This is a genomic window from Colwellia sp. SU-HH01217 (genome assembly GCF_057543495.1).
In genome coordinates this window covers 1-57,671 of record NZ_BAAJLX010000001.1, presented here as the reverse complement: position 1 = coordinate 57,671, position 57,671 = coordinate 1, and the positions used below count along the sequence as shown (strand labels likewise).

General features: G+C 38.1%; 35 protein-coding genes (1 of these 35 running past the window's edge). 10 read left to right on the top strand and 25 right to left on the bottom strand.

The window, feature by feature from the left end; genetic code table 11:
* The 4 genes from pulA to AC27G3_RS00160 all read right to left on the bottom strand — a co-directional run.
* A protein-coding gene (pulA, locus tag AC27G3_RS00175) for a pullulanase-type alpha-1,6-glucosidase (protein WP_487117800.1) crosses the window boundary here: on the bottom strand, positions 1–1,829 show its 5' portion. 1,048 nt of this gene lie to the left of the window's left edge; 1,829 of the gene's 2,877 nt are visible here — the first part of the coding sequence; it begins with the start codon at positions 1,827–1,829; the stop codon falls past the left edge of the window.
* Between the two features lie 138 nt (positions 1,830–1,967).
* On the bottom strand, positions 1,968–6,170 hold the full coding sequence (locus tag AC27G3_RS00170; protein ID WP_487117799.1) for an alpha-1,6-glucosidase domain-containing protein: 4,203 nt from the start codon (positions 6,168–6,170) through the stop codon (positions 1,968–1,970).
* Positions 6,171–6,366: 196 nt separating this feature from the next.
* A complete protein-coding gene (locus AC27G3_RS00165; RefSeq protein ID WP_487117798.1) occupies positions 6,367–6,840 on the bottom strand; it encodes a Spy/CpxP family protein refolding chaperone in 474 nt (157 codons plus the stop codon).
* Between the two features lie 248 nt (positions 6,841–7,088).
* The gene (locus tag AC27G3_RS00160) at positions 7,089–9,701 is read right to left on the bottom strand and encodes a hypothetical protein (RefSeq protein ID WP_487117797.1); all 2,613 of its coding nucleotides are present in this window, start codon (positions 9,699–9,701) and stop codon (positions 7,089–7,091) included.
* A gap of 469 nt (positions 9,702–10,170) precedes the next feature.
* Between AC27G3_RS00160 and AC27G3_RS00155 the strand changes: the two genes are divergently transcribed.
* The 4 genes from AC27G3_RS00155 (at position 10,171) to AC27G3_RS00140 (ending at position 16,249) form a co-directional block, all read left to right on the top strand.
* Positions 10,171–13,140, top strand: a complete 2,970-nt coding sequence (locus tag AC27G3_RS00155) for a TonB-dependent receptor (protein ID WP_487117796.1) — start codon at positions 10,171–10,173, stop codon at positions 13,138–13,140.
* A 179-nt stretch (positions 13,141–13,319) separates the two neighbouring features.
* The gene (locus tag AC27G3_RS00150; RefSeq protein ID WP_487117795.1) at positions 13,320–14,237 is read left to right on the top strand and encodes an aldo/keto reductase; all 918 of its coding nucleotides are present in this window, start codon (positions 13,320–13,322) and stop codon (positions 14,235–14,237) included.
* Positions 14,238–14,257: 20 nt separating this feature from the next.
* A complete protein-coding gene (locus AC27G3_RS00145; protein ID WP_487117794.1) occupies positions 14,258–14,464 on the top strand; it encodes a DUF3565 domain-containing protein in 207 nt (68 codons plus the stop codon).
* Positions 14,465–14,827: 363 nt separating this feature from the next.
* A complete protein-coding gene (locus tag AC27G3_RS00140) occupies positions 14,828–16,249 on the top strand; it encodes an MFS transporter (protein WP_487117793.1) in 1,422 nt (473 codons plus the stop codon).
* 314 nt (positions 16,250–16,563) lie between these two features.
* Here AC27G3_RS00140 and AC27G3_RS00135 read toward each other — a convergent pair whose 3' ends face one another.
* Positions 16,564–18,165 carry a serine hydrolase gene (locus AC27G3_RS00135; protein ID WP_487117792.1) on the bottom strand — a complete coding sequence of 534 codons (1,602 nt, stop codon included), beginning with the start codon at positions 18,163–18,165 and terminating at the stop codon, positions 16,564–16,566.
* 153 nt (positions 18,166–18,318) lie between these two features.
* A complete protein-coding gene (locus tag AC27G3_RS00130; protein ID WP_487117791.1) occupies positions 18,319–18,972 on the bottom strand; it encodes a glutathione S-transferase family protein in 654 nt (217 codons plus the stop codon).
* Between the two features lie 180 nt (positions 18,973–19,152).
* On the opposite strand from AC27G3_RS00130, the gene AC27G3_RS00125 reads away from it, so the two are divergent.
* Positions 19,153–20,025, top strand: a complete 873-nt coding sequence (locus AC27G3_RS00125; protein WP_487117790.1) for a LysR family transcriptional regulator — start codon at positions 19,153–19,155, stop codon at positions 20,023–20,025.
* A 21-nt stretch (positions 20,026–20,046) separates the two neighbouring features.
* On the opposite strand, the gene AC27G3_RS00120 is transcribed toward AC27G3_RS00125, so the two are convergent.
* The 6 genes from AC27G3_RS00120 to AC27G3_RS00095 form a co-directional block, all read right to left on the bottom strand.
* On the bottom strand, positions 20,047–20,481 hold the full coding sequence (locus tag AC27G3_RS00120; protein WP_487117789.1) for a DUF4124 domain-containing protein: 435 nt from the start codon (positions 20,479–20,481) through the stop codon (positions 20,047–20,049).
* A gap of 254 nt (positions 20,482–20,735) precedes the next feature.
* The gene (locus AC27G3_RS00115; RefSeq protein ID WP_487117788.1) at positions 20,736–22,559 is read right to left on the bottom strand and encodes an alpha-amylase family glycosyl hydrolase; all 1,824 of its coding nucleotides are present in this window, start codon (positions 22,557–22,559) and stop codon (positions 20,736–20,738) included.
* A 66-nt stretch (positions 22,560–22,625) separates the two neighbouring features.
* Positions 22,626–24,830 (bottom strand): 4-alpha-glucanotransferase, encoded by a 2,205-nt coding sequence (malQ, locus tag AC27G3_RS00110; protein WP_487117787.1) that lies wholly within the window; start codon positions 24,828–24,830, stop codon positions 22,626–22,628.
* Positions 24,831–24,893: 63 nt separating this feature from the next.
* Positions 24,894–27,152: a glycogen debranching protein GlgX gene (gene glgX / locus AC27G3_RS00105; RefSeq protein ID WP_487117786.1), complete on the bottom strand. Its 2,259-nt coding sequence runs from the start codon at positions 27,150–27,152 to the stop codon at positions 24,894–24,896.
* Positions 27,152–29,392, bottom strand: a complete 2,241-nt coding sequence (glgB, locus tag AC27G3_RS00100; RefSeq protein ID WP_487117785.1) for a 1,4-alpha-glucan branching protein GlgB — start codon at positions 29,390–29,392, stop codon at positions 27,152–27,154. The genes glgX and glgB overlap by 1 nt, the downstream gene beginning before the upstream one ends.
* 33 nt (positions 29,393–29,425) lie before the next feature.
* Positions 29,426–31,900, bottom strand: a complete 2,475-nt coding sequence (locus AC27G3_RS00095) for a glycogen/starch/alpha-glucan phosphorylase (RefSeq protein WP_487117784.1) — start codon at positions 31,898–31,900, stop codon at positions 29,426–29,428.
* 800 nt (positions 31,901–32,700) lie between these two features.
* Between AC27G3_RS00095 and AC27G3_RS00090 the strand changes: the two genes are divergently transcribed.
* Complete coding sequence (locus AC27G3_RS00090) at positions 32,701–35,304, top strand: TonB-dependent receptor plug domain-containing protein (RefSeq protein ID WP_487117783.1); 2,604 nt, start codon at positions 32,701–32,703, stop codon at positions 35,302–35,304.
* A gap of 147 nt (positions 35,305–35,451) precedes the next feature.
* Here the strand turns inward: AC27G3_RS00090 and AC27G3_RS00085 are convergent, their stop codons facing one another.
* A complete protein-coding gene (locus AC27G3_RS00085) occupies positions 35,452–36,720 on the bottom strand; it encodes a multifunctional CCA addition/repair protein (protein WP_487118667.1) in 1,269 nt (422 codons plus the stop codon).
* Between the two features lie 171 nt (positions 36,721–36,891).
* On the opposite strand from AC27G3_RS00085, the gene AC27G3_RS00080 reads away from it, so the two are divergent.
* Positions 36,892–38,514, top strand: a complete 1,623-nt coding sequence (locus AC27G3_RS00080; protein ID WP_487117782.1) for an AAA family ATPase — start codon at positions 36,892–36,894, stop codon at positions 38,512–38,514.
* 176 nt (positions 38,515–38,690) lie between these two features.
* On the opposite strand, the gene leuD is transcribed toward AC27G3_RS00080, so the two are convergent.
* The 11 genes from leuD to AC27G3_RS00025 form a co-directional block, all read right to left on the bottom strand.
* On the bottom strand, positions 38,691–39,287 hold the full coding sequence (gene leuD / locus AC27G3_RS00075; RefSeq protein ID WP_487117781.1) for a 3-isopropylmalate dehydratase small subunit: 597 nt from the start codon (positions 39,285–39,287) through the stop codon (positions 38,691–38,693).
* Between the two features lie 9 nt (positions 39,288–39,296).
* Complete coding sequence (gene leuC, locus AC27G3_RS00070; RefSeq protein ID WP_487117780.1) at positions 39,297–40,760, bottom strand: 3-isopropylmalate dehydratase large subunit; 1,464 nt, start codon at positions 40,758–40,760, stop codon at positions 39,297–39,299.
* Positions 40,761–40,762: 2 nt separating this feature from the next.
* Positions 40,763–41,854 (bottom strand): 3-isopropylmalate dehydrogenase, encoded by a 1,092-nt coding sequence (leuB, locus tag AC27G3_RS00065; protein ID WP_487117779.1) that lies wholly within the window; start codon positions 41,852–41,854, stop codon positions 40,763–40,765.
* Between the two features lie 45 nt (positions 41,855–41,899).
* On the bottom strand, positions 41,900–43,480 hold the full coding sequence (gene leuA / locus AC27G3_RS00060; protein WP_487117778.1) for a 2-isopropylmalate synthase: 1,581 nt from the start codon (positions 43,478–43,480) through the stop codon (positions 41,900–41,902).
* 374 nt (positions 43,481–43,854) lie between these two features.
* A complete protein-coding gene (gene kdsB, locus AC27G3_RS00055) occupies positions 43,855–44,598 on the bottom strand; it encodes a 3-deoxy-manno-octulosonate cytidylyltransferase (RefSeq protein ID WP_487117777.1) in 744 nt (247 codons plus the stop codon).
* The gene (locus AC27G3_RS00050; protein WP_487117776.1) at positions 44,595–45,257 is read right to left on the bottom strand and encodes an HAD family hydrolase; all 663 of its coding nucleotides are present in this window, start codon (positions 45,255–45,257) and stop codon (positions 44,595–44,597) included. Before AC27G3_RS00050 ends, kdsB begins: the two co-directional genes overlap by 4 nt.
* Complete coding sequence (locus AC27G3_RS00045) at positions 45,244–46,857, bottom strand: aldolase catalytic domain-containing protein (protein WP_487117775.1); 1,614 nt, start codon at positions 46,855–46,857, stop codon at positions 45,244–45,246. The genes AC27G3_RS00050 and AC27G3_RS00045 overlap by 14 nt, the downstream gene beginning before the upstream one ends.
* Positions 46,858–46,943: 86 nt before the next feature.
* Positions 46,944–47,984, bottom strand: a complete 1,041-nt coding sequence (locus tag AC27G3_RS00040) for a polysialyltransferase family glycosyltransferase (RefSeq protein ID WP_487117774.1) — start codon at positions 47,982–47,984, stop codon at positions 46,944–46,946.
* Between the two features lie 56 nt (positions 47,985–48,040).
* Positions 48,041–48,934 (bottom strand): glycosyltransferase family 2 protein, encoded by an 894-nt coding sequence (locus AC27G3_RS00035; RefSeq protein WP_487117773.1) that lies wholly within the window; start codon positions 48,932–48,934, stop codon positions 48,041–48,043.
* A gap of 61 nt (positions 48,935–48,995) precedes the next feature.
* Positions 48,996–50,966 (bottom strand): acyltransferase family protein, encoded by a 1,971-nt coding sequence (locus AC27G3_RS00030; protein WP_487117772.1) that lies wholly within the window; start codon positions 50,964–50,966, stop codon positions 48,996–48,998.
* Positions 50,967–51,096: 130 nt separating this feature from the next.
* Complete coding sequence (locus AC27G3_RS00025) at positions 51,097–52,626, bottom strand: capsule assembly Wzi family protein (RefSeq protein WP_487117771.1); 1,530 nt, start codon at positions 52,624–52,626, stop codon at positions 51,097–51,099.
* Positions 52,627–52,815: 189 nt separating this feature from the next.
* Here AC27G3_RS00025 and AC27G3_RS00020 point away from each other — a divergent pair, with 189 nt between their 5' ends.
* Positions 52,816–53,928, top strand: a complete 1,113-nt coding sequence (locus AC27G3_RS00020; RefSeq protein ID WP_487117770.1) for a glycosyltransferase family 1 protein — start codon at positions 52,816–52,818, stop codon at positions 53,926–53,928.
* Positions 53,929–53,995: 67 nt separating this feature from the next.
* Here AC27G3_RS00020 and AC27G3_RS00015 read toward each other — a convergent pair whose 3' ends face one another.
* Positions 53,996–54,628 (bottom strand): TIGR04211 family SH3 domain-containing protein, encoded by a 633-nt coding sequence (locus tag AC27G3_RS00015; protein WP_487117769.1) that lies wholly within the window; start codon positions 54,626–54,628, stop codon positions 53,996–53,998.
* 209 nt (positions 54,629–54,837) lie between these two features.
* Here AC27G3_RS00015 and AC27G3_RS00010 point away from each other — a divergent pair, with 209 nt between their 5' ends.
* Together AC27G3_RS00010 and AC27G3_RS00005 are read left to right on the top strand one after the other, a co-directional pair.
* Positions 54,838–56,409, top strand: coding sequence for a CYTH domain-containing protein (locus AC27G3_RS00010; protein ID WP_487117768.1), 1,572 nt, complete (start codon positions 54,838–54,840; stop codon positions 56,407–56,409).
* Between the two features lie 57 nt (positions 56,410–56,466).
* Positions 56,467–57,396, top strand: a complete 930-nt coding sequence (locus AC27G3_RS00005) for a L,D-transpeptidase family protein (protein ID WP_487117767.1) — start codon at positions 56,467–56,469, stop codon at positions 57,394–57,396.
* Positions 57,397–57,671: the final 275 nt, after the last annotated feature.

Sequence of the window (57,671 nt, the reverse complement as noted above, 5' to 3'; positions counted from 1 at the left end):
TCAAGTTGACTTGCTTGAATAAAGCGTTGGTTATTGGCAACTTCTCCAAAGTTCCACCCCTCGCCATAAAAATAGGTATCGCTATCTACTTGTTGTACTGCTTTTCTGGCGGCTAGCATTGAGGTTTTCGGTTGATGTGCCATTAAGTCGAAACGAAAACCATCAATTTTATAATCTCTTGCCCAAACCACTAATGAATCAGTCATTAGTTTTGCCATCATCACGTGTTCAGTAGCGGTGTTATCACAACAGGTTGATTGCGCTATTTCACCTGATATTGGATCGAGGCGGTGATAATAATTAGGCACAATTTTATCTAACACAGAAGTAGGTTTTAATCCTGCTTGGTGGGTATGGTTATAAACGACATCCATAATAACTCTAAAGCCAAGTTGGTGAATACTTTGCACCATTTCTCTAAATTCAATAATACGGGCAGTACCTTGAGAGTTAACAGCATAACTGCCTTCTGGGACTGTGTAATGAAAGGGATCATAACCCCAATTGTAATTATCGAGTGGGCTAATTTCAGAAATAATAGCTTGTTGTTTATCGCTATTAGCGGGCAAACTTGTTAAATAATCGCCAAGACTTTGTTGGAGGTTGTCAACGCTATTACAAACAGAGGTTTTAGGCGCTAATTGACATACTTTATTTAACGAATCGTTAATATCAATATTTTGGCTACTGTCTTCATTTACTGTGCCGATATCAAATGCAGGTAATAAATGAATATTATTAATACCTGCTTTTTTTAGCGATTGTAAATGCTGAATACCGGCACTGTTTTTTTCACTAAAGGCTTTGTATTTTCCACGATAATTTAAATTAGAAAGTTGTGGATCAAAGGCGCTGAAGTCTCGAATATGGGTTTCATAAAAAATATTATCTTCTGCGTGCTCTACTGTTGGGATTTTGTGCGTACTCCAATTGTTAGGCTGAGTGGTGGCGGTGTTTAAATCAACTACTTGTGAGTACTTGCTATTAACCGAGAGACTAAGGGAGTAGGGATCTGTAGTAATGAGTGTTTCATGCTGTTTAGACTTTGGATGATAAACGGCTATTTTATATTGGTAATATTGGTGGCTAAGATCCACGTTGCCATTGGCTTGCCAAATCCCGGTATTGCTGTTTTCAATCATTTGAATGTTTGATGGCTGCGCAGGTGTTTCATCTTCGTTAAATAATAATACCGAAACTGCCGTTGCTGTTGGTGTCCATAACTTAAATGTTACACCTTTTTCGGTGATACTTGCCCCTAAATCTGTGACTTCATTGGCGTCAGCTTCTTTGGTTGTGTATAACAGATCAATTATTGAGGCCGTTTGAAGGTAAGCGACTTTATGTGGTTGATTGTTTATGCTGGCGATGACTGCAAGTTTAGTTTTCAATAATTGCTTAGCTTGTTCTGGTGTCGCTTTGAGCTTATAAGCTTGAAAACCTGCTAAGTGTGGGAATTTCTCGCCGATATTAATGTTATTAATAGCATTAGCTGTCGTGATTTTTTCTAAGGGGATTACCGTTTCCGCTTTATTTTTTTCATTACTTGAAAAACTAACCAGAGAATACTGCGCTTGAACGAAATTTTTATCAGTTGCTTTAGGTAATAATAAAAGAGTAGGGGTGATCCAATGTGCGGAAAAATCATTGGGTAAGTTGGCTAACGATGATTGAGTAACATTAACTACTTGCGTTGGTGAACTTGTTTGAGTTTGTTTAGCCGTAACATTTGGCTGACAAGCAGATAGTAAAACTGAACTAGCGAATAAGGTAACAGGTAATAAGGCTTTACTGATAACGGTACTATAAGTACTTTTATAAACAGACATAGAACTTCCAAACAATTAGGGTAAATAATTTTGTGGGTTAAAGGTTAGTTAAAGATTAATTGAAAATTATGCAAAGGCTGATTGATTTTCATCAAAAAGCCTTTGTTTAATCAATAAATTATTGAACAACTTTTACTTTTAAGGTTGGCATTGTTGAATGATTAAATTACCAACATTAACGCCTGACGCTGGGTTTTCTTCATTTAACGAGAGTAGAAAACTATAGTTGCCAGCAGACAATGTGGTTTGATTATTGTCTGTACCTGCGTTGCTGTAAGCTACGGCATAGTTAACACCTACGGCTAAGTTTTCACTATTAATACTTGTGCTATCAGAGGCTTGTGCCCATAACTGAGTATCCCAATTACTATCATCTGAGGCTAATTTGAATTGCATATCACCATCAAAGTGAGCAACTGCTTGATATTGATTGTTCCCTTTATAGCGTAATCGGTAAGCTTCGTCAGCCCCCCAACCAGAATGGTCGCCTTTCACATACAATTGACCACCACCTGAAATAGCAAAAGGAATAGGGTCAGCTGAATCAGGCAATGCAGCACAGTTTATAGTTGGCGATATGGCGCTCACAGTTAGTTCAGGGGTTGTGTTTGAAGCGTCTAAGGTAAATTGATAACTGCCTGTACTCGCGGCTGTTATTAACATTTCATCGCCATTGTTCGTAACTGCTAATGAGTGAGTTGAAATAGCAATATCATCAAAAGTGAGCTCAAGCTCATGCCAATCAGCAGCACCAAATTTGAAGTGATGTTGACCTGTATTTAGCGTATAGGTGAGCGTATAAATGCCATTGCCTTCGTAACTAAAATTATCTGTTGCCGTTAAACCACTGTCTCCCCAGTTGTTCATATCGCCACGTAAATAAAGTTCGGTATCACCAAAAGGGGCGACATCGGCAGCGTCTCGAGTAATTCCAGCAGACAAGCCTGTGCCTTGATTATTTTGCTGAGGCTTAACAAATACAGCAGTGGTTAGTGCTGGTACAGTAAAAGTGCCAGAGTTAGCCGTTTCAGTAAAGTATGATGCATGTACTTGGTTATCATAAGAGTTTTGTTGTATAGCATGTAACTCAAAACCTGTAGCTGTAGCAATTGTATGAGATTGCTCTGTGTTAGCGCCATTAATTACCACTACAATCGCATCAACATTTTCATCTAGATCTGCTAAACCTGTGCCATCATCAATGCTCATAACTAGCAGTCCTTGGCTTTGATTGATGCCAGTATTATGAAACCCAACGCGATCGTAAACATCTTGTGCGCTTGATAAACTAAACAATTTACTGGCATGTCGAATCGCTAAAAACTCTTGAAAAACTGCACTAGCGAAAGTTAAGTGACTTGCTTGTACAGAGGTCTCACTATTACTGATTAATTCAGAGATTGCGGTCCACTGGTTTTCGTTATCTTGTGCTAACGGTAACCCGACATTCCAGTTATTTGTATTTAGCGTAAAATCAACGCGGTTAAACCAATCACCAGCATCATAGGTGTTTCTATCCATTGATTTAGAGCGAATAAAGTCGCCACCAATTTGAAAGAACGGGATGCCTTGGCTAAGTAATGGAATGGTCGCCGTAATATTTTGGGCACGCACTCTGTCGTCAACCGACATGCTAGTTGGTAAGCCATATTGTAGTTGATCCCACAACGTCTCGTTGTCGTGCTTTGATACATAATTAATAATATCAGCAGGATCTTTTGCGTAGGCAGATTGCGGGAAGTTTTTACCTGACTTAATCACGCCGTTTCTGTCTTTAAGTTGATAGTCTTCTAAAGTACCGGCTAAACCTAAACGAAGAGTATCTTGAGCACCGAAGTCTTGTTGTGCGCCAAAAAGAGAAGCGCCTCGAATAGTATCGCGAGGTCGGTCGTTAAAGGTTCCTACTTGTGAGCCCGCCATATTGTTTTGTTGTGCTTGCGTGTAACCTTGATCTGAACGTGTCCAACCTTCACCATAAAAGTAGTTGTCGGCATCAATGGCTTGAACAGCAGTTCGCGCTGCAAGGATTGACTCAACAGAGTTGTTGCTCATGATGTCGAATCGAAAACCGTCAAACTTGTATTGTTCTGTCCATATAAGTAATGAGTCTTTCATTAACTTATCCATCATTTTGTGCTCTGGCGCGGTATCTTGACAACAGGTTTCGTTAAATACATTACCTGTGATTAAATCGCGGCGGTGGTAATAACCAGGAACGACTTTATCTAATACTGAATTGTCCCATAAGCCTGAAGAGTTGGTATGGTTGTACACCACATCGAGCACAACACGTAAGCCCATTTCATGTAAGGCTTGATTCATTGCTCGCATCTCAATAATACGTGATACGCCATCAGGATTTGAAGCGTAGCTGCCGTCTGGCGTTGAAAAATGCTTAGGATCGTAACCCCAATTAAAACTGTCTAAACCGCGTAGTGTTTGAGCAAGCGCTTGTGCTTGAGTTGAACTCGGATCGTAGCTTTGAAAAACTGATAACAAGGTTGCAGCATCGTTTTCTACGCCACAAACCGAAGCACTGCTATCCACAGCGCATAATTGCGCAACAGTATTAGTAAGATTTATTCGGCTGTTTTCATCTTCATTAATACTTGCAATATCATTAGCAGGCAACATTTGAAAGTGTGTTAATCCTGCTGTAGCCATGTTTTTTAGATGGCTAACAGGTGCAGAACTTTCTTCAGTAAATGCGAGGTAGTTGCCCCGATTGGCCTCGCTAGTACTTTGATCTTGTATGCTAAAGTCTCTAATATGGCCCTCGTAAATCACTGCATCTTCAGGCGAAGCAACGGTTGGAATGGTATGGCTGTCCCAACCTGTCGGCTTTAAGTCGTTGTCGTTTAAATTGGCAAACTGAGAGTAATCGCCATTAACAGATAAAGAAACAGAGTAGGGATCTGTCGTGAAAATTGTTTCAAATTGCTGGTTTTGATAATGATAAACGTTAAGTTCAAATCGATAAAATAATCGGTCATTAGTGAGCGGAATACTCGATGTCCAAATGCCTGTTGTATCATCAAATGTCATTGGCATTGTTGATAGTAATTGTTTCGCACTATCGAATATTTGTAAGTTAACCTGTTGTGCCGTGGGCGCCCATACTTTGCTGGTAATATCGCTGTTACTATATTGTAAACCAAGCTGTGCTTCATCGGCATCATCTGTGTCTTGTGTGTATAAATTATCGATAACACGAGGTGTCTGGACATAAGTGGCTTTTACGACGGTATTTTGGGCGTTGTAAGCGATAGCTAATAGTTTTCCTGTCAGCATTTGTTTGGCTTTATCACTTGACGGTGCAGAGGCCAAAAATGTTGATAAAGCACTATAACGCGGCATGTTCATTGCGTTTGCCGTGTTATCATTTTGTGGTGAAAATTCAATATAATTATCGCCAGCTATACCCGTTTCGCCATTAAAACCTAATTCATTTTCAGCTGAACTGTACAGTCTGATTTTCTCTATGTTAGCGTTGTTTGTTCCCCAAAAAACAGTGTCGAGGCTCACCCAGTGTGCAGCAGTATCGGCAATGGTTACGCCTGAAGGGGGTAATGTCGCTTGAGTGTATATATCACTAATTCCAGATAAGGTCCAAATCATACGTTCTTTGGTTAAGTCAGCATGTTGATCATTCCCACCTAAATCTTTTTCATCACCTTTGTGGACAATAAAATTAGCGCAATCGCTGTGATTGTCTTTTAAGTTAATTAACCAATAGGCACCGTAATTTGGATCTATGCCTGTTTGAGCTTGCCCTGTTGCCCAATCAGTTCCTTTGTCTGAAGCAAAATTTGCGTATGAGTCACAACTTTCGTTATTCCAAAGGTGTAAAATCCAATCGTCATAATTATCGTCTTGGCGATTGTAAAAAATAACTAATTGATTATCTCCTGCTTCTATCGCTGGTGCCGGAAGTTGGTCTTCAGTTTCAAGGGTGACAATAATTGCCGTATTATTTGAAGCGTTATTAGTATCGGTAACAGTTAAGGTCGCGTTAAAACTGCTAGCATTTGAATAGGTAACCGTTGAAGAAGTCGTTGTTAAGCAATTATCTATTGTAATAGCACTTACATTTCCGCCAGGTGTTAATGTACACGAAAGTGAGTCATTTTCTGCATCACTAACCTGCCAGGAAAAAGTGACTTCTAATGATGAATTATGAGCGGCTTCACCACTAAAACTGTCAATTGTTGGAGCGGTATTTATTGGTGTCGGGGGAGGTGTCGTGTTTGTTTTGTCATCTTCACTTCCGCCACCACAAGCGAAAAGCCCGATTGATAGTGAGGAGATTATAAATACTTGTTTAAGGCTTATTGGTAACATCGAGCTATTATCCTGTTATTTTTATTGCTCCTTCATGCTATAGCGCCAGTTATTTTTTGAACAGTGACTACATACGTATTCATTGTCTTGAAAAGAATTTTAAATGCATTTCATTAAAAGTTAGGCCTTCAATGATAAGTCGTAAAAAGAGCACTATCAAAAGTGATATGCGCTCTTTAAGTACTGCGATAATAAATCAATTATTTGCTTTATTTTTATTATGGCTTTTCATTCTACTCATTTTTTTGCGCATGTTTCTTTCAACCATTTTCAAATACTTGGGTTGTTGTTCAGGCGTTAATTCTTGATAAATAGCATGATGAAGTTTGATTTTATTAAACAACATACTGTTTTTCTTAGCTGAACGCTGTTCAATTAACTCATTAACCATAGGTTCGTCGAAAGCAGAATTGGTCATAATGGCAGTGAACTGTGCTTTTATTTCTTGTGCTTTCGCTTTTCTTGCTTCTTTATCAGGCTTAGTGTTTTGAACGTTAAAGCTTGCCATAATGGCAGAAATATTTGTTTGCTGCTCAGAGGTTAAATCCAGTCTTTTTGCCATACGTTCAATTTTATTTTCATGTGAAAAGGTGTCGTTAGCTTGAACACTAGAAAAAGTAATTACGCTTGATAGAGCAATAATAGAGATTATTTTTTTACTAAGTTTCATAGGGTATTCCTTACTGTTAATGCTTAATTAATTGGCCTGATTATAATAACCAAATGAACGTAAGGTAACGTCAAGGTAACGTAAATAAGTGTAAATTTATCAGAGGGAAAACAGGAAAGTATTACACTAGAGGTGTTTAATAGGCATAAATCTCAGGCATAAAAAAGCCCTATAAAATAGGGCTTTGGATTAAATGAGTGAGTTATATTGGCTTTATCATTTTAATAAAGCCATTTTGACTTAGTCATTTATGGTTTTGCTGTCACGGTTAATGATTTAGTCACACCATCTTCAAAGGTAAAGATGTAAGTGCCAGCTGGAATATCAATTGAGATATTGTTGTTAGACTCAACTAATGGTAATGCAACATCAAGTTCAACGGCAGTGTCTGCTATTTCAACACCGTAGTTATAACCAAGGGCACCGCCCCAATCTTGATCGGCAATTTTAAATTGAGTTGGTCCGCCTGCATAGTTAACTTCTATTGAGTATGAATGTGAAGCTTCAGCAGGGTTACCTGCATCAGTTGGCATAAAGCCTAATTGGTTGCCTTCATCCGCGCCCCAACCTGAAGCTGTAATGCCACCGCGAATATAAATTGGTGCTTCTGATACCTTAACTGTAGGTGTTGCTGTTGCGTAAGATACTTCAAATTTATAGGAAGTTGCTTTAGCAACGTTTACACGCATATTACCGCCATCATCGGTGACTTCAATGGCATCAGCATCTGCAGAGAAAGAAACTTCATTAAAGCCAAAGTTAATCGCACTCCAATTTGCATCAGCAAATTTAAAGGCGTGATTACCACCAGACTCTAAACCGTAAATAACACTGTATGAACGAGTATCACCATTCCATTTAATTTCATCTTCAGCAGGAGCACTCCAACCGTTAATTGAACCACGAACAAACACAGGCGTTGTACCAAAAGGTAGTGCAGGTTTTATTTCTATGGTAGGTGCAGCAGGGTCTGACATATTTAATATAAAGTCGTACTCAGCGCTACTTGAGGCAGTAAAGCTTAATGCTCCACCATCTGCAACTAAAGCAAGTGGTGTACTTAGAGTGACTATGTTGTCAGTACCAATAGCACCAACTGCAAAGCCTGAACTTTGATCATTAAGGGTGAAGCTATACTCTTCAGCCATTAATGCTTTTCGCACGGCATAATTACCATCACTGGTGTAGGCAAGATCTAACGCTTCACCGTCAATAGTTAATACAGGGAAAGCATTAACTGGCACTTCGTTGATCGTAAGCTCTACCATTGTTGGATCGGCTGCATTTACTAAATATTGATAGATTTTATTATTGGCAAGTTCTACCTTCATGTTTTGACCAACGCCACTACCTACCGTCATTAATATTGTTGAGCCAACTGCTGATTGATCGCCGCCTTTAATGCTACCAAAGCTGCTTGGCTCAGACCATTCGCTATCGGCTACTTTAAAGTCATGATTAGCAACACAGTCTTCTGTTTCGCTGACTTCGCACTCAACTGAGTATGGGAAGTTAACGCGATATTGACCATTACCCACATAAGCAAATTGTGATGCGGCATAATTTGCGTCATCTTCGCTTCCCCAACCATTAAAACCGCCTTTTAACATTAAGCTTGTTTCTTCGGGGTTAAAAATTTCAACACATTTAGAGGCAATATCAACTGCTCCAATGCCTACAGCGACGTAATCAGCAGGACAAATTAATGGTTCACCTAAACATTGTTCGCCTGACTCATCGGCAACCATACCCCAGCCACACGCTTTCAAACCTGAAGATGCTTCAGCACCAAAGAACGGGTGTTGGTTAATGATTAATAAACCATCAAGGACGTTTACTGGGAAATTGTCGTCAGCGTAAGCGGTTTTATCAAGGTTGTGTAATGCTACATTACCTGATGGCCCAAGAGGCATCACTAAATCGCTGTCTGATATTTTTTTACCTGTTGCGGTGTCATTGAAAATTATGTTGGCACAGTTAGAAGGGCTGTCAACTAAGTTAACCACCCAATAAGCACCGTAGTTATCATCAATGCCGGCTAAATCTGCACCTGTTATTCCCCATTGTGGGGATATGCTGTCATCGGCATAAGCAGTACAGTCATCGTTGTTCCAAGTATGGATTACAATGTTTTCATATAAAGAGGCATTGTCGCTGCCTTCAACATGATCTTCATGGCGATAGTAAGCAACGGCTTCACCCGCACCTGCAATATAATCAGCTGAAGGAGCTGGTAATGGATTTTCTTCTGGTATGATACAGTCGTAATTTCCTGATTCGTCAATAGCTTTATAGTTAGGACATGATAATGCTGGCGTGTAACAAATTTCTTCGCCATTCATCGCTTCTGTTGTGCCATTAACTGATTTATTGATACGTTGAGAAGGGCCTAAATAATTTGCTGGAGGAATAGCAGCAAACCAAGTATCAAACCAAGTATCGAAATCATCGCCGTAAACAAGATCTTGGCCTTCTGATATCTTAAATGCGCGTGCTTCTTCTTTCGCTACGGCTTGTCTTTCTTTTTCTTCTATGGTCAAGCCAAGGATTGAGTAAAGATCTAACTCATTAAGTTTAAAAGATGCTTCCCACTCGGCTTCATCCCACGAATCACCTGCTTCAGCCTTAGCTTCGGCTCTTGCTACTTCGATAGCAGCATTAACATTTGTAATTTCAGTTTCTGTTAAAGGGTAAAAATCAGGACTGGCAATTTCTACGATATCAGGGCTTTTACACCAAAGACCAACTTCTTCAAACACGTTGGTAATTTCTGGTTGTGACTGATCGTTACCACAACCACTTAAGGCTGAACCGGCTGCAATCACTGTCCCAAGCATGAGGGGCTTGATTTTAAATTTCATGAGTTTATAACTCCATTAACTATATGTTTTAGTTTATGTGTATATATTATTATTCTAGTTATTCCCTTGTTTATTAATGGTTTCAACCAATAATAACACTACTTCGCTGCCTAAGTAGGGCGTCATTAGATGTTACTTTTATTCCGAATATTAATTTTATTAGTAACAGCCTAAAAACTACACAAACAATTAGAGCATGTATAGCGTGGAGATCGTTTAACTCTTATGAATACGTATGCAGCTAGATATTGCGTTATGAATACGTATGCAGTCAATTTATGCTTGTTTTTTAAATAAGTTCTTTTACACTCAATTTGCTTGCCTAAAATGACAATAATAAATACAACATAACTGTGTATATATAAAATAACTAAATTCCGATACTAAAAAGAAAGATAACAAAGTTGCTGTAATGCCTTATATGTAATGAAGCATTTAGCATAAATACAACTTGTATTAAGGAATACACATGAACAAATTTAAGCCCAGTGCCCTCTCTCTTGCACTCATGATGGGAGGAGTTCAGATAGCAGCAATGTCAAATGTTGCTTATGCCGCTGAAGAAACGCCCGAGCAAACTCAACAACAAAAAGAAAATGCTGAAGATAAAGTTGAAGTCATCGAAGTGACAGGCTTTAGAAGCAGTATGATCAAGTCTCTCAATACCAAACGTTTTTCTGATACCGTTGTTGATGCTATTTCAGCAGACGATATCGGTGGTTTACCTGATGTGTCGATTGCCGATTCATTAACACGATTACCAGGGGTTACTGCAGTACGTATTGATGGTCAATCAAGTGAGTTAAATGTCCGTGGTTTATCGGGTGGTTTTGTTTTCTCAACCTTAAATGGTCGTGAAATGGTCTCAACAAGTGGCGGCCGAGCGATCCAATTTGATATCTTTCCTTCTGAATTAATCAATCAAGCGCAAGTTTATAAATCTCAAAAAGCGTCATTAATTGAAGGTGGTATTGCAGCAACTATAAACTTAGAAACGGCAAATGCCTTAGATAATGAAGAAGAGCATAGTGTTAGAGCCTCATTACAAGGTAACTATAACGAAGCCGCCGCAGACAATAATGATTCAGATACCTTTGGTCGTCGCTTAACATTAGCTTATCAAGGTAAGTTTTTTGATGACACCGTTGGTTTTTCAATTGGTTGGGCAAATATGTTTCAACCGACAGTTTCTAGCCGTTTTGTAAATTATCAATTTGACGAGCAAGACTTATCAGCCACTTATGATGGTGGACCTGATAGCATGCTAGTTTCTTCTGGTTTTGAGCTTAATGAACGGGGTGGTGAAGATGAGCGTGATGCTTTTGTGCTTGCGCTTAATTGGGAACCTAGAGATGATCTTCGTTTTAAATTTGATGCATTCCACTCTATCTTTGACTCAAATAAATGGGATCGCGGTTTACGTGTCTCAGGAATCAATAACATAGCAGTAACTGGCTCAACCTTATTATTAGACAATCCGCTAACAGCGAATGGCTCGCTTGTCGGTGGAACCATCTATAGAGATCCTGATGGTACCGCTCTTGCTCCACCTTATCGTGGTGCTTCTCGTGATTTAAATGTTCAAACACAAGCTGATGATAATACTACTGAAAGTACTTCATCTGCCTTTGGTTTAAATGGTGAGTGGGATATTACCGATGATTTATTAATGAGTGTTGATATTTCTCATTCTGAAGGTGATGAAAACTATAAAGATCAAGTGCTGCGTATGGCTTATTTTGAAGACTCTAGTGCTGCAACACCAATTATTGACGATAACATTATCATGAGTTATCAATTAAATGGTTTGAACAATCCTGATATTCAATTTAATCAAGACTTTACTGATACTGATCATATGATGGTAACCAGTGCCGAGTCGTATCCACATATTGAAGCTAACTCTTCAGATGCTATTCGTGTAGATTTTGCTTATCAACTTGAAAGCGACATTTTTAGTTCGGTTGAATTTGGGGCACGTTCATCTAAGCGTGATTATGAATTAAGTCGAGGCCGTTTCTTATACGGTACTACAGACTTTAATATGCGTAATGGTCAGTACATTACTTATGGTACCGATGCGGATGGTAATTCATATGAAATTGAACGTTTTGCGCCTTTCGCTTTAGATGAAAGTAACTCAAGTGTTGCTCATATAGGTGGCGATTTATCTGGTATGCCAGGCTTCTTATCAATTGATAACGACACTATTTTAGATGCATGGATCCCTGATGTGGATCGTACTCCAGTAAGAGACTGGAACCATAGCTGGACCATGACTCAAGGCAACTTAGTTGAAGAGGATGTGCTAGCTGCCTACGCTCAAGTTAATTTAGACACAGAACTATTTGGTCTACCATTAACAGGTAACATAGGTTTACGTTATGTTCGCTCTGAGCAAAGTAGTACTGGCTTAGTTAGTGTTGGTACTGGCAATGGTGATCCTATTTATGATGATATTGGTGGTGTAAGTACCGACTGGGAACGTAAAAAAGTTTCTGATACATACAATGATATTCTGCCATCGTTCAACTTAAACTTTCAATTAACTGACGATGATCAACTACGTTTTGCTTATGCAAAAGTTATGTCGCGTCCTGAAATGCCAACAATGGCTAACAGTGGTAACTTTGATTGGACTTATGATAAAGATGAAAGTCGCTATCAAATTAATTTAGACAGCTCAACAAGTCCATTCTTGCGTCCGTTTTATGCTAATCAGTTTGATGTGTCTTATGAACATTACTTTACTGAGACCGAAGGGGCATTTGTCGTCGCTCTTTGGTATAAAGATATTGATAATATGGTCGGTGATGCCGTTGATAAAGATTTTGATTATGCGGCTGCAGGTATTGAAGTACCAACAACACCAGACAATAAACTGGTCGATGAAAATGGCGATGTTATTGAGTATGTTAATGGTACCTACAGCCATGCAGAAAACAATGCAGATGCCGGTTATATGCGCGGTGTTGAAATTGGTTACACGCAAACATTTTCGTTCTTACCGGGATATTTTGCAGGGTTAGGCGCTAACGTAAACTTCTCTTACACGCAAAGTGAAATTGAAGTGAAATCGAAAGTTCCTGGCGAAGATGGCGCATTAGGACCTATTGAAGGTTTATCTCCTCGAGTGTTAAGTGCTACGGTATTTTACGATTGGAATGATAAATTTTCAGCGCGAGTTAGTAGCCGTTATCGTTCAGCTTATTTGAGTGAACAAATTGCTATTGGTAGTGCACAGTCGGCCTATTTTGAAGAAGAAACTATTTTCTCTGCACAAATGTCGTATAACTTTACTGAAAACTTCCAAGCAGTTGTTTCAGCGGATAACATCACAGATGAACCTAATATTTCATATTTTGGTGATACAGCTAGAACAGGGACTATTCAGTACTTTGGACGCACTATTTATTTCGGCGTAAACTATAAATTGTAGTTTGATTAAATAAACAATCGGCAATGATAAGAGCAGCACTTTGGTGTTGCTCTTTTGTTATATAACTATAAAAAGTAGTATTTACTTACATTTACTTTTATTAGTGTTTAGTTGCGATAACTTTTACTATGGGTTATCAGTGTGTGAATTAGTATTACTTTAATTAAAAGAGAAAACTTATGGAGCAAATCCCTTTAAATAATAGCGACTTGGTCAGTTCCCGTTTGATCTACGGATGCATGCGTATCGCCGGTAATAACAGCAGTGAAGATCGTGATAAAGGAAAACAAGCTATAAGAACAGCTGTTGAGGCAGGTTATACACATTTTGATCATGCAGATATTTATGGCAATGGTCAAAGTGAAGCTTTATTTTCTGAGGTTTTAAAAGAATCTCCACAGTTAAGAGAAAAATTATTAATTACCTCTAAAGCTGGTATTCGCCCTGCAAATAATACCAATCCTTATGCGCCTACACGTTATGATTTTAGCGAGGGATATTTACTCAACAGTGTAGACGGTATCCTAAGAAGATTAGGGGTAGAGTACCTTGATATGTTTTTACTTCATCGACCAGATTATTTATTTAATCCTCATGAAGTGGCTGAAACTTTTGCTTTATTAAAAGCGAGTGGCAAAGTTAAACAATTTGGTGTCAGTAATTTTAAGCCCTCGCAAGTATCTTTATTGCAATCTGTATTGCCTATGCCGTTGTTGGTTAATCAAGTCGAAATAAATATCCATAATATTGATAGCCTACTCGATGGCACACTGGATCAATGCCTAGAATTAGGTATTACACCCATTGCTTGGTGTCCTTTAGGCGGTGTTGCTTATCCTGCTTGGGGAAATACCTTTAAAGCCGATGATGAGCAGCGCATTAAAGCAGAGCTTGAGCAACAAGCGACAAAGTATCAATGTACACCATGGCAAGTGATCCTTGCATGGTTGTTAAAACACCCTGCTAATATTTGTCCAATTATTGGGTCAACAACGCCTGAGAGAATCATAGCTGCAACCCAAGCATTATTGGTTAACTACAGCAGGGAAGACTGGTATCGACTACTTGAGGCAAGAAATGGTGTCTCAGTTCCATAACAGGTATTAAGCATTAGAGCATGAAACAAAGTATCACGGGTTATCATCGGGATGAAGAAAATGATTGGGTTGCACAGCTTAGTTGTGGTCATTTTCAGCACGTAAGACACAACCCTCCATTTGTGAACCGTCCTTGGGTTATAAGCGAAAAAGGGCGAAAAGCGATGTTAGGACATGAGTTAAATTGTAAAAAGTGTGTTACTTGCGAGCCGCCAGATAAGATATAGTCGAATCAGATAAGAGTTGGTAGCAACTTTGTATAGAAAATTGCTCGTAATTACCTATAAATTTAGATAATTAGCAAGTAATGTAAATCGTTTCTTATGACAGTTTTATTGTCGAAGAATTACTCAGCAAGTTGTTGATATTTTAGGTGTATTATTGCTGTTTGTACTATGTAACTAACAGTGTATCATAAAGCACTTATCGTAATTTTCAGTGCTTTTTACTATTGAGTATTCATTTTTTAATCTTAACAAATATTCCTCTGCTGAATACGTATGCAGTAGATTGTTGTACTACACACATAAGGATACATTTTAGTCAGACAAATTATCCTTATTTACTGTATTCACCATAGCGAGCTGTTCATGTTATCGATGCAAAAAAAACTCACCAAGCCTTTTTATATGTTGCTTAGTTTACCTGCAACAGCTATGGGCTTTGCACTCTCAGTACAAATATCAGCGCTAAGTTGGATTTTAACGACACAATACGGTTTAGATATTCATCAAGTGGGATTGGTTTGGGCGGCAGGACCAATTGCAGGTATTTTAGGACAAGTTATTGTCGGTATAATTAGTGATAATATTTGGTTTATGAATGGTAGACGCCGCCCTTTTATTATTATTGGTGGGACTTTAGCTGGCATGATGTTGCTTGCGTTACCTAATATCGATATTGTTTCGTCTGCGATTGGCTTTAGCGGTATGCTAGGGGTCACAATTGCAGTAGCACTTACCTTAGATTTATCTATCAATATTGGCTTTAATCCAACCCGAGCCATTATTGCTGATGTAACCCCAGAAGGCGATCAGCGCACCAAAGGTTATACTTGGATGCAGACAGTATCCGGTTCTTTTGGTGTGTTAGCATATGCCATTGGTGCATATTGGGGAAATTATGTGCTGATCTATGTTGGCGCTATCCTCGTTTTTGTCTTATCTATTATCGCCCCTTTATTCGTTAAAGAACCTAAAGTGTTAACGACAAGCAGTACCGAGCAAGCACAACAAAAAGTGACTGCTGTGATGATTTTGGTAAACATTAAACCACTTTGGGGGTTTATAATTTATGATGTTTACGCAATGGGTTTACAGCTTTCTGGTATTAAAACAGACCATTATTGGGCTGAAATAATGGCTTTAATTGTGACGCTGTTTTTTGTGACTCAAACGCTATTAACCAAAGAAGAAGCTAACACCAATAAAAGTGCTGACCACTTGGGATTTAAGAAGGTATTGGCAGCGCATTCATTTAGTTGGGTTGGCGTACAAACAATGTTTGTTTTCATTTTTGCTTTCTTACAAGATAAAATGCCTAGCCTTACAGATGATGAGTTAGGCAAAGTTATCGCCATGAGCTTTCTCATTTTAAGTGCTACAGCAGCCTTTTTACCTGCATTGGTATTAGAGCCTTTAGCGAAAAAAATAGGGCGAGTTAACACGCATATTCTATGCTTAATTACCATGACAGTAGGTTATGCTTGTGTGGCAATGTTTGGTGAAAACATGATGGTTTTGTATGGCTTAATGGCGATTTTAGGAATAGGTTGGTCGGCAATTATTAGCTTACCATTTGCTATTATGTCGGAAAAAGTCGAGCAATCACGTATGGGATTATATATGGGGTTATTTAATTTGTCGGTTGTATTACCACAGCTTTTAGTGAGTTTAGGTATAGGGTTATTTATCAATAAAATAGCTGATAAAAGTTTAGTTTTTCAAGTAAGCGCAGTCGCATTAGCAATTTCAGCTATTGCTTGGACAAAAGTGGCTGAAAATAAAAAATAAAAAATAAAAAATAAAAAATAAAAAATAAAATGTATTAAAAAGTAAGTGATTTTATTGAAAAAGGTCGAGCTATTGCTCGACCTTTTAGTATGACGATAAAACCTTTCTAAATAACTAGAGCTCGGCTTAACAAATATTTCTCTAGCAGCTGTTTTTCCTTACTTCTTCGTTAAATTTCTTGCAATAGGCCAGCTATTGATGCGAAATTTGCCTTGAATTAAGAAAAACTATCAAGCTAGAGTGGAGTAAAATAATTATTTAACTATTTTTCAAACTGTTACCCATCTCTTAAACCGAGCTCAGGTTAAATAAAATTATTGCGAAGGGATTAATTTTAAATCATGAAAATCGAAACTGAAATCCGTTAAGTGTGAAACAGCTTTCATGGTAACGTAATTAATACTACCGTCTGGATTTAAATTAAAATTCACAAATGCATCAGCTTCTAACGTTCTATCATCCCAACGGACAATAAAAGTATTATATTGGTAATGCTCTAGCGTGCCTCGCAGTTCAGGAGTATTACTAAACTGCATGGTAAGCGTGTTACCAGCCTTAGTAATGTTAATGTCGCCATACCAATTGTCGGTGTAGGTTTGCGCATAACTGGCAAGTGGTAATGAGGGTTTAGAGTCTTTAGCCACATTCGCTGCCGCTTTTGCTAAACGACTCTTCTCGTTGGCTAAGCGTTTTTGCTGCATGGTGGCATAATAATCAACCCAGTCCTTTTCAGGTAGTGCCATATATTCGTTAAGGATCTGACGATAAATAGCATTAAAAGCATAACCTGACTGTTGGTTTGTCAGAATTACCATAGCAAGGTTTTCTTCAGGCACGATCACAACTTTAGATACCATACCTAAAATACCACCACTGTGGTGAATAAGTTTTACACCATGATAATCGTTTAAAAACCAGCCCAAGCCATAGGCTGAAAAGTGAGTTTTATCATTTTTTTGAGCGTTTTGAGAAACGGGTAATAAAGTGCGAGCTTGCCACATTGCATTACTTTGTTGTTCGCTAAATAAACGCTTTTGATGGCTATTATTTTTCCCCTCAAAATAAACGCCTTGTTTTAACTGGGCTTTTAACCACAATGCCATATCGTTAACGCTTGACGCTACAGAGCCTGCTGAGGAAAATTTTTCTAAAAAGTTTCCGCCAACCACGTTTAACTCACCATTTAAAGGAACATGTGCACGAGCAACATTTTTATTGTTTTTATTGATAGCAGAAAATGTTGCGCGAGTATTCTTCATACCTAATTTGTTGAAAATTCGTTGCTCAATATTAGTTTGCCAAGATTCTCCTGTAATTCGGGCGATGACTTCACCAGCGATAACATACATAAGGTTGTCGTAGGCAAACTCACTTCTAAAGCTTGATACTTGAGGTAAATGCTTTAAGGCTTTAATAACATCGTCAGTTGTTAACGTTGTTTCTGGCCAAATAGTTAAGTCACCTGCACCTAAACCTAAGCCACTGTTATGGGAGAGTAAGTCTATTATGGTAAACTCACGGGTGACATAAGCATCAGGCATTTGAAACTCAGGAATAATATCGATAACTTTAGTGCGCCACGAGAGCTTACCTTCATCAACTAAACTGGCAAGAAGTGCGGCAGTCATTGCTTTAGTATTTGATGCTATACCAAAAAGTGTATCGCCATTTACCTTAGCGTTTTTCCCTGACTCTATAACACCAAAACCTTGGTTGAAAACCACTTGATCGTTTTTAACAATAGCGACAGCAACACCAGGTACTTGAAAAGTGTTCATTGCCTTGGTTATTGCTTTTTCAACTTGTTGGTTTTGTTTGGTAAGTTGTTCAGAACTGGCACTTACTGGCAATAAAGCACCTGCAAGTGTTGTAATAAAAAATGAGGTTACCAAAAATAACCGAGTGGCTTGCTTCATAAAACTTCCTAGCTAACAATAATAATTTGTTTAGCAAGGTATCAATAAAAGGTGAAACTGCCTAGTATCACCGTATAATTTATTTGTTGCAGTACTAAGCAATTGGCAAGTTTACTTTGCTTTGACAGCTGAACACTATCATAGCATTATTTACTATTCTAAAGGCACTTCGTCTTTCATAACTATTTCACTTTCAGCAATACCTGCTTGAGACCATTCTTTAAATTCAGTTAGGTTTAACATCATCGACATGTAAGCTTGAACATCAGCTGGTACAGTAATTTTATAGGTGGTGAAACGAGACACTACGGGCATAAACATTGCGTCAAGAATAGAGAATTTACCAAATAAAAAGTCCCCTTCTTTTTCTGAATTAGACAAACATTGTTGCCAAATTTCAATCATTCGTTTGATGTCGTTTTGTACATCTTCTGATAATGAAACTGCTGATTGTTTTCGGCGGCAGTTCATATGAAGCCTGTTTCGTAAGTGAGTAAATCCAGAATGCATTTCTGCCGCCATTGATCGCGCTAAAGCTCTGTCTTTTACCTTACTTGGCCAACCATTTTCATTAAGGTATTGCTCATTAATATATTCGCAAATAGCAAGGGAATCCCATATATGCATATCTTTATCGATTAACACTGGCACTTTATAATTAGGGCATAAGCCTGTCATTTTTTCATGCATATCGGGTGTGAACAAGGTGATGCGCTGCTCATCAAAATTCACTTTGAAATAACGTAACAATAACCAAGGTCTGAGGGACCATGACGAGTAGTTTTTATTGCCGATAATAAGTTTCATGGGTTGTCCTTTTAGGGAGAATAATCATTACGAATTAATAAAGCTAAAACAAAGACTAATGACTTTTCTTTAAAACAGCCAACCAATAATGATAATGAATGACATCAATAAAATTGATGGGACGAGGTTAATTAAACTGATAAATTAACGTATTAATTGATTAGCAAGCTTAGAGTAGCAATGACAAATAAGCACAATAAACTGGACTTTGATTTATTACGAACCTTTATCGCGGTAGTCGATAATGGTAGTTTTACACGTGCTGCAGGGCAAATTTTTCGTAGCCAGTCTGCTATTAGTATGCAAATTAAGCGGTTAGAGCAGCAATTAGATCACCCTTTATTTACGCGCAATAGCAAAGAATTGTTGCTGACACTCGATGGTAAAGCACTTATTCCTTATGCACGCCGCTTACTAAGTTTGCATGATGAAGCCATAAACAATTTAAAAGGAAACAATAGTATAAAAGTTATTCGTATTGGCTGTCCTGATGATTATGTCCGATCTTTAGTCCCTCAATTAATTGCTATTTTTAGAAAAAGCCTACCCAGCGTTAGCACGAGTATTGTTAGTGCTAATTCAGCAGAGCTTCGCCAGAAAATGGATAATGGCGAGCTTGATATTGCTATTCTCACGCGTATTCCTAATACCAATGAAGGTGAACTTATTTATCAAGATTATGGTGTTTGGGTATGCAAAGATCCTAGTTTATTAAGCCAAAGACCTTTACCTTTAGCATTGTTTGATCCGAGCTGTAAATTTAATAGTGCAGTGATTGATGGCTTAGAAAAACGCGAAATTTCGTTTGATTTACTGTGCCAAACAAGTAACAGCAGCGTGCTTATAGAATTAGCTCGCCAAGGAAGTGCCGTTACTGTATTAGCAAAAAATACGGTCCCGAAAGATCTGACGATAATTGAAAAAACAAAAATGCTACCGACATTGCCAGTAGCAGAAATTGTGCTTTGTTTAAATGGAGCAAATCAACGCATTAAAGCGCTCTCTTTAAGAGATATTGCTCAACAATTAGCAAAAATTGATGAAAATTGGTAGCGATTGTTATTGGTCAAGTGCTTAACGGCAATTCTTTTTTATGGCATTTTTTAAGTTGGCTCTGGTGGTATCAATATCTTCACTTGATTGATATATACGTTCGCCAGTTGGTGACATAGTAAAAATACGGCCCGTTTGCTGATAACCCGCTAACTGACTTTTTAATTCATTACAAATAGCCGTTATTTTCTGTTTTTTTGCTTGCTGCTCTTTTTGTTTACTCGCTTTTTCTTCTTTAGCTGCTTGGTAATCTTCTTGCCAAGTATCGGCTTTAGCTGATGATGTGGTGCTACTGGTATTGGTTGGTTGATTTTTAACAACAGTGGCAGGTGCTGCACTAGTGGGTCGATCGCCAAAATGGACATTACCGTCTTTATCTACCCATTTGTAAACTTCAGCTTGAGCTGTAGCGAGAAAAAGAGTAGATAAAACGAGTAAAAGTAGTGGCTTGTTCATTGTAAGTCCTTGTTATAAGAGTGTATTCCTTGACAGTAAGCGATGTTTTATTTTAATTGAACACTTACCAATAGTGGGAATGCTAACTGAAAAAAGATTGGAATGCATTAGCTACTTTTAGGTATTCGTATAAATATTTTCTGTTATGTGGGATGGTTAAGTTATGTAATGTGCTGATAAGTAGATTTAAATACCGATTAACGACTAGATTGTTCTTAAGCCGTTAATCGGTTTTAAACGATGGATAGATAGGCTTATTGGTAAATCGCTAAGCTCAGTGGTGGTAGGGTTATACTTAAGTGGTCGTTATCATTGTGAGGTTTTTCAGTTAAAGGTGATGTGCTATAAACTTTACTCACACTAGAATTTTTTAGAGCTAACTTAAACTTTTGCTCTGTTTTAGCTGTATTTACCACAACAATTACGTCTTTTTTATCACTGCTATTTAATTGTCGAGTAAATGCAAAAATCCCAGGTGTCGCTTGTGAGTACAGTGTTTTATGCTCACCATATCTTAACGCGGGGTAACTTTGGTAGATATGAGCATACTCCGCAAACTTTTGATAAAACATATGATGAGTATCAAAATTGGCATCAGCTGTGGTCGCAGTAGTCGCCAATAAATTTTCATTGTTATATTCAACTACTTCTGATGGCATCATGTCTTGTCTAGCATATCGATCGCCACCACTACCAACAAAGCCTTGTTCATCTCCGTAATAAACAACAGGGATCCCTCGGGCAAAATACATCAATGCGTGGGCTAGTAATGTGCGATCAACTTGTTCTGTTTCACTGTAGTTTTTATCGCTTAACTTTAACATGCCAGCAAAGCGGCCCATGTCATGGTTGCCTGTAAAATTCATTAATTGATTAGCACTTTGCTCTGCGGTTAAATAATCTTTATCGTTGGCAAATAATTCGGCTAATTTATCTGTCCCAGTTTGCTTAATTAACGTGTCATATAGAGCACCTTGAAAGCCAAAATCTAGTACAGATTGCATTTTACCTTTTGTGGTATATTCACTTAATACTTTTGAATCGCCACTATATACTTCACCAAACATGAAAAATTGTGGGATGCCTTGTTGCTTAGCGTGATCAACCAAAGCGGGCGCAAATTCAGCCCAAAACTCTGTATTTACATGCTTGACAGTATCTATTCTAAAACCATCAGGTTTGAATATATCGATTAAATGCGTAAATACATCGATCATTTTTTTTACCACAATAGGATCATCAGTATTAATATCGTCTAATCCGGCAAAGTCACCATAAAGTGAATTTTCACCTTGGTAGGTAGTATCTCCTTGATTATGATAGTATTTTTTATCATTTAACCAGGCTGGAAATTTTACATCTTCCATACCTTTAGGAATGATAGTTTGATAAACATCGCCGGCAGCAACTTGAGCCAAAGACTTGTAAGGGCAACCTTTTTCGTCTGACCAACCTAAGCCATCTTCGCCATGACACTCAGGGTATTTAATCACATCAGCAGTGTGATTCGTGATGATGTCAAAAAACACTTTGATATTTTTATTATGTGCAGCACTAATAAAATTTTGTAAATCTTCGTTACTACCAAGGTGCGGGTCAATCTCGGTAAAATCTAATACCCAATAGCCATGGTAGCCAGAATCTTTGCCTTGTACTGCTTGGTTACGCAAAATTGGTGTCAGCCAAATTGCGGTAATACCTAACTCTTCAAGGTAAGGTAGCTTATCTTGAAGACCTTTAATATCGCCACCGTGATAAGCGCCGTTGTAGCTTTTATCGAAGCCACCCGATGATATTTTTATTGTTTTAGAGCCATTGTCATTACTCGTATCGCCATTGTGAAAACGATCAGGTAACACAAAATAAAATACCTCATCTTGAATGTTTCGTTCAAGGTAAGGGGTTAACTCTTTAGCTGTAGTATTAACCTTTACTTGGCTTACATCAGCAACTTTAACTTTAGGTGCTGTCTTGTGTGAGGTATTAGGTTGGGTTTCTTCATTGCATGCACAAAGCGCAATACATGAAGATAGGCTGATAATTGTAGCCCATTTTTTAGTGTTAATTGATAAATACATTATTTAGCCTAGTTATTTTTAATTGTTGTTTTAGTCTGAGTATTAAGTGCATGATTCATTTATTGTTTAACCTCTCGGTCTAGCATCTTCCATCGCATCTGCTAAAGCATTTACAGAGTCGGTATGCCATAATTGTTCTAACGAAACTGGCAGTTTTTGTAACCAGTTAGGGTGTTCGTCAATTGTACCGGGTATATTGACTTGCTCTTCTACTTCTAGCATATCTTCAAGTGGAATTAATTGAATATGAGAAGGTGCGTGAGCTAAATACTTTTGTACCGCAATGGACAGTTCTGTATTCATTTTTGCAGGTGCTTGTTCTGGTAATTTGTTGTTATCAATAACAGATAAATCTTCAAGAGCAGCGATAAGCAATTGACGATCTTCAACTCGGTTATTACGCTCGTTTTTCCCCATTTCATCATTTGGATATAAGTTAAGGTTTTGACGCCACTGTAAATCTTTTCCTGTCCACCAACCTGAAAGGGTAGGTAAATCATGAGTAGATACCGTCACCATTGATTGTTGAGGATACATTTCTGGGCGCATAAAGAAACCAGATTCCCAGCGTTCGAAAAACAAAACTTTGTAAGAAAGTAAACCCGCATTGGCCATTATTTCGCTAAAACCATCGGGTACTGTTCCTAAGTCTTCGCCAATAACCACGCATTGTTCTCGTTGTGACTCTAAGGCTATAATGCGAAGAATGTCCTCAAGAGGGAAGGTAATATAAACACCTTCATCAGCTTTCATTCCTGGAGCAACCCAGTATTGACGCATCAATCCTAAAATATGATCAATACGAAGCGCTCCTGCGTACTGCATATTACTGCGTAAAGCTTTTACCAAAGGTTGATAACCTTGTGTTTGTAAGGCAACTGGATTAATTGGCGTTAACCCCCAATCTTGTCCTAAAGAGTTCATGGCATCAGGTGGTGCGCCAACAGCTGCGCCTGAAACATAGACACTACGATCAGACCATACATCAACACCAGCACCGTCACAGCCAACGGCTAGATCTAAGTACAAGCCAATTGGCATGCCTGCGTTACTTGCAGCTTCGCTTGCTGCAGATAGCTGACGATGACTAAGCCATTGTAAATAAAGGAAGTAACCAATTCTTTCTTGGTTGTCTTTTGCAAATTCTGTCACTTCATCACTGTTAATGTTTTGATAAGCACTCGGCCAACTCATCCAGCCAAAAGCGTTGTAGTCTTTAGCGCGAAAGTGCTCATAAAGCGCATCGAATAAAGCAAGTCGTTGTAAATCCTCCCCTCTTGACTGAACAAACTGTTCAAATTCTTGGTTTAGTGAGGTTTGCTGCGCTATATGTTGTTCAGTAAAGTATTGATACAGTAACGCTAAAATTTCATGCTTAACATCAGCAACCGCGGGGTAATCAATATGTTTGGTATTTCGAGCAAAGGATACTTTATTTTGAAACTCGACACTGCTAAAGCGTTGTTGCGTTTGTTGACATGTCTTAAAGCCTGGTACTTGTGCAACATCGATGTAAAGTGTATTTAAAAAGCAACGACTAGTTGGAGAGTATGGGCTTCTGTGTGCTGGGTTATTTTGATACAAAGGATGTAATGGGTTTAATCCAATAGCTGACACGCCATGCTTAGCAGATTGTTTAACTAATTGTTGTAAGTCACCAAAATCGCCCATGCCCCAATTATTTTCACTTTTCAAAGAATAAAGTTGAGCAGCGATTCCCCAAACTTTATTTTCTGAGGCTTGCTGTGGGCTATAACAAGTTTTTGGAGCAAAAATTAAATGACAATTCTCAGTTAATTCGATGCCATTATTGATATAGCTAACAGTAAGTTGATGGTAGCCTTGTTCAAGTTTTGGTAATGGTAATTGGTATTTACTAAAATGTTCTTCACTATTGAGGTTATTTGATAGCGTAATGTGTTCTATCGCATTAAGCTCTTCGATTAAGGCGTTGCCGGTGATTACGTTATTATTTTCACAGCTAATTTTCCAACGTAAATGAGAGGCTTCGCTATTGGCCAAACTGACAGTAATAAAGTGCTGTTGCTCTTCAATTTTAGCAATATGAACAGCAGAGAGTATACGTCGCCATGATTGTTCTTTTAACGCGTTTATTTGTTGGATAATAACTGCTTCGCTAGATAAGTCGTAGCCCATCGCTAGTAAAAGCGAATGACGTGCTTCATCTTGTGCATATACTTGTTCACCAAAGCAATTAGTATAGCTAGTGTGAAAGCCAACAAGTTGCGATAATTGTTCAATTAAATTCATGTGATTTTCTCTTTTTATCTTTTTTTCATGATGATATTTAGCCCGTTTGACGACAGTTGTTGCTTAATGTTTGTAAGCTAAAACTATGCAACTGTGGGCGGCAATACGCACAGTTGAGCGACTTATTCTTTTTGTTAAATCATTACTATTTTCGTGTTTACTTTTTTGCATGGTAAATCCTTCTTCGGTATCCGCTGTATTGATTAACTCTTGCCAGTGGCCGTTTAAATTGAGTGATTTGATCTTGTTAGCTGGGGACAACAAGTTGCTTGGTAATTGATAATTAATTTCGCATGGGTGAGCGTTAAAAATTACAAGGAGTGCATCGTCTTTATTAACCGCTGCAACGTTTTCTTTCCTTGGGGATGAATTGTTGGCCAATGTTGTTTTCACAGCAGGGGAGAGACTTTCTTTTGATCTGGTTTGGGCAAGCAACATCGAAAAACAGCGAATTTCTTTGTCGTGCCAATCGCTTTCTTGCATTAATTCGCCACGACAATTTAGCCAACTGATATCAGCTAGGCCGGTTTTATTACAGTGTTCAAGCCCATGTTGATAGTGAGTACGATTAAGTAGCGGATGAAGCTTTCTGAGCAAGATAAGTTGCTTTACAAATGCGAGCTCTGCACCGCCAGAAACTGTATTTGGCCAATTGAGCCAAGATGTTTCATTATCTTGGCAATAAGCATTATTGTTGCCTTGTTGAGAATTAGACATTTCATCGCCAGCAAGGAGCATGGGTGTTCCTTGAGCAATAAATAAAGTAGTTAATAAATTTCGTTTTTGGCGTAAGCGCAACCTGTTGATAATTTGGTTATTGGTTTCGCCTTCATAGCCAAAATTAATGGAGTAATTATTATTGTGGCCATCTTGGTTGTTTTCACCATTAGCTAAATTATGTTTTTGCTCATAACTGACTAAATCATGAAGGGTGTAACCATCATGTGAGGTAATAAAGTTTACGCTGGCGCTAGGTCGTCGACTAGGGGATTCAAATAAATCACTCGAGCCATGTAACCGACGAGCAAAGTCACCAGCCATACCACTATCACCCCGCCAAAAGCGTCGGCAGGTATCCCTGAACTTGTCGTTCCATTCCATCCAACTGTTTGGGAAGTTTCCTAATTGATAACCATCTTTACCAATATCCCATGGCTCGGCAATAAGCTTTATACGAGAAAGGATAGGGTCTTGACGTAGAGCCGTGAAAAAGTGACTTTTATTGTTAAAGCCTTGTTCTGTACGGCCTAATATAGGGGCTAAATCAAACCTAAATCCATCAACTCCCATAATTTCAACCCAGTATCGCAAACTGTCAGTGACTAATTGCAACACCCGAGGATGCTCTAAATTTAAGCTGTTTCCACAGCCAGAGTCGTTCAAGTAAAAGCGTTTATCATCAGGTTTTAAACGATAATAACTGGCATTATCTATGCCTTTAAAGCTTAAAGTTGGGCCTAAGTGATCGCCTTCTGCGGTATGGTTATAAACCACATCAAGAATAACTTCGATACCCACTTGATGATACTTTTCAACTAACTCTCTAAACTCTTGAAGGTCATTGCTGTGACAGTATGTCGGCTCAGGAATGAAAAAAGACAGACTGTTATATCCCCAGTAATTATTTAACCCTTTTTTTTGTATAAAAGGTTCGTTAATAAAGCTCTGAACAGGCATTAATTCTATGGTGGTGATACCAAGAGATAATAGATATTGGCACATTGAATCTTCAGCAAGACCTGCAAAAGTGCCTCTAAGTTCTACTGGAACGTTAGGGTGTTGCTGTGTAAAACCTTTAACGTGCATTTCATAAATCAAGGTATTACGTCTGCGTACCTGTGGGTGTGAGTTATAACCTGTTAAATTTGGTGTAACCATACACTTAGGAAGGTAATTAGCGTTATCTTGTTGATCAATACTTAAATCGTGGTGCTCACTATTTAGATCATAGCCATAGTGCGTGTTTGAATGAGTAAATTTTCCATAAATTTGCTTGGCGTAAGGATCTAATAATAATTTGTGTGCATTGAACCTATGGCCTTGTTCAGGAGCAAAAGGTCCGTGAACTCGATAGCCATATAAAGTGCCAACAGGTAAGTGCTCGATGTAGCCATGCCAAACATTATCAGTAAATTCAGGTAAGATAATTCTTTGTTTTTCATCTCTACCGTTAGCATCAAAAAGACATAACTCAACCTTAGTTGCATTGGCTGAAAACAAGGCGAAGTTTGTTCCTTGACCATCAAACGTTGCACCGAGAGGGTATGAACGTCCGGCACTGACTTGATAAAGACTAATATCTTTGATTGGTGACGTTATCATTAAGTGTCATCCTCGCTTAATGATAAAATAACCGTACTTAAAGGCGGTACTGTCAAAGTAATAAAATGTGCTTGTCCTTGCCACTGTCCAGCTTTGCTGGTGGTTTTGTTATTGGTTTTTCCTGTTGGGCAACTTGCTTGATTACTACCGCCGTATATGGCGTTGTCAGAATTTATTAATTCCTTATATTGTCCGGCAAGTGGAACCCCTAATTTAAAGTTATGATGTGTTTGAGGCGTAAAGTTACAAATAACAACCACGGGTTGATCATTCTTATTTTTAGCATAACGAATAAAGCTGTAAATTGAATATTCTTCGTTTTGATGATCTAGCCATTGAAAACCTTCACGGAGACAATCTTGCTGGTACAGTGCAGGAGTGTTTTTATACACCTGATTCAGATCTTGGATCAGGCGTTGAACACCGCTATGCCAATGAATATCTAATTGATGCCAATCAAGACCTTTGTCATGATTCCATTCTCTGCCTTGAGCAAATTCACAACCCATAAAGAGTAATTTTTTGCCTGGGTGTGCCCACATAAAACCATAGTAAGCTCGTAAATTTGCAAACTGCTGCCATGCATCTCCTGGCATTTTTTCAATCATAGAGCCTTTGCCGTGTACAACTTCGTCATGGCTAATGGGTAATACAAAGTTTTCATCAAACGCATAAACTAAACTAAAACTTAATTCGTTATGGTGATGCTGACGGTGTATGGGATCACGTTTTATGTATTGAAGGCTATCGTTCATCCAGCCCATATTCCATTTATAGCCAAAACCTAAACCGCCTTGGTCGGTAGAGCGAGAAACACCGGGCCAAGAAGTTGACTCTTCAGCAACAGAAAATGTTCCAGGGTATTGTTGGTAAAGCTCTTCATTAAAGCGCTGAATAAAAGCAACGGCTTCTAAATTCTCATTGCCGCCATGAATATTAGGAAGCCATTCACCATCTTTACGGCTGTAATCAAGATAGAGCATAGAAGCAACAGCATCGACACGAATACCATCAATGTGAAATTTATCACACCAATGTAAGGCACTAGCGCGTAAAAAATTTGCAACCTCCACACGACCGTAATTATAAATAAGGGTGTTCCAGTCAGGATGAAAACCTTGGCGTGGGTCGGCATGTTCATATAAATGACTGCCATCAAATTGAGCTAGGCCGTGATCATCACTAGGAAAATGCCCGGGTACCCAGTCAATTAACAAGCCAATGTTTGCTAAATGGCATTGGTCAACAAAATATTTAAAATCTTCTGCTGTGCCAAAACGAGCTGTTGGCGCGAAAAGTCCTACGGGTTGATACCCCCAAGAGCCGTCAAAAGGGTATTCACTAATTGGCATTAGCTGTAAATGAGTAAAGCCCATTTTTTTAGTGTAAGGAATTAGCTTATCGGCAAGGGCTCTATAATTTAGGTACTCATTATCAGGGCTGCGTTGCCATGAGCCTAAATGCACTTCATAAATAGAAATCGGAGCACTGCGATCGTTGCGTTGTGCACGTTCAGCCATCCAAGTATTGTCTTGCCATGCATATGAGTTTTCTGCATCGATTATTGAGGCTGTTTCAGGACGGTATTGCGCTTGTATACCATAAGGATCAGCTTTTATTGGTAATGGCTTGCCGTGCGCGTCTTTAAGTTCAAATTTATATAAACAACCTGAAGTTATCGCGGGAATAAAAATATTCCAATAACCACTATTATTTCCCTGATAATCAAGGTTGCGCATAGGGTGACACCGACCATCCCAGTCATTAAAGTCTCCAACAACGGATACACTTTTTGCATTAGGTGCCCAAAGTGAAAATGAAACACCTGCTACCTGTTGATGAGTAATACAATGAGCGCCTAAAATTTCATAGGGTTTTGGATGGTTTCCTGCATGCAAAAGTTTAAGATCGTTTTGACTTAAAGTAGCAGCAAACGCATAAGCATCATCAAGAATAATGCTCGGTGATTCAAGCTCCGTTGTGCTGACTTTAAACTGATAAACAAAGGGCTTTTTACGACGTAGTTTTTTTGTAAAAAGCCCAAGCGGACTTACTTGATTAAGTTGAGCAATTACCTTTCCTGTGCTTTTGTCAATTAGCTCAACTTTTCTCGCTTTAGGTAAAAAACAGGTTATTGTTAAAAAGTCATCAGCAATACTCTGTCGCAACCCTAAAAAACTAAAGGGTTGTTCGTGACTTGCATCAAGTATTGCTTTGATATCTTGCGTGACTTTTGTCATATAATTCCTGTTAATCTAGCAACTATTACCTTGTTATTTGGTTAACTGCCAAATGGTATTAACATAATCCTCAATCGATCTATCTGAGTTAAACTTGCCCATCATGGCGGTATTTAATATCGCCATTTTTGCCCAGCGTTTACTGTCTTGATAAGCATCACCTAGTAATTGATGTGCTTGCGCGTATGAATGAAAATCTGCTAGTACTTTGTATGGATCGCCGCCTGCTAGTAACGATGCTTTTAAAGGAGAAAGCTCCCCAGCATTACCTGGGGTGAAATAATCAGTGTCTAACCAGTCAAGACAAGCTTTTATTTCTTCACAATTTTCGTAATATTGATATGGGTTGTAGCCATTGCTGTCTATAGCTTTAACTTCATCAACCGTTAAGCCAAATATAAAAATGTTATCTGCACCCACTTCTTCAGCGATTTCAATATTAGCGCCGTCGAGCGTGCCAATGGTTACCGCACCATTGAGGGCTAATTTCATGTTGCCAGTACCTGATGCTTCTTTACCTGCGGTAGAAATTTGTTCAGAAACATCGGCCGCAGGTATTATTTTTTCTGCGAGACTAACGCGATAATTGGGTAAGAAAACAACTTTTAATTTACCGTTAATGCGCGAATCATTATTAATTTTCTCGGCAACTTTATTCGTTGCATAAATGATTTCTTTAGCGAGCTTGTAACCTGGAGCGGCTTTCGCGCCAAAAATAAATACACGCGGTTGCATATCCAGTTCTGGATCAGTTAGTAGACGTCGGTAAAGTGCAAGAATGTGCAACAAATTTAGATGTTGGCGCTTGTATTCGTGTAATCGTTTTATTTGCACGTCAAATATTGCATCAGGGCTAACTTCAATACCTGTTAATGAAAGAATTTCTTTACTTAACGCCACTTTATTTTGATGCTTAATTGCCATGAACTTTTGCTGAAAATCTTCGTTATCAGCTAACTTTTCAAGTTGGCTGAGTGATGTTAAGTCTTTAGCCCAATCTTGCTTAACATGCTGACTCAAAAGCTCTGAGAGTAATGGGTTACAGGCTTTTAACCAACGACGAGGTGTAATGCCGTTAGTGACGTTTGTTAACTTCTGTGGCCATAATTGATTAAACTCTGGAAATAAATCTTTTTTTACTAAGTCTGAATGAATTTGAGCAACGCCATTAACTTTATGAGAGGCAACGACACATAAATGTGCCATACGCACCTTACGATCATGTCCCTCTTCAATTAAGGAAAGGCGGGCGCGCATTTGATCATTGTTTGGCCACAGTGCATTAACCTCTTCATTTAAAAAGGCTTCATTAATGCGATATAAAATAGTTAAATGACGTGGCAATACTTTTTCAAATAAACTCACTGACCATTTTTCTAGTGCTTCCGGTAATAAGGTGTGATTGGTATAGGCAAATACTTTACCAGCAAGTTGCCAAGCATCGTCCCAAGGGATTAACTTTTCATCAACTAAAATTCGCATTAACTCTAAAATTGCGATAGTTGGATGAGTATCATTTAGTTGAATCGCAATTTTTTGAGCAAACTTATTCAGTAAGTCATTATTTGCTGTTAATTCACCGTATTGGTTTTCAAATCGAGCAATAATATCTTTTAATGAGCAGGCACAGAAAAAGTATTGTTGGATGAACCGAAGCTCTTTACCATTGTCGTGCTCATCATTGGGGTAAAGCACTTTTGAAACACTTTCGGCAGACACTTGATCTTGATGAGCATTTAAGTAGTCGCCATGATTAAATAAATCCCAGTTAAAGGCATTGTCTGCTTTACTTTCCCAGAGGCGTAAAACGTTTACTGTTTCTGTGTTGTAGCCAACAATAGGCACATCCCAAGGAATACCTTTAATAGTTTTACCGCTATGCCAAACAGAGCGAGTTGTTCCATCTGCTTGAGCAACTTCTTCTACATAGCCGTATAAGTTAATGGTTTGTGCTGATTGCGGGCGACAGACTTCCCAAGGGCTACCGAATTCACGCCACATATCGGGGGCTTCTATTTGATGCCCTTGATGAAAGCTTTGTTTGAATAGTCCATGTTGATAATGAATACCATAACCTGTGGCGGTATAATCGAGAGTGGCTAGAGAGTCTAAAAAGCAAGCTGCTAATCGGCCTAAGCCTCCATTTCCTAAAGCTAAATCAGCTCCTTCTTCACATAAGTCGGCTAAGTTAAATCCTAGTGATTTTACCGCAGCTTCAGTTGCAGAATACAATCCAAGATTATGTAAATTGTTCGATAAAAGTCGACCCATTAAGTATTCAAGGGATAAGTAATTAACACTTTTATTTTCTGCTTGGCTTTGTTTGGCTTTAGTCGCTTCTAGCTTATCAATGATAATGTCGTTTACAGCTAAACTAACAGCTTGCCAATGAGCTTGGTTAATTGCTGTGTTATTTTTTTTGCAAACATCCCCTAAGGTGAATTTTAAGTGGTGTTCAATGCTTTTTTGCAATTGCTCAGCATTATCGGTTTCTGTTTGCTTCGTCATTATTTTTTTGACCATGGGAGACTTTTAACTCTTTTTTATTTAATAGTGATGACTTTTTGAGGTCACTTTTTATCTTGTTATTCGATTATGCCGATGTCTGGCATTAGGGCAATGTGCTACATACGTATGCAAGAGAATTAATTGCAAAAAACGGCATGCATACGTATGTAATTAGAGGAAATATTTTTCTGTGGATAAAATGAAAAGCTCGCAGTAATAAAAAATGTTTCCCTTTTAATTGTTATGAGTGAATGTTTATTCTTTTATTTTGGGTAGATATTTAGTTTTTGTGTTCGCTTACAATGAACTCTTCTTCATAAAAGAGATTGTTTTGTAAGTTACAAGTGTTGTTATATTGTATCCGGTGTAAATATGATGTTAATTTTATGAGTTGATTAGACGTTTTTTTGCGTTAAATCACTTTTATGAAAAATAAATGCATTTTTTTTGAACTTTTTTATTTTTACAGTTTTTTACAAAATAACATGCTTATTACGAATAATTTCGCAGTTTATTCTTTTTAGTTATGGCCTATAACGTACGGAAACTACAGAGTGATTGAAATTTGAACTGATTAAATATGTGTCAGTATGTCTTCGTAGTGCAGGCTGTTTTTTCATCTCGAGCCAGTTATCGTCAACTCAATCAAAAACTCTGCTCTTGTAATGAAAAATTAGCTGTTTTATAAATAATTGTCTTAGTTATTTTTTACATCGTGAAATAAATCATCTAAGTAACAAAATAATAAATATGAATAAAAATAAATAATTAAAAATTATCCAAATTGGGAAGGAAATAACATGTCTACTAAATTTCGCACAGGAACGTTAGCGCTAGCTGTAAGCATGGCGTTAGGAACTGTATCAGCCTACGCTGCTGAAAATGATTCTGAAGAAGTAAAAAAAGAAAAAAGCGTTGAACGTATTGCGGTTGTTGGCTCTCGTTCTGCACCGCGTTCGGTTGCAGACTCGCCTGTACCTATCGATATCGTCGGTGGTGACGAGCTAGGTAAAAATGCTTCAAGTGATATGCTTGATATGCTTCAAGGGGCAATTCCTTCTTTAAATGTACGTCAACAGCCAATATCTGACGCTGCTTCGTTTATTCGTCCAGTAAATTTACGTGGTTTGTCTTCAGACAGTACGTTAATTTTACTTAACGGCAAACGTCGTCATAGAGCTTCTGTAATCGCCTTCCAAGGTGGTGGGGTAAATGATGGTGCACAAGGTCCAGATATTTCAGTAATACCGAGTATTGCTATTAAACAAGTTGAGGTATTGCGAGACGGTGCGGCAGCGCAATATGGTTCAGATGCTATTGCTGGTGTAATGAACTTTGTCTTAAAAGATGAAGCTGATGGTGGCTCTATTTCTGTTAAAGCGGGCGAATATTATGAAGGCGATGGCGGATTAATGGTGGTTGATGGTAACGTGGGTATGCCATTTACCGATGATGGCTTTGCTAACTTAAGTTTCCAGTATAAAACAGCTGATGCAACGAGCCGAAGTGTTCAACGTCCAGATGCTCAAGGATTAATAGATGCAGGCAATACCGCTGTACAATCGCCAGCAATGACGTGGGGTAACCCAGATATTGATGATGATATTACTTTGTTTGGTAATGTTGGTTTAGATTTAGGTAATGATAAAGAATTTTACATGTTTGGTAACTATTCTGATCGTACTGCAACAGGTGGCTATTACTATCGTAACCCGCAAAATCGTGGTGGCGTTTTTACCGACGGCAATAGTGACTTATTAGTTGGCGCAATGGACGGTAATGCTGCGGCTTGTCCAAATATACCAATTACTTCTGATAATGTATTAACCCAGCAAGACTATATTGATAACGTTGCCAATAATGACAATTGTTGGGCATTTAACGAACTTATGCCCGGTGGTTACACACCACAATTTACTGGCGTAATTAATGATGCTTCATTAACTATGGGCACTAAAGGCGAAATTAAAGGCGGTTTCTTAGACGAAGCTTATTACGACATTAGCGGCTCTGTTGGGCGAAACAAATCTACTTATACTTTAGTCAATACCGTCAATCCATCGATGGGGGCATTAAATATTCAACAACCAAATAATGCTTTTGAAGCGGGTTCTTACATCCAATTAGAAAAGTCATTTAATGCTGATTTAGTAAAAGGTATTGATATTGGTTTAGACGATGATATGAACTTTGCAGCGGGTCTAGAATGGCGTCAAGAGAGTTTTGAAATTATCTCGGGCGAAAAAGCGTCTTGGGAACAAGGGCCGCTAGCGAGTCAAGGCTTTAGTGTAGGTTCTCATGGTTTTGCCGGTTTCTCACCTGAATCTCAAGGGATAAACTCTCGTCAAAGTATTGCGGCTTATGTTGATGTTGAAGCTTATTTAACAGATGACTTCTTACTAGGCGCAGCAGTACGTTATGAAGACTTCTCTACATTTGGTAGTAACGTAAGCTATAAATTAACCGCGCAATATGCATTAACTGATGAGTTGTCATTACGTGCTTCACACAGCACAGGTTTTAGAGCGCCAACCGTTGGTCAAGCGAACGTGGTAAATACACAAACATCTCTTGTTGAAGGTGAATTAATTCAATCGGCCACTTACCCGCCAACACACCCAGTGTCGGCGCAATTAGGTGGTATTGAGCTACAACCTGAAGAATCGACAAGTTTTGCATTTGGTGCGGTTTACCAAAATGGCGACTTCTTCATGACGGTTGATGCTTATAGCATTGATGTGAACGATCGTGTTGCGCAAACAGATAAAATATATGTAACTCAAGCAGATGTTGACGCATTACAAGGTAAGTACCCAAGCCCTGAATTATTATTGGACGGCTCAGTAACTTTTTTTGCTAATGATTTTGATACCACAACACAAGGTGTTGATGTTGTAATGAACTACGGTATGGAACTATTAGACGGTGATACAACCTTTAGTCTTGCCTATAACTACAATGCTACAGAAGTTAAAGATCCTGGATCATTCACTTCTGACTTTAAAGTACGTCGTTTAGAAGAAGGCATTCCTGAGCATCGTGGTACATTAACGATGGCGCAAAGCTGGGAAAGTGTCAGCATGTTTGTTCGTGCTAACTACTTTGGCGAATGGTTTGCTACACATGCTGATGAACCTGATGTAGATAGCTCTTATGGTTGGTCTGAAATGGCTGGTTCGTCGTTTACCTTAGATGCTGAAGTGAGCTATTACGTGAATGATAGCTGGGTATTATCAGCAGGCGCTAATAATATTCTTGATACTGAAGCTCAAAAACTACAAAAAGATGTAGTACCAGGCGATGGCCAAGGTGCATACGGTGTTGTAAGTGGTGTTTATTACGAAAGTGGGCCATTTGATTACAGTGGTGGTTTCTACTACGTAAAAGCAACGTATAACTTTTAAATGAAATGTAAACACTCACTTTAGTGAGTGTGTTTACTGACATAATAAAAAACCAGCTTCGGCTGGTTTTTTGTTTTTATCGTGCATATGTATTTTTATATATGCAAAGTCATGAAAATAAAGCGTGTTTCTGGAGGAGTTAACTGACTAAAGCACGGGTTCATATTGATTTTTTATAATTGTTATTGCATCTAGGCGAGTATCAGCCATTGCCTTTTTAATTTCAACGCCTGTCAAACCTTGTTCAACAAAAGCTTTAGCATTAACTTTTACCGCCGCAGTCATTGCTTCTTTTAAATAAATTGCTTGTGGGTAAGGACGATCTTCAAAACCTGCTCGGCCAAGAAAGTCAGCTTTGCATGCCATGACAAAAGCATCAAATTCATCAGGTTTTCGCCATACATCAAGTTGATTAAATATCTTTAATAACGTGCTGGGTCTTAATTGAAAAGCTTTATGGCAATGTAAATGATGTTCGCATACTTTTAAAGCAAGTTGCTTGTATTGGTTTGGTATTTTGAGCTGCTGACAAATTTTTTCTACTAAGGGGAGTCCTGCTTTTTCATGACCATGATGGCTTGGCCATTTATCAGATTGGGTCAGTCCTTTTCCTAAGTCGTGACAAAGTGCGGCAAACCTAATCACGGTTTTTACTTGTTGAATGTTTTTATTGTCTAGCGCTTGATTAGTTAATATTACCGCTTGTTGCAATACCATCATGGTATGTACGCCGCTGCAAATTTCAGGGTGCCATTGTGCAGGATTGGGGATACCCCATAAACAGTCTAATTCAGGCCATAGAGCTTTTAATGCTTGGCAGCTACGCAATACTTGAAAAAACACCTCAGGGTGATCATCAGCTAAGCTGCGTTGCATTTCTTGCCAAATACGTTCAGCACTTAATGATGATAATTCACCACTTAAACTGATTTGAGTCATCAGAGCTAAGGTCTCATCGGCAATGGTAAAACCATAGCTGTGGTATCGAGCGGCGAAACGAGCGACTCGTAAAACACGAAGCGGATCTTCAATAAAAGCGTCGCTAACGTGGCGTAAAATACGATTGTTTAAATCTGCTTGGCCGTTAAAGGGATCGATTATTTGTCCATCTATGCTTTTTGCCATGGCATTAATGGTTAAGTCTCTGCGTAATAAATCTTCTTCAATAGTGACGTCAGGCTCGGCATAACACACGAATCCCGTATAGCCTTGCCCTTGTTTTCGCTCCGTTCTGGCTAATGCATATTCTTCTTTGGTTTCAGGGTGAAGAAAAACCGGAAAATCTTTACCTACTTGATTAAATCCTAGAGATAACATTTGTTCAATACTACTGCCAACGACCAAATAATCATGATCTTTTACTTTACGATTTAATAACTGATCCCTAACAGCTCCTCCCACTAAAAAACTGTTAATGGGGAGAGATTCAGTTTGATTACTACTCGGTGTTGGCAAAACAAAGTTACTCTTTAATAGGTTGATAAAGTAAGTTTATCATAATATTTATGTAAGCTCTTTGACATACTGCGAACAAGTAGGTAATTTCAATCATGCTTTTTCCTATTTAATAATTCTTGTTAGCTTTTTATGTATACAGCTTTTTTCGCTTTAAGTGAGGTGCCTTTTTCGATAGCACCTAATCCACGTTTCTTATTTATGAGTGATCGCCACCGTGAGGCATTATCACATTTAACCCATGGTTTAGGAGGCGCTGGCGTAGCTAATACTGGCGGATTCGTTTTATTAACAGGGGAGGTGGGCACAGGTAAAACGACGATCAGTCGTTGCTTAATGGAGCAATTGCCTGAGAATGTACAAAGCGCTTTTATTTTAAACCCAACATTATCAAGCCAAGAATTGTTAGCGACAATTTGTGATGAACTTAACATTAAATATCGAAAAACGGGCGCAACTCTTAAAACCCTTACAGATAAAATTCAACATAAATTACTTAAAAATCATGAAAGTAATATAAATACTCTATTAATTATTGATGAAGCTCAGCATTTACAGCCAGAAGTATTAGAGCAACTGAGATTATTAACCAACCTTGAAACGAATACCAAAAAGTTATTACAAGTGATCTTGATTGGTCAACCTGAATTACAGCAATTGTTAAAGCGACGTGACCTAAGACAATTAGCACAGCGTATAACCGCGCGATACCATCTGCTGCCTCTTAACAAACAAGAAGTTGCTAGTTATATAAAGCATCGTTTATCAGTAGTAGATTGCCATCGGAATATTTTCAGTAATAGTGCGGTGGCACTGATTCATAGACTTTCGCAAGGTATTCCTCGGTTGATTAATTTATTATGCGATCGCTCTTTAATGATTGCCTACAATAATAATGACGCTGTAGTTACTAAAAAATGCGTGATTAAAGCGTCTCTTGAGGCGCTAGGTGAAGAGTATCAAGTTGAGCCTTGGTGGCAAAAGAACTTAGTAAAGTGGCCATTAGCAATATCGAGTTTAACCTTAGTTTTGTTTTTAGGTATTTGGTGGGGACAGCAAAAGAATGTGCAACAAAACTTTAGTGCTAATGCACAGACGCCAACTAAACTCGATAAAAAAGAGGTGGTAAAAACTAAGGAACTAGAGGCTGAAAATATAGAAGCCGTAAGCGATAAAGACAATGTGGCCAAACAAAGTGAACAATCCATATTGGTTACTCATGTTGATAAGCCAGAAATAGTAAAACAGGTGAAGGTAGTCAGTCATCCAGTATCAAACAATGAACCATTTATTGAACAGCCTTCGAAAAATCTAGTTAAAGAAGCAATTATCGAAAAGCCAATTGAGTCAAATAAGCAAAGTCAGTCCAGTGAGGTAAGCGAAGCTGAGCAGTTTAACGTTAATTCGGTCGAGGGTGTGTCAGATGAGTTTTTGGCTCGTTTTCAATCTGCTATAGAAGAAACCGCTGATATTAGCACTCCTCAAACACAAGAAATAGGTAATGAACAAGTTTACCAAAATACTGTGCCTTTAACAGATATGCCTGATTGGGTGCAAAAATCTATACCTCCATTAGAGTTTGATATGCATATTTACGCCAGCGATGGTGAAGGGTGGATAAGGGTGAACGGTAGAGATAGATATGAAGGCGATAAAATTGCAGACAATGTGTATTTAGAAAAAATATTGCCCCAAAAAGTGATACTTAGTTATCGAGGTGAGTATTTTAGTTTATCTGCATTGTCGAGTTGGTAGTGTAAAAAAAGCTGATGAAACGCATTAGGTTTACATCAGCTTATTGTTTTTAATCGAGCATATTTTAGCTGTTATTTACATCCATGTAGTTAAAGCTTTCGCGTCCTGCTCACGCCCCTTACCTACATCCATGTAGGCAAAGCTTCCGCGTCCTGCTCACGCCCCTACTTTTACATTTACATCCATGTAGGCATTTTGCTTTCGAATGCTTTAATTTTATCTAATTTGTTTAATGTCCAACCCACGCTATCAATACCTTGTTCTAAACAATATTGATGAAAGTCATCTAAGGCAAAGTTATATGTAACATCGCCAGCAATCACTTTATTATTGATTAAATCAACGGTGACGGTAATATCTTCTTGTTGAGTTTTAACAAATAATTCTTCAATTTCTTCATCTGTTAATCTAACTGGCACAAGACCAATATTGATACAGTTACCAAAAAAGATATCAGCAAAACTTGAAGCAATAATGGCTTTAAAACCATATTCTTCAAGTGCCCAAGGAGCATGCTCACGACTTGAACCGCAACCAAAGTTTTCACGCGTTAATAAAATGCTAGCGCCTTTATATTGAGGGGCATTTAAAACAAATTCAGGATTGTCTTGCGTGCCCGCACCATCTAAATAACGCCAATCGTGAAATAAATGCTGACCAAAACCAATGCGTTCAGTTTTTTGTAAAAACTGTTTAGGGATTATTTGGTCGGTATCAACGTTAGCTGCATCTAAAGGAGCAACTAAACCGGTATGCTGTGTAAATTTTTCCATGGTGTTCTCCTATGCGTTTTGGCTTGTTGGTGGTAATGGTGCGTTAATGTCAACGATATGACCTTCAATTGCTGCAGCAACTGCCATTTCAGGGCTAACCAAATGTGTACGAGAGCCACGACCTTGGCGACCGACAAAGTTACGATTACTAGTAGAAGCACAACGATCACCTTCGCTCAGTACATCATCATTCATACCTAAGCACATTGAACAACCCGGTAAGCGCCATTCAAAACCTGCATCTATAAAAATTTGTGATAAACCTTCAGCTTCAGCTTGCTCTTTAACGCGGTATGAGCCGGGTACAATAATCGCATCAACTTTAGCTGATACTTTTTTACCGTTATATTTATTAACAACGTTGGCAGCTGCGCGCAAATCTTCAATACGAGAGTTTGTACAAGAACCAATAAATACTTTGTTAATTTCAATGTCAGTGATTTTCATACCTGCTGTTAAGCCCATGTAATCTAGCGCTTTAACACAAGAGTCTTTTTCTACTGCATCAGAAAAATCGTCAGGAGAAGGTACTACAGAGTCTACAGAAGTCACTTGTCCAGGTGTTGTACCCCAAGTAATTTGGGCTTTAATATCTTTAGCTTCTAAGGTTAAAACAGTATCAAATATCGCGCCCTTGTCAGTTTTTAATTTTTCCCAGTCAGTGACGGCTTGTTGCCAAACATCACCTTTAGGTGCGTATTCTCTGCCTTTTACATAATCAATGGTGGTGGCATCGGGAGCAATTAATCCAGCTTTTGCGCCAAACTCAATACTCATGTTACAAATGGTCATTCGCTCTTCCATGGTAAGTGCTTCTATTGCTTCACCACAATATTCAACCACATAACCCGTCGCCCCCGCGCTACCGGTTTTACCGATAATCGCTAAAATGATGTCTTTAGCACTGATGCCAACGCCGACTTTACCTTTGACTTCAATTTTCATGGTTTTAGCTTTAGTTTGACGTAGCGTTTGCGTGGCAAAAACATGCTCTACTTCAGAGGTGCCAATACCAAAAGCTAATGCTCCAAACGCGCCGTGTGTCGCGGTATGAGAATCACCACAAACAATGATTGTTCCGGGTAAAGTTAAACCTAATTCAGGCCCCATAACATGTACAATACCTTGGTTTTTATGACCCATGCCAAAAATCTCAATACCGTGCTCTTTACAATTTTTCTCTAAAGTGCGTAATTGGTTCGCAGCGCCTTCTCCAGCAGCATCAATTTTAATTGAACGAGTTGAAATATTATGATCCATTGTTGCGATAGTACGTTCAGGATGACGTACAGGGCGATTATGAAACTTTAAGTTAGCAAAAGCTTGTGGAGAGGTTACTTCGTGGATCAAATGACGATCAACAAAAAGTAGCGGAGTCTCGCCTGCTTTTTCTTCAACTAAATGAGATTGCCATAACTTTTCATACAAAGTAGTGGCGGTGCTTTCGTTTGAGGTGTTAGCTGTGTTAGACATGATTAGCTAGCCTTTTTAATTTGTTGACAGATATAGTCACCAACTTCGCTGGTGGATTTAGCATTATTGCGTTGTTCACTTGGTAAAAGATCGGCGGTTAAAATACCGTTATCTAGTGCATTTGCTACAGCGTTTTCTACCGCTTGTGCGGCTTTATCTTCGTTTAGGCTGTAACGTAGCATTAATGCGGCAGATAAAATTTGAGCAATCGGGTTAGCTATGCCTTTACCTGCAATATCTGGCGCACTGCCACCAGCTGGTTCGTACATGCCAAAGCCAGCTTCATTTAAACTGGCTGACGGTAATAAGCCCATAGAACCAGTAATCATGGCGCAAATATCAGATAAAATATCACCAAATAAGTTAGGGCAAAGCATAACGTCAAATTGGTTCGGATCTCTAACAAGTTGCATAGCTGCATTATCAACGTATAAGTGCTCTAAAGTAACTTTAGGATAGTCAACTGCAACTTCTTCAACGACCTGACGCCATAACTGACTCGTGGCTAATACGTTAGCTTTGTCTACAGAGGTTACTTTGTTATTTCGTTTTTGTGCGGCTTGAAAAGCCAAATGCGCAATACGCTTTATTTCACGACGAGAATAGAACATAGAGTCAAACCCTGTCTCTTCTTCGCCTTCGCCTTTGCGGCCTTTTGGTTCTCCAAAGTAAATATCACCGGTAAGTTCTCGTATCACTAGTACATCAAACCCTTGCTCTGAAATATCGTTGCGCAGTGTTGATAATGAGGATAAAGCAGGTTGCAAGGTAGCAGGGCGCATATTACAAAATAAATCGAAATGACCACGTAATCCTAATAATGCACAACGTTCAGGTTGCTCTGTTGGAGGTAAGTTTGCCCATTTAGGACCGCCTACCGAACCAAATAAAATGGCGTCACTGTTTTCACAACCGGTTAAGGTCTCAGCTGGAAGGGCATTGCCATGGTTATCAATGGCTGCTCCGCCAACATCATAATCTTTAGTGTTGATTTGAATATCGAATTTTTCTGCGACTGTGGTTAATACCTTTTTGGCTTCAACCATCACTTCGGGGCCGATACCATCGCCGGCTAATATTGCTATGTTAGACATGAATTTATTCTCTTTAAATTTTATTTGTTTCTACTATTTTCAATGTTATTTATTTTGTTTTAGCTCTGCGATTGTCATGGCGCGACGAATGCTATTTAACGCATGAATTAATGCTTGTCCCGAGGCTTCAATTACGTCTGTTTCAAGGCCATAACCATGAAAGTTTCGCTCTTGCCAAGTGATCACTAAATCTGCTTGTCCTAAGCCATCTTCACCAGAGCCTTTGTTTGAAATTTTGTAATCGCTTACTTCAAATTCAATATCTACGGCTTGTTTAATTGCACGGTAAAGTGAATCGACAGGGCCATTACCGGTTGCTGAAACAATTTGACTGTCTTCGCCTGAAATAAGTTTAATGCTGGCGGTTGAAAACTCTCCGCTTCCTGCCTGTACATTTAGCTGTTCAATTTGGTAATAATCTTTTAAATCTTTTTGCTGTAATTTAAAAACTAACGCTTCTAAATCATCGTCAAACACTTGGCCTTTTTTATCGGCAAGCGCTAAAAAGTCAGCGTAAAGTTGCTCGATGTCATAATCACTTTCTTGGTAGCCTAAACTTTCCATGCGGTGTTTAATGACATGGCGACCACTTCGAGAGGTCAAATTTAATTTAGTTTTAGCAATACCGACACTTTCTGGGGTCATTATTTCATAGGTATTGCTGGCTTTTAACATACCATCTTGATGAATACCTGAAGAATGACTAAAGGCATTACCGCCAACGATCGCTTTATTTAACTGAACAGGCATATTACACAGTGTGCTAACTAACTTAGATGTACGTGCAATTTCTTGGTGATTAATATTGCTATGAACGCTTAATAAATTAGAGCGCGTCTTCATAATCATCGCAACTTCTTCTAATGAACAATTACCTGCACGTTCACCTATACCATTAATGGTACATTCAATTTGTCGGACACCCGCTTGTACTGCAGCCATTGAATTGGCAACAGCTAGTCCTAAATCGTTATGGCAATGTACTGAAATTACCGCTTTATCAATATTAGGAACCCGATTGAACAAGTTAGTAATTATGCCCTGAAATTCAAACGGTAGGGTGTAACCTACAGTATCAGGAATATTTATAGTGCTTGCTCCTGCATCTATTGCGGCTTCTACCATACGACATAAGTTATCAATAGGAGTGCGGCCTGCATCTTCACAAGAAAATTCAACATCATCCGTAAATTGGCGCGCATATTTAACCGCATGAACAGCCATTGCTTGTACATCGGAAAAATCTTTTTTCAGTTTTTGTTGTACGTGCACATCTGAGGTTGAGATAAAAGTGTGAATACGAAATTGGTCAGCAACTTTCAAGGCATCAGCACAAGCTTTAATATCGCCTTCTACAGCGCGGGCAAGAGCACACACACGAGAATCTTTAATTGTTCTAGCTATTTGTTGTACAGAGTCAAAGTCGCCGGGTGACGAAACTGGGAAACCCACTTCCATAATGTCAACGCCCAAGCGTTCTAACGAGAGTGCAATTTGCAACTTTTCATGTACAGATAAACTGGCATTAAGTGCTTGTTCTCCGTCACGTAAAGTAGTGTCAAAAATGATAACTCTGTCTTTGTCAGACTGGTTATTAGCCTGATTAATTGCTTGGTCGGTATTCATTATTTCGTCCTAATTCTAATACTTAACTCTGTAATTATTAATGCTATTTTGCAGGCATAAAAAAACCCGCGAAAAGTAGCGCGGGTTTTATTATTTTTTTGCATTTTTCTTAAGCAATAATAACCTATCCGCGTACTAATGATACGAGGAGGAGGTTAATTTGAATGTACTTAACTTGTGCCATCATTGCTTTAAATTCTTTGTAAGTGAATAAATATTCTCTTTAATGCGATATTTATAACGTATTTACTCAGCTACTGTCAATGACTTAATGGTTAATGGCTATAACAAAGCGTTATAAAATAGTCTTACTGGTGCTGAGTCTTTTTATGTCGCGTGTTTTTATCGCTGTTACTGACAGTATCTACCTAATTTTATGACTGATTGTTTTGTAAAATTTTTACAACTCTTTCAACATCTTCTGGTACGTCTATTGCGTAAGAGCCTTTTTCTACCTGAATCATTTGAACCTGATAGTGTGACTCTAAAAATCTTAATATTTCGATGTCTTCTACAGCTTCAAGCGGGGTTTTATTCGGATGAGAGAAGAAGAATTCTAGATGCTCTTTAGAAAACGCATAAATGCAGATTTGTTTATAACCAAACTTAAAATCTCCGTTTTTGGTTAAAGGGATACCAGAGCGGCTCATGTAGAGTAATTTATTTGCTTGATCACAAACAACTTTTGGCACAGTGAATGATTTAAATTCTTGTTCATCTGTAATTTCACACATCGCATTAACAACACTACCATCCCCTGTTAAATAGGCTTGCACTACACTATTAATATCGTCAGGAGAAATCAGCGGTTCATCTCCTTGAACATTAATAATAAAGTCGCAATTAAGGGTACGGTTTGCTTCAGCTAATCTATCGGTGCCGGTCAGGCAATCACTACTGGTTCTAATGACTGAACCACCAAAGTTTTTTACTACAGTTTCAATGTCATCATTGTCGGTGGCAACATACACTTTATTGGCTCCAACAGCAGTGCAACAACGTTCCCATACATGTTGGATCATAGGTTTACCACAAAGGTCGAGTAATGGTTTACCTGGAAATCTTGATGATTGAAATCTTGCCGGTATCACTACCGCGTAGCTTTTTTCCTTGCTCATTGCTCTAAAACCTCTTCAAAAGAATCAATAATTTGATAATTATAACTCAGACAGAGTTCACGCATTGTTGCGTCAACATTGGAAAATGGGCTATAAAAAATAAAATCGATGTTATTAGCTTTAGCTGCCTCAAGATCTGAGACTGCATCACCTATCATTACGGCATTTAACCTTGGATGCCTGTTTACAATGTTAGTGACATGATTAACCTTCTTTTCCGGAGAGCCAAGAATCTCTTTAAAATAGCTATCTAATTGTCTGTGTTTAAATACATCTCTAAGCTCTTGCTGTTCTGAGCCACTAGCGACGTACTTTATCGCTGTGTTTTTTATTAATAATTCATTGATAAAAGGCGTGATGTTAGCCGATAAATAAAGTGTTTTACATTGCAGAGAGTAAGCCGTTAACAACGATTTTTTAAAATGTTCAATCTCAGATTCTTTAATACTAATCAGGTGTTCAACAAAATAATCTACATGATAGAACCGAGATTTTCCGAAATTTTCAGCAAAAAAGTTTGCACATTGTTCAGCTTCACACAAAGCAATACCGCTATCAATTAACGCATTTTTCATGGCGTCAATTTTTAAAATGTTAGCATCAAGTATTACGCCATCACAATCAAAGATTATAAGGTCGTATTCATTAAACGGGCGCATAAATTGATCCCTGTTTAAGTGGATAAGTTGTCGGTGTTAATGCCATTAAATGATTGCTGATTGAGAAACTATGCATCAAATTAATTGTTTCAAGCATTTCTAATTGGCGGGTATCGTTACTGTTATAACCATTAAAGCCTATTAATGTTACATTGTTTGCATTCATCGTTTCGGCAATCGAGAATGCATAGGCGACAGTGATATCAAAAGGAATAATACAATGAGTGTCGTTAGCAAAAAATTCCCCTACTTGCACCTCTAAACCATAATCTATTAGTTGGCACTTATCAGAAAACAACGTTAGCTCTGCGTCATTAAAGCGGTGCTTCGGTAAAATAACAGGTTTAACCAAGGTATTGTAAATTTCAGACTCAGAAAGAAACTTGTTGTTGTGCGACAGGCAATAGTAGTCGACAACATCGGCTAATTCGGCAATTACATTAATCGCAATAACAATTGGTTTCTTCACTTGAATGTAGGCGATAACATCTTTTAAATATTGATGTAACCCGGGTCCGTTAGCAATAATTAATACTTCTTGTTCTGCTGCAATATTACATAGCGCTGTTGAGCCACTCAGTGGCTTGCTTTCGCCAGAAAAAGACAAAGCTGCTCGGTAAACATCACCGCTGTATGATGATTTATTTTCTTGTTGGCTTAAATAGTTAATTGCACCAATAACTTCGTCGGTACCAAAGTGGCTGTCTGCGAGTAAGTTTTGGATATACGTTGGATGTAAATTATTTTGTGCGCCTAAAAAGTATAATAAATTACTCCCCCAACCACAGCTTTTTTGCATGGCCTCAAAGTGACGGATAGCCAATTCATAGACAGGGGTTGCGTTGTAAGGTGCTTGTTCTTTAGAAACAACGGCTAATAAATTTTCGGTTTGGGCATTACCTGCACCACGGCCCATACCAGTAATGGTGCTATCTAGCCACTTAACACCTTCACTCCTTGCTGTTAAACAGTTATCGAGTGCCTTAGCCATATTATTATGGGTATGGATTCCTAAGTCGCCTTGCCAGTGTTGGCGTAGTGCTCTGACTATGCGTTTAACTTCTTCACTGTCCATATTGCCTAAAGAGTCTGCGAAATATAATACGTCTAACCCTTGCCATGACTGTGCAATTTCAGCTTTCTGTGCAATTAGTTCTGTCGATTTTCCTGCTGCTTGCATTAAGTTGTAGCCGACAATATAGCCTTTGCGTTTTAGGCAGGCTACTAATTCAGCGGATTGTTCTACTTCATGAAAATGAGCAGCGATACGCACTAGATCAATTTTACTCTCTGCACAGTCAACAAATAATGAATCAACGGCTGCATCAACAGAAATTTGGGCACTTAATATGGTTTTCGCGTCAATCATTACACCATAAGTTGGGCCTTCTGGTAGTGCTAAACGATTGAGAAAATTTTCAGTAGTATAAGCGAAAGCACCCCGAAAACCCTCTTGCGTAAAGTTGCGAAGTCCTAATTCAATATAGTCAATTTTAGCTTCGACCATTGCATTAATGTAGGCTTGTACAATCTCTGGTGAAAAGTCCCAATGGTTGTAATAACCCCCATCGCGTAGCGTACAATCTAAAATTTTAAACATTGGCGGTTTCCTTTGGCAATCGGTTATATTGGCTGCATTTTAAAAAGGAATTATGCAGCGCTGTTCGTTTAGTAAAGCCGAACATATTAAAGCGAAACAAAGCTAATACCTAAACTGGTAAAAAGCGTTTTTAAGTTTTTTGAAATGGCGCTATCTAACTCATAGGCTTGAACACTGACTTTAGGCTTTAACCATTTAGCGGTTAATAAGGCAGTTGAAACATCGCCAATAATTAATGTGTCATCGCTAAGCTTGGGTAATAAAAGCTCCATACCCAAAGTATGTGGTAAGGGCGTACTGTTGGGAAAAGCCTTTGAAAGTAATGCCATGTTATGACTTTTAGGGTGCGCTTTTATTGCGATATCAGACAACGAATATTGCTTGGTAATAGCGGATTTTATTTTCTGTAAAAAGTCAGGGTCATTGAGATAAAAAGACTCATTAGGTAGACATACCACCGCTTTTACTTTGGAAAAGTCTATCGTGGATAACTCAGTATATTCTGCCACTAAAAACTCATTAACTTGTAAAAATTGGTCACAGGCAAAGTACGAAGTATCTAGCGCTATAAGTTCTTTTGACGACAGCAATGGGTGGGCATCTTTAGGAACAGCAAGGTAAGCGGTTGAGATCCAATCAGAGCTTCCTGTGGTTAATGCATTTTTCCACCAAAAGCCATAAACTAATTTTTTCATTAACGGGTCTATATAGCGATGAAAAATACTGTTTATGGATTTATGACCAAGATAACTTACTGTGCCATCGTCTAAATAAATACCTTTAACGTTTTCATTTGCTTGTGTAGCTTTGTGCATAGTAAATTGAAATTCCATGCGCCGATCACTGCCAGTAAATATTCTATCGGGTGGTGTCGTTGAAAGCAGAGCTTCAATTTGCTTAAACCTTAAATGCCTTTGTTTGTATTTTTTCTGGCTATCATCAATGGTTAAATCAAGGGTATGCACAAAAATATCGCTAAAGTGCTCAGTCGCATTGCCATATTTTTGTGCAATTGTTTTATTTTTACTAATAAAAAGAGCGATATTAGTATCATTTTTGTGGGATAAGGCTAAATTAGTCGCCACAAAAAAGTGTAGAGGAGACGATATAAAAAAATAATTTATCATAAGAAGGTATACGCTTTATTTAACTCGCAATCTGAATATAAGGCTTTATTATGCTGTTATTCTTGGGTTCTACGTATTTTACTACGTAATTTAGAAATCCAGCTGTCTTGCACGTATCGGCCTTTTTTAATATGCCGAATTTGAAAAACGCCTTCTATTTCTAACGGAATACCTTCACTACTTATTAACCACTTAAAGGCCGTATCTTCGTAGGTTTTTCTCCAACGTTCAGATTCTGTTTGAAACATCGATAATTTGCCACAATAACCAATAGCACGGGCTACGTCGCCATGCACAATTTGAAAGGCACCTTTGGCTTTATCTCTAGAAAATAAGCTAAAGTTATCTGTATTTATATCAACCACCTGCGGTTTAGAGTTTGCCTGAAGCATGGGGTCCGATTCAGCAAGCATTTCTGTTGTGTATTCTTGCCTTGGGAAATATAAACTTTGTGTTTTCCCTTTTAATTGTTGTGCAAGAGAGTCGAGACAGTTTTTATGAAAAATAATGTCACAATCGGTATACCAAATCCAGTCAGCTTTGGTTGATAACGCCGCCATGTTACGGCCAATGCCTCTTCTAAATAGTTTTCCATTAGTTAAAGGCTGCCAATTCCAAGTGACGTTTTCGACAACTAATGTCGAAAAATAAGCCAATGTCGCAGCAGTATTCGTATCTTCTTCAGAATAAAATACAGTGACTGTTAACGTGATATCTTTTGGGGGGGTATTCACAAAAGAGCTGAGTTGATAAGTTAACATGTTGGAATATTGCCAGCAGTGACTAACAATCTCTAAACTTAAGTTGTCTGTTTTTGCATGTCGTTCTGATTGCGGCGGTAGCTCGGCTCTAAACCACGAAGTAGGTAGAAATCGTTGAATAAAAAAACGAAAAAATAAAATAGACAAACGGCTGAATCTGCTTGGCGGAAATGTTTGGGTTTTTATCATCTTTTTGCACTTAACCTTAAATTTATCTTAACAAACGTTAATGGATATTTTTACTACTTAATTAATCAACAATATGACTTTTCGAAATTAACTCTTGTGCGCCAAAAACGCTTAAATGCCCGTCATCAAAATAAAGTGACTTACCTTTACTTACCGCAGGACAATTATTGTTATTACACATCAATTCAAAAGGTTTAACTGCAATAAGTTGATGATTATAATTGAGAGCGTCTAGTTTTTCTAATATATACCGATTTCGAGTAAAATAATAATCTGCATTTGTCGTTTTTTGTAAGTCAAACCGTAAACCGCCGCCGAAAATAGAAAAAGGCGTTAACAAATTACTAATATGCAAGGGAAGCTCCGGAATAGGGTATTGAATATAAACTGTTTTTCCAGAAGCAGTTAAGCGTTCTACCATTAACGACAATCCTTGCCAATATAACTCTCTTGTTTGAGCTGCGGTTAAATGGCTATAGTCGTCAGTTAATAAAAGGCTTGGATCCTTATTGGGTATTTCAGGGTAGTGGTTTCGGTGGCTACCAAATAGAAAACCATTATAATTGAACCCTAAATAAACATTTTCAATCGTCTGATTATTTTCTAAGTAACTAAACGCATCTTTTACCCATTGAGTACAGCCGGGATCGGTTACATCAAATAAAAGTGAAGGCACACAGCCACTAAAACTTAAATGCAAAACACCGATGTTTTTAGGCTCTAGCGCTTTAGCTAAGGCGTAGGCAGGCTCTACTGTGTGGCTATCTCCAAACGTTGCCCAAGTCACATTTTGGCCAAAGTAACGACATGAATTTTCGGGTGTTTCAAAATTTCGACCGTTATAGTGGCAGGCTTTTCTTTTCGGGCTGAACTTAATAGATGCCAGGTAACTGCTTTCACCAAATCTTTCTTGAAAACCTCTGTTGCTGACGCCAATTAGGCCAATTACAATAAAAAACACAATAGACATACCTGAATATTGTAAGACCGAAAATCTGGCTTTTTTTGTGCCCGACGGTTTTCTTCTAAAAGGCTTTTCAACAAAGTGATAGCTTAAAATTGCAAAGATAAAACTTAAGACAATGGCATAAATAAATAGTTCATCGCCAGGCTCTCCCACTGACTTTAAACGTAAAAAAGCAAAAAAGGGTTGATGCCATAAATACAAAGAATAGGAAATTAAGCCAATACTAACGAACAAGCGGTTTGCGAGTATTTTTCCAACCCAAGTGTTCGAGGTACTAAAAGTAATAATTAATACCGTACCGATAATTGGAACTAAGGCGTAAAAGCTCGGAAATAATGTATGCTCATCAAAAGTGAAAATTGAAAAAATAATTAACAGTATGCCAATAATACCAAGTGCTTCTCTTTGCCATGCTCTGATTGAGACTTTTTGGATATTCGTTAAAGCAATTAAGGCTCCGGCAAATAATTCCCAAGCACGACTAAAAATTAAATAAAAATTAGCGTCTGTAAAGCTATTAACGGCTAAATACTGGGCGAGTAATAATGACAATATAGATAGAGCAGTGACTACTTTTACAATGAAGCTTTTCCCTTTTGCCCACCAAAAACCTAACATCAAAGGAAAAAACAAATAAAATTGCTCTTCAACGGCTAAGCTCCAAGTGTGTAATAAAGGTTTTTGATCCGAAACCGTTGAAAAATATCCGCTGGTGGTAAAAAAGTGGAAGTTAGAAGTAAAAGTAACTACAGATATGACACTATTTGCATATGACTTTAGCAAATTGGCGGGCATAAAAATAAAAGCTAATAAAGTGGTAATAATTAATACAGCTGATAGCGCAGGTAGGATCCTTTTAGCTCTTCGCTCATAGAATTTTTTAATCGAAAAGCTATCTTGAGCTAATTCATCAATAATAATAGTCGTAATTAAATAACCGCTGATGACAAAAAATATGTCAACGCCAATATAGCCACCAGTAAAACCGAATAAACCAGCATGAAACAATATTACCGGCAGCACAGCAAGTGCTCTTAAGCCATCTATTTCTTTTCTGTATTGCAATGGAAGACCTTAAAGTTTTTGGTGAACATAATTAATTTACCAGTTAAATATAGAATTACATATTTTGTATTATTGTCACGTTACGTTTTTAAGCGTTTGCGACTAGCAAGTACTTGGCTATAAAACAGCGCTAAAATCTATATTCCCATTTCACATAGGCATCAAAATTGTTGTCAGTTTCGTTGGCTATCGTCGAATTAGTGATGATAGCTCCTGCGGTAAAACGAGAGTCTAGCGCATAAAAACGATATTCCCCTGCCAGTTGTAATAAGTCTTCTGGCACTTTAGCTACTGTATTACCCATATTAGGGTCATTAGGATATTTGTCACTGGCTTGGCTTTTGTCACTGTTAGTATTGAGTTCAGCTTTTCTTAGCTTTAATTGCCAGCTATTGCCGCTTGGAAGTTGAGATAATACCGTTAACACCATTGCTTGCGTATCGTTATCATAGGTTGAGCCGATGGCTCTGCGATAATAGCGATACCCTGACTCATAGATATTGTGCTCATAGAAACAATTTTGAGAAGTATCTTCTGCATTCCTACAACTAACTTGAGTGTCTGAATATTCAAGGCTAGTAAGGATGCGTTGTCCCCAAGTACTAAAGCGTAGCTCTGCACCGTACATTGAGGCTTTATCTGAAATTAAACCATTAGGTGATGCATCTTCACCAATAACTTGGGTGTAAATTGCATAAGAGGTATTAAATAAAGTGTCAGACCAACGAATATCATAACCTGCTAAATGATTACCTTTGTTGGTATTTAAATCATCATCACACTCAGACGCACCATTGGCACATTCAACACCACCAAAAATTATGTCAAAAAAGTCTCTTATTGAACTCGGTTGTCCTTTTCCTGCCCATTGAACAGACCAAGAAGTGCCAATTTCTAATCCTCTAAAAGGGCGAATGGTTGCTCGGCTACTCCAAATTAATGGTTTTTCGACCACCCGATCGCTTTCTTGTTGCGCCATTTGTGTGGTTAATGTCCATGGCCCTAACCAGCTAAGCCATGGGGTTTCAAAAGCTTGTGAAGAGTCGCGGGTTAAACTTAATGCCGGTAATGGGCGAGCATTGGTGGACATAATTAAACTACTATCAACACCAGGGCCCCACCAACGTTCAATAACACCAGCGCTGAGCACCCAATTCCCCATTTTGTAAGCAAGATAACTGCCGTCCATATTATAGTCATTGCCTTGATTAATGGCGTTATTATGGTCTAATCCAGCGCGGTAATTAAGTTGAACTTTACCCGCTAGGTTTTCACCTAAATACTCTTGCGAAAGGCTAACACCACCTTGATCGAAATCATTACTGCCAAAACTAGTGAAACGTTGTTCACTCGAAGCTGCATATAGTTTTATGCGGCTGATATTATTTTTACGTGAGACAAAACCAAAATGACGGTGGACATTTCTTACGGCCAATTTTTGTGCGTCTGTTAATGGCTGTAAGTCTGCTTTTCTAATGTCAGGCATTATGGCGTTCCACATCAGAGGATAAGTGGTTACAGGAACTGTAATAATGCCAGTATCAGCTAAAAATTGAATATCATTTCTTAATGCAAAATCGTCTAACTCAACCCAAGGAGCAGCAATAAGGTTTAATGTGGTGAATGCTAAGAAAATGAAAAGTGGTAATTTCAATTTCATTGGTGAGTTCCTATATTTATGTTGATTTTTTACATGGGATTGCGAACAAAAAATTCTCAGCATTGTATCAGAGAGCAAGCGAGAACTCACTGATTGATAATAATTTCCTTAAAAAATAATTTAATAGTATTGATGTTGATATTTAGGCTAAAATTGCCAAATTAAGGTATTACAGGTCACTTTAAACTAATGATGAACAATGCAAGACTCTTATTTATTCCCGTTTCATCAATATCAGGTATTGGTGAATACAATCGCTCTTTAATTATTGCTAAAGCGATCAAAGAAAAATGGCCTAATTGCGAGATTCACTTTATTTTAAATGCAGACGTACCTTATTTTTCATCTTGCCCATTTACTGTGCACCCGTGCCAAGGCTCTGCGACTAAAGATACTAAATCGGTGAATCGTTTTATTGAAGAGATTAAACCTAATTTAGTCATTTTTGATGCTTCTGGGCGTGCACAACAGTTTAAAAAAGCGAAAGAGGTCGGTGCTAAAGTTGCTTTTATTTCTCAGCATAAGAAAAAGCGATCTCGAGGGTTAAAATTAAATCGGTTATTAAACACTGATATTCATTGGGTTGTTCAACCCGATTATTGCATTGAGCCGTTAAGTTGGTTTCAAAAAACTAAACTTGCTCTGTTTAATCGACCATCACCTAAAAATGTAGGAGCGGTGTATTCTGTAATAAGTGAATCATTTACCAAACAAACGCTTAAAAAATTTAATCTTATATGTGATGAGTATTTTGTTTTTAATGCCGGCTCTGGTGGTCATAAAAGCAAAGAGGGTTTGGCTGCTGATATTTATTATCAAGCGGCGATAGACTTTTATCAACAAACCCAAATGCCATGCGTGATGGTATTTGGTGATAATTACCCAAAAGATATTCCGATTAACTCTGAATCGAATGATAACACTGCAAAAAATCAGACGAGTGGTGTTGTGTGTATGAAATCTGTTGATAATAACGAATTTATCGCACTTCTTACTTCTGCCAAAGGAAGAGTTATTAGCGCTGGCGATACAATTTTACAATGCATTGACTTGGCAAAAGTATCGGTGGCGGCAGCAGTATCTAAAGACCAACCTAAACGTTTAGCGGCATGTGCTAAGCAGCAATTGTTAATTCAAGCACATTTATCAAGAGAAGATTTATTACATCAAGCATTAATGAGTATGGATAAGGATAAGTCAGCAAAAATTATTACTAATATGAATAAATACGTGAAATTAAATGCACTTGATCAAATTATTAATGATATTGAAGGGATCATTAGCAAAAAAAACGATAATTAACTATGCGTTATTTATCGTTTTATTGTGAGTTTTTATCGGTTATAGCGGCTAATGTAGCCTCGAATGATTAAGACCAACTGTCCATATTACCACGGCGACGTCCACCAAGTTTAGGTAAGATTAAACCTAGAACAAGACCAACACCTAAGACAATAGCACCAGTGAAAAACCACTGTTTTTGAACATCAGTGTCTTGTGTTTTTAATTTCATTTGAGTAGAAGCTAATTGATTTTTTAGCGTCGCAATTTCGTTATTTAATTGGCTACTGTTGTCATTAAGCTGGCTAACCGTTTCTTTAACATTATTTAACTGGCTATCTAGTTGGGCGTTTAAGTCAGTCGCTTCTGCTAGTTGAGCATTTAATTCAGCAACAACAAATCGCAAGCCTGGTTGTTCTGTAATGTATTTCGTTTCTACCCATGCGGTTTTATTTTTATCATCAATAATTTGACTATAATCGTCTTCTGATAATCCTGTAAGTTTTATATGCGAACCGGCATTAATAGTGCCTACAATTCGGTAGTTAGTTCCTGCGCCAGCGTGCATGTATATATATAGGTCATCACTGATATAGCCTTGAGTATCACCTGAAGCATTTTGCTCATCTTGAAAAGCAAACGAAGGCATTGAAAGCATGAATACAATCAAGGCGAATAGGTTTTTTGCATTGTTCAGTCGTGTTTTTTGGTGTGTTTTCATCGGATAACCAATATCAAAATTAACAAAAGAGAGGGCAGATATTAGGGGTTTGGCGTATTGAAAGCAAGTGAGGAATTGTGGATACCTTGAAAATACTCAATATTTTTAAGTAATCTAATTTCGCTTTTATCGATAAAAGAGTATATTTAGACATTAAATCTATAACACAGTGAGCTTTACTCAAAGGTTTGGCTTTTTAATGAGAAAGTATGAATACCGAGATTGAACTTAAATTTTTAGTATTAGAAAAAGAGAATGAAGTCAGTACAGTTGAGAAGATTTCTGAGTTACTAAACGCTAAAAAGTATGTTTATGTTAACCAGACGAAAACGCTAACTAATAGTTACTTTGATACAGCTGATTTAGCATTACGCCATCAAGATAAAGGTCTACGTATACGTACAAGTGCTGATGAAAACAATAATAAGCAATCTGAGCAAACTATAAAAACGGCTGGCAAAGTAGTTGGCGGTTTACACCAAAGACCTGAGTATAATGTTGATATTACAGGTAACTTTCCTGAGTTATCACTATTTCCACAAGATATATGGCCAGAAGATCAATCTCTTGATGAACTGCAAAATCAGCTTGTTAGTCTTTTTAGTACGAACTTTTCACGAGTAACTTGGTTAATTACTATAGAACATGTAAACAATGAAGAAAGTGTTGTTGAACTCGTTTTTGATCAAGGGGTTATACAATCAAAAGATAAAGAAGATGTTATTTGTGAAATAGAGTTAGAGCTAGTAAAAGGTCATGTAGATGACTTGTTAGCTTTGGCAAAAGTATTGTGTTTTGGTTTACAACTCAGACCAGGTATTAAAAGTAAAGCGGCTCGTGGTTATGCGCTTTATCATCAGCATACTACTGGCGAAACTCCTTGTGATGTTCGCGATGAAGAGTTGTCTGGTTTATCACTAATTCCTTTAAAGCAACCTAATAGTATTGAACAAGTCTTTTCAACTGGTGTTGAATATAGTTTAACGCAATTGCAAACTTTCGTTGATGCTTATTCGGCTAAACCGTCATTAGCAATTTTGAATAAAATTACTGAAACCTTGGCTTTATTACGACAAGGCTTTTGGTTGTTTGATCAATGTTTAAGCCCTGAAATGAAAAAGCTGCGAAATGAGCTGAGTTTTTTCATTAAAAAACTCCAATGGGTTGAAGATGCTTGCCATTTAAAAGAACTCACCACAAAAACGGGTAATTACCGCGCAAAACTACATTACAGCGACTCTTTAATTGAGCAATTAAAATCAGAAAAAAATAGTTACCCTGATAGCGAACAAAATATTGCTTTGTTTCATTCTGCGCGCTTTAACCGTGTCCAATTGTCTTTACTTAGTTTACTGTTGTCGAAAACACCCTTAGTCAATGTCGAAAGACTAAGTAATTCTGATGTTATAGGTTTTGCTCAAACGGCATTAGAGTTTAATCGACAAAATCTCGTTAACGCTATGTCTGCTACATCAAATATTGATAGTGCACAGTATATTAACCATCATAAGTTACTAATACGCTCGTTATTAACAGGTAGCTGGTTTGGCTCTTTGTATGAAAAAAGCGAGCGGCTGGCATTTAGAAACCCTTGGTTAGATATTAAAATAGGCATTAGTGAGCTGCAAACCATTTTGTTATTACAGCAGCAGTTAAGAAAATTAGCTGAGCCTGACGTTAAATTAACTAAATGGCTCGACTCTAAAATTGAACATTTGTTATTAACGCTTGAGCAATCGAGAGTGCAGGCTGTCGCTTCGCTACCTTATTGGGACTGTTAAATTAGTAATAAAGAGAGAGTAGTTATTTTAGATATTAATAAGATTGGGATAAAAGCGGTGAAGTTAAACGTAGTTAAACGAGCAAGTGTATTATCAGCTTTTGCTGCCATAGCGCTAAGTATACAGTTGCCGATCAGCGCAGCTGAATACCAACTCCCCGATGATAAAAGTAGATTAATTGGCAAGTTACAACGACATACTGTTGAAAAAGGTGATTATTTTCAAGATATTGCAGAGAAGTATAATGTTGGGTTTCTTGCTTTGCTTGCAGCAAATCCAGGCGTCGATCCCTTTTTACCACCTGTTGGCACCGATGTTTTAATTCCTTCTCAAATGTTGCTTCCCTTTATAAAAAGAGAAGGGATTGTGATAAACCTACCTGAATTAAGGTTGTATTACTTCTTACCAGAAGAAAATAAAGTGATGGTATTTCCTGTTGGTATTGGTCGCGAAGGGCTAGAAACTCCCCGAACAACTTCTTATATTGGACAAAAAAGAGAAAACCCTGTTTGGCGTCCTACCAAAGAAACACGTGCTCGTTATTTAGCTGAACACGGCGAAGAGCTTGCCAGAGAAGTACCAGCAGGTCCAGATAACCCTTTTGGAAAATATGCATTACGACTAGGGTTTAGTGAGTATTTAATACATGGTTCTAACCAAAGGTTTGGTATAGGCATGCGAGCGAGCTCTGGTTGTATTCGCATGTATGATAACGACATTAAATGGCTTTTTGAGCATGTGCCGGAAAAAACTCCCGTTCATATTATTGAGCAGACTGTAAAAATGTCGTACGAGAGAGATAATTTACGTTTGATAGAAATACATCAACCGTTAACGAAAGAGGGAGTAGCTCCTAAAGAAGTTACCGTACCTGAATCAGTGAAGAATTTTATTGGCGGCTCTGAACATAATTGGCCGTTATTATTACCTTACTTTGAACAAGCTAAAGGGGTTGTTGTGGCGATTAAAAAGAAAGTTAAAAGCTAAGTAACCAGAGCTCGGCTTAACAAATATTTCTCTAGCAGCTATTTTTCCTTACTTTTTCGTTAAATTTCTTGCAATAGGCCAGCTATTGACGCGAAATTTGCCTTGAATTAAGAAAAACTATCAAGCTAGAGTAAAGTAATTATTTATCTATTTTTCAAACTATTAACCATCTCTTAAACCGAGTTCAGTTTAAGTAAGTTCTAGATTAAATACATTCTATGTAGGTAAAAAAAGCACTTATAAAAATAAGTGCTTTTTTATTTGCTCGAGTTGAC

Excerpts from the sequence above, each read along its gene's own strand:
- AC27G3_RS00140 (WP_487117793.1), top strand. The coding sequence starts at position 14,828 with ATGTTATCGATGCAAAAAAAACTCACCAAGCCTTTTTATATGTTGCTT.
- AC27G3_RS00115 (WP_487117788.1), bottom strand. The coding sequence starts at position 22,559 with ATGTATTTATCAATTAACACTAAAAAATGGGCTACAATTATCAGCCTA.
- AC27G3_RS00020 (WP_487117770.1), top strand. The coding sequence starts at position 52,816 with ATGATGAACAATGCAAGACTCTTATTTATTCCCGTTTCATCAATATCA.
- AC27G3_RS00165 (WP_487117798.1), bottom strand. The coding sequence starts at position 6,840 with ATGAAACTTAGTAAAAAAATAATCTCTATTATTGCTCTATCAAGCGTA.
- leuD (WP_487117781.1), bottom strand. The coding sequence starts at position 39,287 with ATGGAAAAATTTACACAGCATACCGGTTTAGTTGCTCCTTTAGATGCA.
- AC27G3_RS00130 (WP_487117791.1), bottom strand. The coding sequence starts at position 18,972 with ATGAAACTTATTATCGGCAATAAAAACTACTCGTCATGGTCCCTCAGA.
- AC27G3_RS00025 (WP_487117771.1), bottom strand. The coding sequence starts at position 52,626 with ATGAAATTGAAATTACCACTTTTCATTTTCTTAGCATTCACCACATTA.
- AC27G3_RS00160 (WP_487117797.1), bottom strand. The coding sequence starts at position 9,701 with ATGAAATTTAAAATCAAGCCCCTCATGCTTGGGACAGTGATTGCAGCC.
- AC27G3_RS00150 (WP_487117795.1), top strand. The coding sequence starts at position 13,320 with ATGGAGCAAATCCCTTTAAATAATAGCGACTTGGTCAGTTCCCGTTTG.
- glgX (WP_487117786.1), bottom strand. The coding sequence starts at position 27,152 with ATGATAACGTCACCAATCAAAGATATTAGTCTTTATCAAGTCAGTGCC.
- AC27G3_RS00095 (WP_487117784.1), bottom strand. The coding sequence starts at position 31,900 with ATGACGAAGCAAACAGAAACCGATAATGCTGAGCAATTGCAAAAAAGC.
- leuB (WP_487117779.1), bottom strand. The coding sequence starts at position 41,854 with ATGTCTAACATAGCAATATTAGCCGGCGATGGTATCGGCCCCGAAGTG.
- malQ (WP_487117787.1), bottom strand. The coding sequence starts at position 24,830 with ATGAATTTAATTGAACAATTATCGCAACTTGTTGGCTTTCACACTAGC.
- AC27G3_RS00050 (WP_487117776.1), bottom strand. The coding sequence starts at position 45,257 with ATGCGCCCGTTTAATGAATACGACCTTATAATCTTTGATTGTGATGGC.
- glgB (WP_487117785.1), bottom strand. The coding sequence starts at position 29,392 with ATGACAAAAGTCACGCAAGATATCAAAGCAATACTTGATGCAAGTCAC.
- AC27G3_RS00155 (WP_487117796.1), top strand. The coding sequence starts at position 10,171 with ATGAACAAATTTAAGCCCAGTGCCCTCTCTCTTGCACTCATGATGGGA.
- AC27G3_RS00090 (WP_487117783.1), top strand. The coding sequence starts at position 32,701 with ATGTCTACTAAATTTCGCACAGGAACGTTAGCGCTAGCTGTAAGCATG.
- AC27G3_RS00135 (WP_487117792.1), bottom strand. The coding sequence starts at position 18,165 with ATGAAGCAAGCCACTCGGTTATTTTTGGTAACCTCATTTTTTATTACA.
- AC27G3_RS00040 (WP_487117774.1), bottom strand. The coding sequence starts at position 47,984 with ATGATAAATTATTTTTTTATATCGTCTCCTCTACACTTTTTTGTGGCG.
- AC27G3_RS00170 (WP_487117799.1), bottom strand. The coding sequence starts at position 6,170 with ATGTTACCAATAAGCCTTAAACAAGTATTTATAATCTCCTCACTATCA.
- AC27G3_RS00080 (WP_487117782.1), top strand. The coding sequence starts at position 36,892 with ATGTATACAGCTTTTTTCGCTTTAAGTGAGGTGCCTTTTTCGATAGCA.
- AC27G3_RS00035 (WP_487117773.1), bottom strand. The coding sequence starts at position 48,934 with ATGATAAAAACCCAAACATTTCCGCCAAGCAGATTCAGCCGTTTGTCT.
- kdsB (WP_487117777.1), bottom strand. The coding sequence starts at position 44,598 with ATGAGCAAGGAAAAAAGCTACGCGGTAGTGATACCGGCAAGATTTCAA.
- AC27G3_RS00120 (WP_487117789.1), bottom strand. The coding sequence starts at position 20,481 with ATGAACAAGCCACTACTTTTACTCGTTTTATCTACTCTTTTTCTCGCT.
- leuC (WP_487117780.1), bottom strand. The coding sequence starts at position 40,760 with ATGTCTAACACAGCTAACACCTCAAACGAAAGCACCGCCACTACTTTG.
- leuA (WP_487117778.1), bottom strand. The coding sequence starts at position 43,480 with ATGAATACCGACCAAGCAATTAATCAGGCTAATAACCAGTCTGACAAA.
- AC27G3_RS00010 (WP_487117768.1), top strand. The coding sequence starts at position 54,838 with ATGAATACCGAGATTGAACTTAAATTTTTAGTATTAGAAAAAGAGAAT.
- AC27G3_RS00015 (WP_487117769.1), bottom strand. The coding sequence starts at position 54,628 with ATGAAAACACACCAAAAAACACGACTGAACAATGCAAAAAACCTATTC.
- AC27G3_RS00145 (WP_487117794.1), top strand. The coding sequence starts at position 14,258 with ATGAAACAAAGTATCACGGGTTATCATCGGGATGAAGAAAATGATTGG.
- AC27G3_RS00125 (WP_487117790.1), top strand. The coding sequence starts at position 19,153 with ATGACAAATAAGCACAATAAACTGGACTTTGATTTATTACGAACCTTT.
- AC27G3_RS00045 (WP_487117775.1), bottom strand. The coding sequence starts at position 46,857 with ATGTTTAAAATTTTAGATTGTACGCTACGCGATGGGGGTTATTACAAC.